The organism is Loigolactobacillus iwatensis (assembly GCF_003950295.1).
Lineage (GTDB): Bacteria > Bacillota > Bacilli > Lactobacillales > Lactobacillaceae > Loigolactobacillus > Loigolactobacillus iwatensis.
Genome location: NZ_RHNP01000023.1, coordinates 1 through 43,940 on the forward strand (window position 1 = coordinate 1; position 43,940 = coordinate 43,940).

The 43,940-nt window shown below is 42.1% G+C and carries 43 protein-coding genes and 1 pseudogene; 7 read left to right on the forward strand and 37 right to left on the reverse strand.

All coding sequences use genetic code 11. The annotated features are described in order from the left end of the window. Nucleotides 1-141: 141 nt before the first annotated feature. The 5 genes from EKM98_RS07130 to rplS form a co-directional block, all read right to left on the reverse strand. Nucleotides 142-1,026 (reverse strand): TMEM175 family protein, encoded by an 885-nt coding sequence (locus EKM98_RS07130; protein ID WP_125981623.1) that lies wholly within the window; start codon nt 1,024-1,026, stop codon nt 142-144. Between the two features lie 160 nt (nt 1,027-1,186). Beyond that, the gene (locus EKM98_RS07135) at nt 1,187-1,906 is read right to left on the reverse strand and encodes a hypothetical protein (RefSeq protein WP_125981625.1); all 720 of its coding nucleotides are present in this window, start codon (nt 1,904-1,906) and stop codon (nt 1,187-1,189) included. Between the two features lie 402 nt (nt 1,907-2,308). Then, nucleotides 2,309-3,871, reverse strand: coding sequence for a bifunctional metallophosphatase/5'-nucleotidase (locus EKM98_RS07140; RefSeq protein WP_125981627.1), 1,563 nt, complete (start codon nt 3,869-3,871; stop codon nt 2,309-2,311). A 1-nt stretch (nt 3,872) separates the two neighbouring features. Beyond that, nucleotides 3,873-4,808 (reverse strand): HNH endonuclease family protein, encoded by a 936-nt coding sequence (locus EKM98_RS07145; protein WP_125981629.1) that lies wholly within the window; start codon nt 4,806-4,808, stop codon nt 3,873-3,875. A gap of 352 nt (nt 4,809-5,160) precedes the next feature. Then, complete coding sequence (rplS, locus tag EKM98_RS07150; RefSeq protein WP_068223957.1) at nt 5,161-5,508, reverse strand: 50S ribosomal protein L19; 348 nt, start codon at nt 5,506-5,508, stop codon at nt 5,161-5,163. A gap of 569 nt (nt 5,509-6,077) precedes the next feature. On the opposite strand from rplS, the gene EKM98_RS07155 reads away from it, so the two are divergent. Continuing rightward, the gene (locus EKM98_RS07155) at nt 6,078-6,407 is read left to right on the forward strand and encodes a hypothetical protein (RefSeq protein ID WP_125981631.1); all 330 of its coding nucleotides are present in this window, start codon (nt 6,078-6,080) and stop codon (nt 6,405-6,407) included. A 72-nt stretch (nt 6,408-6,479) separates the two neighbouring features. On the opposite strand, the gene trmD is transcribed toward EKM98_RS07155, so the two are convergent. The 4 genes from trmD to rpsP form a co-directional block, all read right to left on the reverse strand. Then, nucleotides 6,480-7,232, reverse strand: a complete 753-nt coding sequence (trmD, locus tag EKM98_RS07160; protein WP_125981633.1) for a tRNA (guanosine(37)-N1)-methyltransferase TrmD — start codon at nt 7,230-7,232, stop codon at nt 6,480-6,482. Beyond that, a complete protein-coding gene (rimM, locus tag EKM98_RS07165; protein WP_125981635.1) occupies nt 7,222-7,752 on the reverse strand; it encodes a ribosome maturation factor RimM in 531 nt (176 codons plus the stop codon). Before rimM ends, trmD begins: the two co-directional genes overlap by 11 nt. Before the next feature lie 84 nt (nt 7,753-7,836). Further along, nucleotides 7,837-8,076, reverse strand: a complete 240-nt coding sequence (locus tag EKM98_RS07170; RefSeq protein ID WP_068223946.1) for a KH domain-containing protein — start codon at nt 8,074-8,076, stop codon at nt 7,837-7,839. Nucleotides 8,077-8,086: 10 nt separating this feature from the next. Then, complete coding sequence (gene rpsP / locus EKM98_RS07175) at nt 8,087-8,362, reverse strand: 30S ribosomal protein S16 (protein WP_068223942.1); 276 nt, start codon at nt 8,360-8,362, stop codon at nt 8,087-8,089. A 277-nt stretch (nt 8,363-8,639) separates the two neighbouring features. Between rpsP and EKM98_RS07180 the strand changes: the two genes are divergently transcribed. After that, a complete protein-coding gene (locus EKM98_RS07180; RefSeq protein ID WP_125981637.1) occupies nt 8,640-9,611 on the forward strand; it encodes a DNA/RNA non-specific endonuclease in 972 nt (323 codons plus the stop codon). A 172-nt stretch (nt 9,612-9,783) separates the two neighbouring features. On the opposite strand, the gene EKM98_RS07185 is transcribed toward EKM98_RS07180, so the two are convergent. Both EKM98_RS07185 and EKM98_RS07190 read right to left on the reverse strand, forming a co-directional pair. Then, complete coding sequence (locus EKM98_RS07185; RefSeq protein WP_125981639.1) at nt 9,784-10,830, reverse strand: zinc-binding dehydrogenase; 1,047 nt, start codon at nt 10,828-10,830, stop codon at nt 9,784-9,786. A gap of 153 nt (nt 10,831-10,983) precedes the next feature. Then, nucleotides 10,984-11,589 (reverse strand): NAD(P)H-binding protein, encoded by a 606-nt coding sequence (locus tag EKM98_RS07190; RefSeq protein ID WP_125981694.1) that lies wholly within the window; start codon nt 11,587-11,589, stop codon nt 10,984-10,986. 160 nt (nt 11,590-11,749) lie between these two features. On the opposite strand from EKM98_RS07190, the gene EKM98_RS07195 reads away from it, so the two are divergent. Further along, on the forward strand, nt 11,750-12,142 hold the full coding sequence (locus tag EKM98_RS07195) for a tautomerase family protein (RefSeq protein WP_125981641.1): 393 nt from the start codon (nt 11,750-11,752) through the stop codon (nt 12,140-12,142). A 46-nt stretch (nt 12,143-12,188) separates the two neighbouring features. Here EKM98_RS07195 and EKM98_RS07200 read toward each other — a convergent pair whose 3' ends face one another. Together EKM98_RS07200 and EKM98_RS07205 are read right to left on the reverse strand one after the other, a co-directional pair. Then, complete coding sequence (locus tag EKM98_RS07200) at nt 12,189-12,632, reverse strand: nuclear transport factor 2 family protein (RefSeq protein WP_225418543.1); 444 nt, start codon at nt 12,630-12,632, stop codon at nt 12,189-12,191. A 346-nt stretch (nt 12,633-12,978) separates the two neighbouring features. Further along, nucleotides 12,979-13,221 (reverse strand): hypothetical protein, encoded by a 243-nt coding sequence (locus tag EKM98_RS07205; protein WP_125981643.1) that lies wholly within the window; start codon nt 13,219-13,221, stop codon nt 12,979-12,981. Nucleotides 13,222-13,293: 72 nt separating this feature from the next. On the opposite strand from EKM98_RS07205, the gene EKM98_RS07210 reads away from it, so the two are divergent. Further along, nucleotides 13,294-13,728 (forward strand): MerR family transcriptional regulator, encoded by a 435-nt coding sequence (locus EKM98_RS07210; protein ID WP_125981645.1) that lies wholly within the window; start codon nt 13,294-13,296, stop codon nt 13,726-13,728. Nucleotides 13,729-13,798: 70 nt separating this feature from the next. Here EKM98_RS07210 and EKM98_RS07215 read toward each other — a convergent pair. The 6 genes and pseudogenes from EKM98_RS07215 to EKM98_RS07235 form a co-directional block, all read right to left on the reverse strand. Next, nucleotides 13,799-14,197: pseudogene (locus tag EKM98_RS07215) on the reverse strand (cupin domain-containing protein). A gap of 38 nt (nt 14,198-14,235) precedes the next feature. Continuing rightward, a complete protein-coding gene (locus tag EKM98_RS07220) occupies nt 14,236-14,592 on the reverse strand; it encodes a MerR family transcriptional regulator (RefSeq protein ID WP_125981647.1) in 357 nt (118 codons plus the stop codon). 38 nt (nt 14,593-14,630) lie between these two features. Then, nucleotides 14,631-15,995, reverse strand: a complete 1,365-nt coding sequence (locus EKM98_RS07225; protein WP_125981649.1) for an MFS transporter — start codon at nt 15,993-15,995, stop codon at nt 14,631-14,633. Between the two features lie 432 nt (nt 15,996-16,427). Continuing rightward, nucleotides 16,428-16,577 carry an IS3 family transposase gene (locus tag EKM98_RS12065; RefSeq protein ID WP_164512670.1) on the reverse strand — a complete coding sequence of 50 codons (150 nt, stop codon included), beginning with the start codon at nt 16,575-16,577 and terminating at the stop codon, nt 16,428-16,430. Nucleotides 16,578-16,704: 127 nt separating this feature from the next. Beyond that, nucleotides 16,705-18,138 carry a signal recognition particle protein gene (gene ffh / locus EKM98_RS07230; RefSeq protein WP_125981651.1) on the reverse strand — a complete coding sequence of 478 codons (1,434 nt, stop codon included), beginning with the start codon at nt 18,136-18,138 and terminating at the stop codon, nt 16,705-16,707. A gap of 21 nt (nt 18,139-18,159) precedes the next feature. Further along, nucleotides 18,160-18,501, reverse strand: a complete 342-nt coding sequence (locus EKM98_RS07235; RefSeq protein ID WP_068223916.1) for a putative DNA-binding protein — start codon at nt 18,499-18,501, stop codon at nt 18,160-18,162. Nucleotides 18,502-18,705: 204 nt separating this feature from the next. Between EKM98_RS07235 and EKM98_RS07240 the strand changes: the two genes are divergently transcribed. Next, complete coding sequence (locus EKM98_RS07240) at nt 18,706-19,032, forward strand: hypothetical protein (protein ID WP_125981653.1); 327 nt, start codon at nt 18,706-18,708, stop codon at nt 19,030-19,032. A 101-nt stretch (nt 19,033-19,133) separates the two neighbouring features. Here EKM98_RS07240 and ftsY read toward each other — a convergent pair whose 3' ends face one another. From ftsY to EKM98_RS07285, 9 genes are all read right to left on the reverse strand, one after another. Further along, nucleotides 19,134-20,150: a signal recognition particle-docking protein FtsY gene (gene ftsY / locus EKM98_RS07245; RefSeq protein WP_125981655.1), complete on the reverse strand. Its 1,017-nt coding sequence runs from the start codon at nt 20,148-20,150 to the stop codon at nt 19,134-19,136. A gap of 16 nt (nt 20,151-20,166) precedes the next feature. Next, nucleotides 20,167-20,973 (reverse strand): Cof-type HAD-IIB family hydrolase, encoded by an 807-nt coding sequence (locus EKM98_RS07250; protein WP_125981657.1) that lies wholly within the window; start codon nt 20,971-20,973, stop codon nt 20,167-20,169. Next, nucleotides 20,970-24,524, reverse strand: a complete 3,555-nt coding sequence (smc, locus tag EKM98_RS07255) for a chromosome segregation protein SMC (RefSeq protein WP_125981659.1) — start codon at nt 24,522-24,524, stop codon at nt 20,970-20,972. The genes EKM98_RS07250 and smc overlap by 4 nt, the downstream gene beginning before the upstream one ends. 14 nt (nt 24,525-24,538) lie before the next feature. Beyond that, nucleotides 24,539-25,237: a ribonuclease III gene (rnc, locus tag EKM98_RS07260; RefSeq protein WP_125981660.1), complete on the reverse strand. Its 699-nt coding sequence runs from the start codon at nt 25,235-25,237 to the stop codon at nt 24,539-24,541. A 419-nt stretch (nt 25,238-25,656) separates the two neighbouring features. Beyond that, the gene (gene acpP, locus EKM98_RS07265; RefSeq protein ID WP_125981662.1) at nt 25,657-25,899 is read right to left on the reverse strand and encodes an acyl carrier protein; all 243 of its coding nucleotides are present in this window, start codon (nt 25,897-25,899) and stop codon (nt 25,657-25,659) included. A 126-nt stretch (nt 25,900-26,025) separates the two neighbouring features. After that, entirely contained in the window at nt 26,026-27,045 is a 1,020-nt protein-coding gene (gene plsX, locus EKM98_RS07270) for a phosphate acyltransferase PlsX (RefSeq protein ID WP_125981664.1), read from the reverse strand. 12 nt (nt 27,046-27,057) lie between these two features. Beyond that, the gene (gene recG / locus EKM98_RS07275; RefSeq protein ID WP_125981666.1) at nt 27,058-29,106 is read right to left on the reverse strand and encodes an ATP-dependent DNA helicase RecG; all 2,049 of its coding nucleotides are present in this window, start codon (nt 29,104-29,106) and stop codon (nt 27,058-27,060) included. A gap of 119 nt (nt 29,107-29,225) precedes the next feature. Then, a complete protein-coding gene (locus tag EKM98_RS07280) occupies nt 29,226-30,896 on the reverse strand; it encodes a DAK2 domain-containing protein (protein ID WP_068223891.1) in 1,671 nt (556 codons plus the stop codon). A 15-nt stretch (nt 30,897-30,911) separates the two neighbouring features. Continuing rightward, entirely contained in the window at nt 30,912-31,274 is a 363-nt protein-coding gene (locus EKM98_RS07285; RefSeq protein WP_068223889.1) for an Asp23/Gls24 family envelope stress response protein, read from the reverse strand. A gap of 279 nt (nt 31,275-31,553) precedes the next feature. Between EKM98_RS07285 and EKM98_RS07290 the strand changes: the two genes are divergently transcribed. Then, entirely contained in the window at nt 31,554-32,012 is a 459-nt protein-coding gene (locus EKM98_RS07290) for a universal stress protein (RefSeq protein ID WP_125981668.1), read from the forward strand. Nucleotides 32,013-32,139: 127 nt separating this feature from the next. Continuing rightward, entirely contained in the window at nt 32,140-32,325 is a 186-nt protein-coding gene (rpmB, locus tag EKM98_RS07295) for a 50S ribosomal protein L28 (protein WP_068223881.1), read from the forward strand. Nucleotides 32,326-32,382: 57 nt separating this feature from the next. On the opposite strand, the gene EKM98_RS07300 is transcribed toward rpmB, so the two are convergent. The 9 genes from EKM98_RS07300 to coaBC all read right to left on the reverse strand — a co-directional run bounded on the left by EKM98_RS07300 (nt 32,383) and on the right by coaBC (nt 43,472). After that, on the reverse strand, nt 32,383-33,045 hold the full coding sequence (locus tag EKM98_RS07300) for a thiamine diphosphokinase (RefSeq protein WP_125981670.1): 663 nt from the start codon (nt 33,043-33,045) through the stop codon (nt 32,383-32,385). Further along, nucleotides 33,032-33,700 (reverse strand): ribulose-phosphate 3-epimerase, encoded by a 669-nt coding sequence (rpe, locus tag EKM98_RS07305; protein ID WP_125981698.1) that lies wholly within the window; start codon nt 33,698-33,700, stop codon nt 33,032-33,034. The genes EKM98_RS07300 and rpe overlap by 14 nt, the downstream gene beginning before the upstream one ends. After that, entirely contained in the window at nt 33,700-34,602 is a 903-nt protein-coding gene (rsgA, locus tag EKM98_RS07310; RefSeq protein WP_125981672.1) for a ribosome small subunit-dependent GTPase A, read from the reverse strand. Before rsgA ends, rpe begins: the two co-directional genes overlap by 1 nt. 147 nt (nt 34,603-34,749) lie before the next feature. Then, entirely contained in the window at nt 34,750-36,705 is a 1,956-nt protein-coding gene (pknB, locus tag EKM98_RS07315; protein ID WP_125981700.1) for a Stk1 family PASTA domain-containing Ser/Thr kinase, read from the reverse strand. Further along, nucleotides 36,705-37,451 (reverse strand): Stp1/IreP family PP2C-type Ser/Thr phosphatase, encoded by a 747-nt coding sequence (locus tag EKM98_RS07320; protein ID WP_125981684.1) that lies wholly within the window; start codon nt 37,449-37,451, stop codon nt 36,705-36,707. Before EKM98_RS07320 ends, pknB begins: the two co-directional genes overlap by 1 nt. A 5-nt stretch (nt 37,452-37,456) precedes the next feature. Continuing rightward, nucleotides 37,457-38,809 carry a 16S rRNA (cytosine(967)-C(5))-methyltransferase RsmB gene (rsmB, locus tag EKM98_RS07325; RefSeq protein ID WP_125981686.1) on the reverse strand — a complete coding sequence of 451 codons (1,353 nt, stop codon included), beginning with the start codon at nt 38,807-38,809 and terminating at the stop codon, nt 37,457-37,459. After that, nucleotides 38,799-39,749, reverse strand: coding sequence for a methionyl-tRNA formyltransferase (gene fmt, locus EKM98_RS07330; protein ID WP_125981688.1), 951 nt, complete (start codon nt 39,747-39,749; stop codon nt 38,799-38,801). Before fmt ends, rsmB begins: the two co-directional genes overlap by 11 nt. Nucleotides 39,750-39,833: 84 nt before the next feature. After that, nucleotides 39,834-42,245 carry a primosomal protein N' gene (gene priA / locus EKM98_RS07335; protein ID WP_125981690.1) on the reverse strand — a complete coding sequence of 804 codons (2,412 nt, stop codon included), beginning with the start codon at nt 42,243-42,245 and terminating at the stop codon, nt 39,834-39,836. Nucleotides 42,246-42,269: 24 nt separating this feature from the next. After that, nucleotides 42,270-43,472: a bifunctional phosphopantothenoylcysteine decarboxylase/phosphopantothenate--cysteine ligase CoaBC gene (gene coaBC, locus EKM98_RS07340; protein WP_125981692.1), complete on the reverse strand. Its 1,203-nt coding sequence runs from the start codon at nt 43,470-43,472 to the stop codon at nt 42,270-42,272. Between the last annotated feature and the right edge of the window lie 468 nt (nt 43,473-43,940).

Sequence of the window (43,940 nt, forward strand, 5' to 3'; positions counted from 1 at the left end):
GTGAGCTCTTTTTCTGCACAAAAATCCTGTTAATAGTTTACCATTTGTAAACTATCAACAGGAAAAAGTATAGAGCCTAAATTCCTAGTTAATGGAATTTAGCAGCCTTTTTAGTACGATTTACTTCACCGTTATCATTAATTAATGCTTATCAGTTGAATCCGAATGGTGATCATGCCCTTGCCGCGGACGTTGGGGCCTGCTGGGGCGGCCAGAAAACGGCTGCTGATGCGGGCCGCCGTTTGAAAAGTCACGGTCGCCAAAACTACCTTTAAAAAGTTGACTCATTTCTGTTCCCATATCCGTTTGCCAATTAGGATTAGTTTGCCGCTGACTTGCGTATTTACGACTGATTTCCCGCTGTTGTTTACGAAAGTCGCGCATCTTAGCGTTAGACATCTGCAGATACTGACTTTGATCATCCTGGGACAAATTGGTCACTTCTTGCAAATCAGTTTGATCCTCACGAATTGTAATGAACGAGATCACCGGCAGGGTCAAATAAAACCATAACGCCCATCCTGGTTTGAAATAAGCCAAAATTAGGAGGGCCACGTTCACAAGCGCAATAAAATTAGTGTGGTTACCGTAGATTCGGTGAAAAATCTTTTCAATGTCTTTGTGATCGCTATACTTTTGCCGAATCACAAAGTAACTGACCGCAATAAACAATCCGTTGACAATTATAGTCAAAATACCGTACGCAATAACGGTAACGCGATTGGTATCTACCGTAATCAATTTTGTAAAAATCGGCGTTAACGAAAGAAAGGCCAGAAAGGTAAACTCTAATACAAAAATCTTATTATTCATTGTTTCGGCATCAATAAACAACATTGAATGTTGGTACCAGATATTGGCAACAAAACAAAAGCTGATAAAAAAGATGCCGATAGCTTTACCGAACTGTAAATATTCAACCACCGAATTATGGTGGGGTAATGGTAATTCCAGGACCATGATTGTAATGATAATCGCAATAACGGCGTCACTAAAAGCATCCATCCGTTCTTTTAATTTTTCCATTATAAAATAGCCTCTTTTAAAATAATTTAAACCAGCAGCATGAAATTTACAACAAAAAACGTGCGGCAAAAGGCATTATATTCCGTTTTTGCTTAGTTCACCACTAATCCCAGTAAGCAACAACCTTCAGAACCTACCCTTGTCACACGTTATAACTCATTTACTTGGTGATGTACATGTACAACGTTGTCGTTGAAAAGCCAATATTGTAGTGGACACCATTAGAAGTAATTTCTTTAACCGTTGTTTGACCACTTGATTGGTTCTTAGTTTGCTTACTGAATTCCTTAAAGACCTTTTCCCCATCAGCACCTACTGTTGATGAGAAAACTGAAAAGGCGGTCCCGAATTCTTGTTGGGCCGACTTCTGTTTTAGTGTTTTAGTTGGGATGATAAAAGTGGCACCGATTAACTGACCGTTTTGGATATTACCCCGAATTGTGTAGCTATCAGTTTTAATTAAATCATGAATTCCAGGGTTGACGGTCTCAGGCAGGGCCTTAGCCGTTAAATGCATTTGCTGCAAAATAGCACTATACTTCATTGTCAGCATTGCGTAACTGCCCAACGGCTTAACTTTTTTAATCTGAACCTTCTTCGTCACTGTTTTACCAGAAGATTTGGCCTTAACCTTGACCGTTTGCTGAACGTTACTAGCAGGAACGGTGAAAACATAGTCACCGTGATTGTTTTTAACTTTACTGGTTTTTTTACCGATTTGATAAGTTAGATCAGCACTAGAACTAGCCGTTCCTTTAACAACGGCGGTCATCCCACTAGGTTTATACGTGGTCTTAGTCGTCGTTAATTTTAGATTAGAACAACCGGCAAGTACTAACACCAGCATTAACGCCAAACCAGCCGTGATTTTCTTCTTCATTTTATTAATCCCTCGCTTTAATTTCGTTAAATATGTATCCTAAAAGTCTTTTTCAATCTTATACTTTTAAGGTGCGCTTTTCAATTAGAAGATAACGCAAATTAATTGGTGCGAAATGTCAATTATTGATCAACCATTCTTAAGCCTCCGACCAGTTGGATTAGCCACATTTCAAGCATAACAATTCATCAAAATGGTCAAGCATTAATCTGCTCCAGCCGTACAGCCGCAGCAAACTGGGTCAGATGAGTTTGGGCCAAATTCAAAGAATTCACCGCTAACTTCGCGCTTGTTTCACTGCTTGTGGGCGAATTTTCAATCATCAATTTGAATTATCGGCTAAACTGGTATGAAATAATGCACACTAACACTTCGAAGACGGCATTAATGTGCACTTAAATTTTAATCGGATTGATTGATGACGTCAAAATTATGATTAACGCTTGCAGTCACCACCGGATGGGCCTTGAAGTAATCCGCAATTAACTCAGGCATCTCACGCTGAACCTCATGCTCAATTAAACTTGGGTTAAACATCGTAAAGTTACCACCACCGCCAGCACGATAACCGTTTAGCGCGATTTTAAATTGATCGGTTGGCAGCACCTTCCGGCCATGATATTCTAAGCGTGTAATTCGCTGTCCCTTTGGCCGGGCAACGTTAATCGTGTAATCAATCCCCTCGTACATGTCATAGTTATAGTACTGTTTTTTCGGGTGTAAAAACTTCGCGTTAATCCCCACTCTATTCTTACCCAGTGGTGCAAAAAATAAGGCGGATTTTTCTAACGCTGCTCGCAAAATTGCGCCACTAACTGCGACCAACGCAACAGTATTAGGGTAAACATAATTAGTCACCACTTGCCGCATGGTCACCTGCGCACCAAAGCCAGTGCTCTCATTATTAAATAGCGCGGTTGCCGAGATATCTGCCCCTACGGCCGTCATTTGAACACGCTGAATGAACTCAACGTAGGCCGTTTCAACAATCCGGGCCTGATTCGGATTCTTAATTTGCATATCGCCCTTAACTTGGCCCAATGGTTGATCTAACCAGCGCTCAGCCTCCTGTTGTAGTGGCCACATCTTGGTGACCAGTCGTGGCTCACTAACCTTAGCCGTGGGTAATAAGGTTGCTGTTGAAGCCGTTACACTCACCAATGGCTTTGTGGCCACGGTTAACTGAATTTTTCCCACTGCTGAGCCGCGATAACCCGGCTGAACAATGGGAACGCCGAGAACATGGCTGGCCAAACTACGGTGTTGGTGGCCGGTGACTAAGGCGTCAATACCGGGAACCTCCCGTAGCAAACGGTAGCCTTCATTTTCGTCGTTCACAATCCCCACTGGCTGGCCCGTTTTAAGATCAGCCTCAAAGCCACCGTGGTAAGCCACCACAACAACATCGGCGAGTTGCCGCAATTTAGGCACGTACTGCTTTGCCGTTGTGACAATCGATTGAAAGTTTAACCCCTGAATGTGCCGTGGCGTTTCCCAGAACGGAATGTGGGCCGTGGTTAGACCAAGAACTGCAACCGTCACACCAGCACAATCAAATAATTTGTAGGCCGAACCAAAAGCTGGCTTACCGGCCGTTGTTAAAATGTTTGCGCAGAGCACAGGCTGAGTCAAACTGGCCAATGCTTGCTGCAAATAAGGCCGGCCAAAATTAAATTCATGATTACCTAAAATTTGGACATCATAGTTTATTTCATTATAGGCTTGGGTTAAATTCTCCGGAGCAACTGGCTGCTTTTGGCGAGCAATGTAGTAGGCCAATGGTGAGCCTTGCAAAAAATCACCAGTTTCAATAGTTAAAACTGGTCCTGGTGCAGCTTTCCGCTGGGCCTCAATCACAGCAGCAGCGCGGACCAACCCAAATGGCGCCGTTAATTGCTTGGTTCGATAATCAGTGGGGTACAGGTAACCGTGAATATCGCTGGTTGTTAAAAGTGTTAACTTCATCCTATTTTGTTCCCCCTGCATTCAGGCCGTGAAACAAATACTGCCGGTGCCAATTAAGAAATGGCTTACTAGCGGCAGTAAATGCTAATCGCAATTTAGGTTGCGGCAATAGTCGCTCACGGTCTAGTAACGCTAAATTGGCCGCGGGCATTAACTTGCCACCCCGGCTGAAGCTAAGGTAGCCTTGTTCCACTAAGGCCGCGTGAATCGGACAAAGAATTAGACCATTTTCCGCCAATATCCGCTCAGACTGAGGTGAATCCTTCGTCGGTTTAAGCCGAACTGCCTTTAACAAAGTAGGCGTCTCAACACCACAAATAGCACACTGAACCACTTGCTGCTGGAAAACACGTTGCCGGAAAAGCTTTTGCTGCGCGCCAACTTGTGCTTGCAAAACTAACCTGGCCTTAACAATCATTGCCAATAAGGGATTATCGATCGTTGAAGTAACCGTCGACATACTTAACTGAAGTTGTTCATTTTTTTGGGTAAAATAATTTTGTTCAATTTGCTGTAAGAAAAGTTGGGTTAACTCGGCATAACACGGATAAAGGTAGCCTTGATTGCCGGCGCCATTTTGTTGAAAGGCCGAGTGTTGTTGTGGTAATAGTGGGCGAATTAAGGGCAAAATTTGTTTGATTTGAATTGGCCGTGGCAATTCATAGTAGTGCAACTGAACGAGGCGAACAATTGGCCGCGCACCATCAGTAACTAATTCTTCGGGTAGTAAACTACTCGTTAGTGGCGCCGTCACCTGACTTAAGGCGACAAGTGCTCCGGCAACGTAATGAAAAACAATGTCACCTGGCTGAACTTCAGCCAATCGCGCCCAGGATGGCGGTAACTGGCCACTTTGATCATTTTGATATGTCCAAATAATCCCCGCGGCTCGCTCTGCCTGATACGTTCGCCCCTGCATAACTATAAATGCTTGCACCTCAAAAACCCCACTTTCATTAACTCCCGTAGTCTAAATGCTATTTAAAAAATATTGTCATTTAATCTAACAATATTATTAACCGTTATTACTTGTTTCTTCTACTAATCAAGCAAACACTAATTTTCCATTACCACTTGGCTAAGTCAAACTACGACAACTGCAAGGGAAAACGACAATTAGTTGTGCTTCGTCTAAATAACCAACTTGATTTTAAAGTAAACTACCAGCGTCTTTTCAAACACGCTCGCTGGTCCTTAGCTATATTCTAGTGGAGCAACCGCCAAGATGCAATTATCAAAGTAGATAAAAAAAGCTACTTGGCAATTGCCAAGTAGCTTTAAAGTCAAGCTTAACGACGAATTTCTTTGATTCGGGCTGCTTTACCATGAAGTGCACGTAAGTAGTACAACTTAGCACGGCGTACCTTACCATGACGGATAACGTCAATGGAAGCAACACGTGGTGTGTGAATAGGGAATGTCCGTTCAACACCGACACCATTACTGATCTTACGAACAGTATAAGTTTCGCTAATACCTGCGCCACGACGTTTGATAACAACGCCTTCGAAAAGCTGGATACGTTCACGCGTGCCTTCAACAACACGAGCGTGAACACGAACAGTATCACCAGGGCGGAAGTTAGGAATATCAGTCCGCAATTGGTCTTTCGTGATCTCTGTAATTAATGGGTTCATAACAAATTTCTCCTTTTCTACAGACATTCTTGTCTAAGCAAGGCAGCGGAATATCGTAATAAGTGACCTAAACATCACAACAAATAATTTTAGCATAGCTCTTCTTGCCTGTAAAGGGGTTTTCCTTTATAAGCGATTATTTTATTTCTACAAAACTGTTCTTAGCAGTTTTCAAGTCGCAGTAAAACGTCATTGCCACAATCGTTCATCACAAAAAGATGTCCTGCTGCCAAACAGTCTTTTACACCAGCAACCAACCCACAATTGACTATGCTATACTAAATTCAATTGAGTGTTGTCAGACAAATCTTTACGAAATAAATGGCGGAATAACAGACGTAACTTACGGTTTATTATGAATAATCACCAACTATTGTGGCACAATAATTCTTACCTGACCAAAATTGTCCTTGCAATTACGACATACTAATAGCTATTAACACATAGTCCCTCAATTTTTAAAAGAACCGTTAACTTACGTTTAACTTTAACCACCGCCAGAAGTTCAACATCTGCTACAAATCATTAGACGTCAGCCTTAAGTCGTGTTTAGAAAAGGAGGAATTCACGTGCGAATTGTTGATTTTTTAACTTTACTAGGTGGTACCAACCAACAAATCATCGTTCAATACGAGTACGGCGCCAATCGTCACGGTAAAAGAACTGGTATCGTCGATAAAGTTCAGTTCATCAATCTGAGTACTTTAGAAATTGTGGACGCCAAACAGCCGCAAATTTATTTAACCGCCGCTGACACGGCAAAGCCCAAACATCTATGGGAATTAATTCTCTTATTAAAACAACACAATTTACAACGCTTTATGTATGTCCGCTACGGTGCGTATCTACACCCATTATTTGGCTACCGAATTGGTGATAACAAGCTTTTATTGGCCTAAAATCAGGCAACCACTTTTTTTACGCTTAACCGAATATTGTGTCACCTAAAAGAGCCAGCCGTACAAGACTGGCTAATCGGTTGCTTGATTAGCCTCTTCATCTTTTACTTCCCATAAAAGATCTTGTTGCTCATGGGTTAATTTAATTGTTTCCAATAAATCCGGCCGACGTAAATAAGTTCGCCGCAAGGATTCCTTTTCTTCCCACCGAGCAATCAGTTGGTGGTTACCGTTAGTTAGCACTCCCGGCACCGCCATCCCATCGAAATCCGCGGGCCGGGTGTACTGTGGGTGTTCCAAAAGGCCGTCAGCAAATGAATCATGAGAAGCAGATTGATCATTGCCCAGCACGCCAGGCAATAAACGGACAGTGGTGTCAATCATCACCATGGCCCCAAGTTCACCGCCCGTTAGTACATAATCACCTAAAGATATTTCGTCGGTCACTAAATTACGAATTCGTTCGTCATAGCCTTCATAGTGACCACAAATAAAGACTAAATGTTCTGATTTAGAAAGATCCTGGGCAACTTTTTGGGTAAACGGAACACCGGCTGGATCTAACAAAATAACCCGCTTTTTACCTGGATGGGCCTGGTTCAAGGCCGCCATTGCCGCATAAATCGGCTGTGGCTTCAATAACATCCCTTCACCGCCACCATACGGATAATCATCAACCGTATGGTGCTTAGTATCATCGGAATACGGGCGAAAATCGGTCACATCAATATTTAATAAACCACGTTCCTGTGCCTTACCAATAATTGATTCATTAAAAACGCCTGTAAACATATCGGGAAATAAACTTAAAACATCAATTCGCATCGTCAATTAATCCTTCCGGTAAATCGATCATCACTACTTTAGTCGCTATATCAACGCTAAGTACTACTTGTTTAAGGTAAGGCAAGAGCCAATCCTTCTTGCCTGGGCGCTGAACAACCCAAACGTCATTTGCCCCCGGGCTTAGAATTTCTTTAACTGTCCCTAAATCTTGCTTAGTTGCTTGGTCAATAATCTGACAGCCAATAATATCGCGGTAGTAGTAGCCTTCACCTGGTGTTAATTCCTGCTGGTCAGTCCGGGCGACTTGCAGGTCACTACCTTTAAACTTTTCAACATCGTTTATCGACGCTAAACCATCAAAGCTCAGTAGATCAAACTTTTTATGTTTCCGGTGCGTTTTAATCGTCAATTGTTGTTTAACGCCATTTAAGGTTAAATACAATTTAGAGCCTGGTTTAAAGCGCGCCTTAGTGAAATCCGTCGTTGCCATCACCCTAACCTCACCGGCAATTCCGTGAGTATTGACAATTTTACCAACGTTATAAAATTCTTCGGCCATTTTTTGGTCCCTTCTAATCAATTAATTTTCTAACATTAATAAAAAAGCACTTGAACAAACCAATTGGTCTATTCAGGTGCTCTATTATTCAATAATGTTGAGACGCACTCGTTTGTTACCCGGTACTTTTACACTATAAACGATCGTTCTGATCGCCTGTGCCACACGACCTTGTTTACCGATAATGCGACCAATATCGTCATGATTGACATGCAGATCATATTCCACAAAACGCTCCGTTTCGTGTTCCACAATCTCAATGTCATCAGGTTGGGTGACAAGTGGCTGAACGATTGTTTTAATCAGTTCTTTCACATCTGTCATCAATTAAACCCTATTTTTTTGCGTATTTTGCTTCATGAAGTTTTTGCATGATACCATGGTCAGATAAGATATTGCGAACAGTATCTGAAGGTTGAGCACCCTTTTCTAACCAATCTAAAATCGTATCTTCGTCCAGCTTAACTTGTGCTGGGTTAACTAATGGATTATAAGTACCAACCATTTCAATGAAACGGCCATCACGTGGTGAACGTGAATCAGCAATAACAATCCGGTAGAATGGGCGCTTCTTAGAACCCATTCGTTTTAAACGAATTTTAACAGCCATCTTTGCACCTCCTCGAATCTTTTCAACGCTAATAAATATACCAGTTATTTCTCTATCTGTAAAGAGTTTTTTCTTTACAGATAAAATCAATGTTAATTGCGCGTTTATAATTAAGCTTCTTGCCCCTAAAATAGCACTTTTCGAGACTAGCTGGCCAGGTAATTAAACCACCGGCTAAATAATGATTGCTTAAACCAACAATAATCTTTATCATTTAATAAGTAAATACGTCCAAAGCCTGATGACGTTAAAAGCTGACTTACTTTGGAGGAATTACATGATGATTCGTAAACCACACCGCCAGTGGCCGTTATTGGCCGTTGTCGCCACCTTACTTTCACTGACGTTTAACGCAACGGCCAGTACAAATACCCAGGCCGCACCGGCTTCGAATTCTAGCACCGAACAAATTAGTGGTAAAAAGACAAACAAACAACTCGCTAATTTAGACTATGCCGGAACTCAAACAATTGACATTAACAGCGGTCACCCTACTTTTTCTAAAAAGACAATGAGAACTAGTAAGGGTGCTTGGCAAAAATACGGGCAGTTAGATAATCTTAATCGACCAACGGCAGCCAACGCCATGTTACAGAAAAGTCTGATGCCAACCGCAAAACGTGAGCCACTCACCGTGAACCCCACTGGTTGGCGTAATAAGAAAATTAAAAGTGGTTATCTCTACAATCGATCACATTTAATTGGCTACCAGCTCACCGGTCAAAATAATAATCCTAAAAATTTGATTACGGGTACCCGCTCCCTAAATAGTCCCGAAATGCTGCGGTTTGAAGATGATATTGCCTATTATCTAAAATCCAATCCTAGTGGCTACATTCGCTACCGCGTCACCCCTATTTTTAAAGGCAACGAATTACTGGCCCGGGGTGTTCACATGCAGGCACAATCGATTGGTAGCAACGCTGTTTCTTTCAACGTCTATATTTTCAACATTGAAGATGGCGTAACGCTTGACTATAACGATGGCACTAGCCAAATTGGTGCCAGTGAAGTGGCCGCTAGCAGTTCCAGGTCAAGCTCAACTGCAACCACTTCAGCACCCCAAACCACCGAATCGGCCAGTGGCGATGTCACCACCGGCAATCAAGGCGAAATTATTGGTAATCGCAATAGCCACATTTATCACGTTCCAGGTCAATCTGGTTACCACATGAATTCGGCCAACGCGATTTACTTTAGTACTGAGGCCGAGGCCCAAGCAGCTGGTTACCGTAAGTCATTACGCTAAATCGTTCTATATTAAAAGTCCGCGAAAAATAACTTCGCGGACTTTTTTTGATCCAATTAATTTACATTTGGCTAACAAAAAAATGAATTTTGGCAACAAAAGAGTCATCCATTAAGTCACCATAAAATATCATCTGAATTTCATTTTTCCAAAAACGCTCAGCTTACTAAAATTAGTCAGATACAACGACCATTGATTTGATTGTTTTACGATTTTGCATATCTTGATAAGCTTGATTGATATCATTTAAGCGGTAGGTCTTGGTAAAGACACGACCAGGATTAATATTGCCATCAAGAACTGCTTTCAGCAAAAATTGTTTATCATAAGTCGTCACAGAAGCGGAACCACCTGCTACTGAAATATTTTGTGCAAAGGTTGAACCCATAGCATGGTTATTGTAGTGTGGTACACCGACATAACCAATCCGACCACCGTTATGCAATACACCAAGCGCTTGGTCAATCGCTGACTCTGTCCCCACGCATTCAAGTGTAGCATCGGCGCCACCGCCAAGCAACGCACGAACCTTAGCAATACCTTCTGCACCACGTTCCGCGACAACAGCGGTAGCACCTGACTGCAGCGCCATCTGTTGACGATCTTCGTGGCGACTCATGAGAACAATTTGTGAAGCACCACGCATTTTCGCCGCAATGACAGCACACTGACCAACGGCACCGTCACCGATGACAACAACTTTATCACCTCTTTGAACATTGGCACACCGCGCTGCATGATAACCGGTTGGCATCACATCCGCTAAGGTTGTAAGTGAATTGATCATCCCTTCTGTGTAGTCGGATGGTTGCCCAGGAACCTTGATCAAAGCCCAGTTTGCATACTGGAAACGGATATATTCTGATTGGAAACCGTTGGACCAGTTAGTACCACCTTGATGGCGATCACAAGTCCCATCAAATCCAGCCAAACAAGCATCACATTCACCACAACCGTGAGTAAAGGGTGCAATCACAAAATCGCCCGGTTTCACCGTCGTAATGGCAGAACCCACTTCTTCAACAATACCAAGTGCTTCATGACCATCATTAACGGAATGAGGTTCTTTATTGTCGCCATGCGCATAAGCCCAGAGATCAGAACCACAGACACACGCCCGAACAACTTTGATGATCACATCATCAGCAGCTTGTAGACTTGGTTTATCAACGTCTTGAACTGTTACTAGACCAGCCTTTTCAAAAATTGCAGATTTCATAATTTTTATACCCAGAACCGCCAAACAAATTGCTTGGCGTTCAATTCCTTTCAAATTTAATAATAATTTGCGCAGCGACCAAAAGGCCACTAAAAATAAGTTTCTACATCTTTAATTTACCACAAAAGTAGCCGCTGTTCTTTGTTATTACCCTTATTTACGGTTGATGCCTAAACTGTCACGTGCCCCTAGCTTAGGATCATGGGCCAGCCGCATAACTAGATCAGCGATACTAACAACGGAAACATCATGCCCACCAAATGGTTCGCCTTTATGGGTAACTTGATAAGCGGTGTCGCTGCCATTATCAAACCAGCCGGGACGAATAATCGTATAATTTAGATCAGATGCTTCAATCACATCAGCAGCATCCCGATAAGTTTGTAAAACTGGGTTAGACGCCAAGTTACCGGAAGCACCAACTGCTGCTGGGATCTCATTGTAAATACCCATTGAAGTGATAAATAATAATCGTTTAACCCCAGCTTCATCCATTGCGGCAACCAGTGATTGCGCCATTGCCCGCAGGTTGCCACTTAAGGCAGCAAAGACAACATCTTGTCCCTTCAACGCATCCTGCAGCATTGTTTTATCAGTGACACTACCTGCAATTGCGTGTTCACGGTCAGCATTTAAGTTTCCTAAACGCCGCGTATTGCGGGCCATTAAAGTTAGCTGATCCGTTGTGTTAGCCAACAAATACTGCCGGGTCGTGCCACCAACTGTACCAGTAGCGCCAATAATTAATACATTTGCCATCATGTAAAACCTCCTAAAATTCACTTTACTTATTTAACTGACTTAACTATAGTCCCTTACACTAACTGCAAGGCAAGCTATTTTTTAAAAAAGTTTGACTTCTAGTGGGTGCAAGACGCTAATATAAGTTGCACCCCAACTAGGAAAGGAGCTTCACTTAATGCCATTACTACAATTTAATTTAGTCAAAGACGTTTGGACCAAAACACAAGTCAAAGAAATCTTGGATAGTGCCTATCAAGTTACGCTGGCAGCTTTTAAGGCCCCACAAGGTGACCGTTACCAAACAGTTACTTATTATGCTGCTGAAGATTTAGTCTTAGGCGACACCGGCCTAGGATTTACCCGTTCGAATAAACGAATTTTACTGAATATTCGAACACGACCGCGTACCGAAGCAGAAAAGGTCCAATTTTATCAGGCTCTGGCAGCGCAACTACAAACAAAACTAAACCTGGCCCCTAACGATCTCATGATCAATATGGTGGAAAACGGTGACGCTGATTGGAGTTTTGCGGCTGGTAAGGCCCAATTTCTGACCGGTGATCTATGAGCCAAAGGACAATAATCGCAATCTAACGGTTATTGTCCTTTTCCGATCAATACATGCTAGCATCAATGTGCATGATCAACCATTGCCCATTGACCTTATTCAAATGTAATTCTAATTGTAAGGGCCACGTGTTCCGTGAACCATAAATACTGGCATCAACCTGGCTTTGACCAACTAAAACTGCTTGCTCAGCGGTTAACTCAGTCACAGCCACATGATCTTCCGTTGACGAAAAATAATGCATTTGACCACTTTGAATTTCGCTAAGCCACTTTTGCTTACTTTGCACCATCCCGGTCATATGGACCAAATGGAAATCATCCGCCAATAAGGCACCTAACTTGTCAAGATCACCGGCAACCATATACTGATTATGCCTGCGATACATGTCAACAACACTTTGTTTAGGATCAGTTTGCTTTAATGTTGAAACCAAACCGGGAAATAGATTTTCATGATTTTGTTGTGCCATTTTGCTAATTGCCATCATCTTACCCTCCAAAATTAGTTAAATTTTTAATTCAAAGTAAGCTTATGCCCTTGCACTTACTGTAAGGCAACCATCAATTGTACTTTTCTGCCCAAAATAGCCAATTTACTAATTATTTAGTTACACTACTTTTTTGCCGTCAACTAATGAACGTAAAGACTATGGCCAAAAGTACAAAGACCAATGTATTGAGCCAGAATAAATTGTGAATACTAGCAATGTGCAAGCTATTTTCTAGCAATAAGGCAGTATAAGGTGACAAAGACCCAGCCAAGTTATATGCAATCAGGATCAACGAAGTGGCCAAGATATTACCATTACCTTCTAAATTCACTGCGTTCAAGATTCATGAAAAAAATAAACCAGCGCCGATGACCGTCAACCAAGTGAAATTGGCTATTGCAATTAACACCATTGCTAGCGCTAATGACGTAAAAACCACGACCAAAATACGAGCCTGCAGCCAAGTGAATAAACGACCAAATAATAAACCGCTAAGCATTGCACCAAGCCTTAACGTCCAAAGTACTTCTTTAATACTGATTAAATCAAGTAAACCGCGTGAAGCTCCAATTATTAAAAAAATCATAATCAAATTATGCTTAACCGGCTAACATAGTGAGTTACACTTAAGCTATGAAATTTTAAATGAGGTGCAAATATGAACATTAAAGAAGCTAGCAATCAAACAGGTGTTTCCTCTGCTGCCATTCGTTACTATGAAAAGGAATTATTGATTCCCGCAATTGATCGTAGTGAAACAGGTAATCGCGAAATCGATGCTCGCATCATTCGCCGGATCAATTTTGTTAAACAAATGCGAGCTGCTGGCATGACTATTGAAAACCTACGTCGTTATATTGAATTATTCGACTCAAAAGAAGATAACGACAAAGAACAAATTGCCTTGTTAGCAGAACAATTAAGCGATATGGAAGAACGACGCGATGATATTCAATCAGCTATTGATCACCTACACTATAAACTAGAACACTATTATGATCATGTCGTTGCATCAGAAAAAGAATTACAAGAACTAGAACGCAAACATGACGAACAAGTTGCCCAGACCAATGATGCCGAAGCTAAATTTTAAGTCACTAGGCTAAAAAGAACCGACCACTAAGACACATAATCTTAGTGGTCGGTTCTCTTTAGTTTGGCTATTATTTATCCGCTGCAGCGTACTGCTCATCTGTTACTGGTTCAAGCCACTTCGGTGTTCCCGCTGTAATAAAACCAACTATCTTTTGTTGCGCTCTGCCAGTGTTTAACCACCTCATGCGTCACTACAACATTACCGGCAACTAAAATGACGAGCCGGCTGATCCGCTTCCTGATACCAGCCCTCACCACCTGTAACTAATAAAAATTGGCATCCATTATGATGAATGCCAGTTATGACGACAACCTGGCTCAAAAGTCACATTACCAACACCACATTAACTTCGGGTCATTAACTAAACCTTGTAAATAACTTTGCCCTAAAAAATATTGGCAAAAGCATCATTTTTAGGTTCCATTTTGAAAATACCATTTCTCACTGCTGTTTCCTTTTGACTCATTGTAAACGGCCTTCTTATCTATTTGATCTAGTGTTAGGTCAACTTTCTAATTGACGTAGCTCGCATTCCGCAAGACTTTGATTTTCTTGTAGATAATTTAAATGTGCTAGCTCTAACTTAAGATCATTACGTTTTTCATCTAATTGAACTAACGTCTGTTTTAAAAGTGTCGTTTGAGCCGCAATTAGCTTTTGTTTCTCGTTTTGTAGTTCCGTATAACGTTTCAATTTATCTAGGTCGATCCCAACAGCGTACATTTCATCAATAAATTTCACAAAATCATTGATTTGTCGCTGAGTAAACAGTTTTGAATCGGGTAGCAAAGCCGAATTTTGATAGAATTTAAGTTTTGATTTAGAAATTCCAGTTTGACGACTCAGTGTTTGGCTAGTCATAAAAATTACTCTCCTTCCCACTTTACAATCTTACAGCGTTAGTTATTTTGTTTTTTTGGTACAATCAAAATAATCGTCAAGAGCAGCGCAATAATTAGAAATCCAACACCGCCGCGCAAGGCCCAATCAGTCCGTAAAACCAAATTATTTGTTCCAGCCAAGGCTGTCCCCAGTACGACCAGAATAGCCAAACCCAATGAGCCACCGACTTGATGGGCCACGTTGACGACGCCAGAAGCGGCGCCAGTATCCCGTGGTTCAATATCAGCGATTCCGGCTGTGGTCAACGGACTTAATGCGGCACCCTGACCAAGACCAATCAAGATCATTGGCAGCGCAATCGTTAAAATATAGTTGCCATTAGCACCGGCAAAACTCAGCCAAAACATGCCAATAATGGTCAATATTAAACCACCAACTAAGGTCATGCCGTTACCAAATTTGGCCGTCCAGCGGGAAACTTGCAAGGCGCTGATGAAATTTGCAATCGTCATTGGAAAGAAACCGATCCCAGCTAGTAGTGGTGAAAAACCGTATACCTTTTGTAAGAACTGCGTAATAAAAAACCAAAATGCCATCATCGCGCCTAAAAATAACATCCGTGCTAAGTAAGCGCCTGTCCGCTCTTTATTCTTGAAAACACGTAATGGCATAATTGGCTGTGCCACTTTAGCTTCACGAAGAACAAATAGCGCTAATAAAATGACTGCTGCAATAATCCAATACCAGGCCGTGTTGCTATCTGAGATTAACAAGATTCCGTAAACCAAACTAACCATCCCAACTAGAGAAAGTAGTGAACCGATGCCGTCAAACGAACCTTTTTGTGCTTTAGTCGCGTGCACCGTTTTGCTAGCCCAAATAAACATCACAATAGCGATGGGAACATTAACGAAAAATGCATAACGCCAACTTAATAAACTGGCGAACAACCCACCAATAACTAAGCCTAAACTAGCACCGATACCGGCCACGGCCCCATAATCAGCCACCGCACGAATCCGTTTTGGCCCGGCCGGAATACTATCCATTAGTAACGCCAAGGTCGATGGTGCTAATGCGGCCGCACCGGCACCTTGAAAACCACGGGCAATGATCAGCCAAGTGGCACTATTGGCCAAACCAACCAATAATGACCCAATACCAAAAATCACTAGACCAAAGTTAAAAATTTGTTTGCGGCCAATGATGTCGCCTAGCCGACCGCCTAATAACAATAACCCGCCAAAAATAATCGTGTAGGCATTTTGCACCCAAGTCAAATTGGCCGTTGATAAGTGTAGATCACTCTGAATATTAGGTAACGCTGTGATAACCACCGATACATCTAACACCGTCATAAAATAACTGACGAGTACGATCGCTAAAATAGCAAATTCGTATTTAGTAAATTTGTTTTGCATGATTTTTTTGCTCCTCTGTTATGTCTTTATTTTGATCACAAGGAGCAGTATATTAGGTTGCAGTAACTTCAAGGCAAGTCCTTTTCAGAAATTTTTTTATTTTTTTATCTGCCGATAATAAAAGTAGTTGTTACATAGGTCTTTAAAAAGAATCCGTTTAGAAATCAAATGATTTCTAAACGGATTCTTTTCTAACAGTTAATTCATTGCTTTTACTTCTAAAAAGCGAACGCTACATTAGTAAAGTGTTCAATTATATATGTCACAGCCGCATTTAGAATTTGACAAGGAGCATCATTAAATATAAAGCGAATACTTTATTCGTATTGTTCATCATTTTAATTGGGACCAATATTTATAGTGCAAACTACCTATTTCACACAATAAAAATAACTTAAAAAGTAGGTTTCTGAAGTGAATCCCCATGAAACTTTAAGCAACTTTCTGGGTGATAAGAACACGGTATTTACCCGTGCTCTTGCCACCCAATTTTGTTTTGGTTCGCGTGAAATTATAATATTGAAGCCAGTTTGAGATGTCTATGGTTAATTCCGCCAAGATAGTAAACTGTTTTTTGGTCATAGTAAAACCCCCAGTATTGGATTTTGGTCCAATACCGGGGGTCACTTCAGGCCGTGAAAAATAACTTCGCAGACTTTTTCTATCCAATTAATTTACATTTGGCCAATTAAAATAGGCAGCAATTACCCTATTTTCGGCGGCGTAAAGCCTTGATTTGTTTACGCTTATTTTTCTTTTGTTTACGTACCATAGAATTCATGGCCATTTTGCCTAAACGACCAGACATGCCTTTGCCAAACATTTGGTCCATTCCAGAAAAATTACCGTTGGACATCTTACTCATCATTTTCTTGGATTCGTTAAATTGCTTAATCATTCGATTAACTTCTTGAATCGAGCGGCCTGATCCGGCTGCAATTCGACGCCGACGACTTGGATTTAGTATATCAGGATTAGTTCGTTCTGCCGGTGTCATTGAATAAACAACGGCCTTCATGTGCCCCATCTCTTTAGGCCCCATTTGAACGTTCTCAATTCCGGGCATCTTTGACATCCCCGGAATCATCTTCATGATATCCTGAACGCCACCCATATTCTGCACCTGATCAAGTTGATCAATGAAATCATTGAAGTCAAACGTGTTTTCTTGCATTTTTTCAGCAAGCGCAGTGGCCTTCTTCTCGTCATAGTCAGTTTGGGCCTTTTCAATTAAGGTTAACATATCGCCCATCCCAAGGATTCGGTTAGCCATTCGGTCAGGATGGAAAACGTCAAGGTCAGTTAGTTTTTCACCTTGGCCGGTAAATTTAATTGGCTTCCCGGTAACGGCACGAATCGAAAGCGCAGCACCACCACGAGTATCACCATCTAATTTAGTTAGGACAACCCCGGTGATCGTTAACTGTTCATCAAAACTTTTCGCAACGTTAGCGGCATTTTGACCAGTCATCGCGTCAACCGTTAAAAGAATTTCATCAGGCTTAGCAATTTCCTTAATATCTTGCAATTCCTGCATTAGCTTTTCGTCAATTTGTAAACGGCCGGCAGTATCAATAATCACATAATCGTTCTTATCTTCGGCGGCCTTAGCCAATCCCTGGCGCACAATTTCCCGCGGATCAGTATCAGTTCCCATTTCAAAAACAGGGGCATCAACTTGCCGGGCAACCGTTTGTAACTGATCAATGGCCGCTGGGCGGTAAATATCGGCCGCAATAAATAAAGGCCGGGCGTTATCATTTTTCTTTAAATAACCCGCTAATTTAGCCGCCGTCGTTGTTTTACCAGCACCTTGCAGCCCAACCATCATAATGATTGTTGGAATGTGGGCCGATTTATTCAGCGGAACGGCTTCTTCCCCCATGACTTTAGTTAGTTCTTCATCAACAATTTTAACAATTTGCTGTGCTGGCGATAAACTATCTAAAACTTCAGTTCCAACTGCTCGTTCCCGAACAGTCTTAACAAAGTCCTTCACAACACCAAAGTTAACGTCGGCCTCTAATAGGGCCAACCGTATTTCACGCATGGCGTCCTTAACATCACTTTCAGATATTTTGCCTTTACGGCGTAATTTACTCATTGCATTTTGTAGCCGTTCAGTCAAACCTTCAAATGCCATAATGTCACCTACTCTTTAAATTTAATCTTCTTCGTCCTTAGCCAAATCATGAACTAATCGTTCTAACTTTGCATCTTTTTGATAATTAGCATTGACGTACGCAACCAAACGATCCAAGGTCGCATTGCGCACTTTAAAATCAGCCAGTAAATGTAACTTGGCCTCATAATCCTCAAGTATCTTTTCCGTTCGCTTAATATTGTCGTAAACGGCCTGCCGACTCACGCTAAATTCTTCAGCAATCTCACCTAAAGAATAATCGTCGGCGTAATAAAGCTGTAAATAATTATACTGTTTTTTCGTTAAAAGTGACGCGTAAAAATCAAATAATGAATTAACTCGATCATTTTTTGCAATTTCCATAATATTTTTCTCCAATGACGATCAGTAGCTTATGCCATACTTAATAAGATTACCCTAAATCAACTTTAAAAGTCAATCATGGCCGTGACCGATTTGAAATTAATGGGCCAAAGTAATAAAATTGGTAGCGTTCACAGATTTAGTCTGTTTTTTAGCCTGAAATCTGCTAAAATAAAGGTAACTACATAAAGGAGGTAAACACTAATGGTACCAGTTATTATTTATTGGGGTTCCGTAATTCTTCTTGCCGTTTGGTTGGTCTGGAATGTACTCTTTTCAATCAAGTTCTTAGCAAGTGGTGAACGTGGCAATCTTTGGGGCTTCATGTTACTAAATATTTTCGCACTTATCTTTGGTATTTTAGTTCAATGGGCCTTTGCCGACAATGGTTTTATCAAGTGGGCACTCGCTTCGTCTTCACAGAAAGTCGTTCAAACCCCGTGGTTGTACATCAACAACTGGATTAACGTTGTTTTAATCGTACTTCAATTCTTCTTAGGCTGGATTCGTTCTCCAAAAACAGCTAAATAGAATTTAGATATAAAAGACTGTTGCCATCCAAATTTGGATAGCAACAGTCTTTTTTGCTGTAAAATTTTTACGCTGCAAGTTTAACAAACGACTAATTTCAGTTATTCATTTTCTTTTGCTGGTTCATCCGTAATCAATCCCTTAAACAAGCCATAGACAAACTCATTCGGGTCAAAAGCCTGCAAGTCATCAATTTGTTCACCCAAGCCGACTAACTTAACGGGTAGGTGAAGCTCATTACGAATTGCTAGGACAATACCGCCCTTGGCCGTACCATCTAGTTTAGTTAAAACAAGCCCAGTTACATCGGTTGTTTCTTTAAACTGTTTGGCCTGGATTAAGGCATTTTGACCAGTGGTTGCGTCCAAAACTAATAATACTTCTTGCGGTGCATCCGGAATTTCGCGACTAATCACACGTTTGATTTTTTCTAGTTCCTTCATCAAATTAACTTTATTCTGCAAACGACCAGCAGTATCCACCAACAGAACATCAAAGTCTTCATTCTTGGCCTTTTTGACGGCATCATACACAACTGCTGCCGGGTCACTTTGGGCCTTGCCACTGACCACTGGTACGCCAGCACGTTGCCCCCAAACCTCTAACTGCTCAGTTGCAGCCGCCCGAAAGGTATCCCCAGCGGCCAATACTACTTTTTTACCGTCTTCTTGATACTGGTGAGCCAGCTTACCAATTGTGGTGGTTTTACCTGCCCCATTGACCCCAACAAATAGAATCACCGTTGGCCCAGTTGGTGCAAAATTAATGCTGTTTTTTTCGTCTTTACCCTCTTCGTCATAAATATCAACGAGTTTTTCAACAATCGTCTGCGCAACTTCTTGTTGACTCTTAGCATTGCGCAGCTTAACTTCCTCACGAAGCTCATCACTAATTCGGACGGCCATGTCAAAGCCAACATCGGCGCCAATCAAGGTTTCCTCTAAATCATCGAAGAAGTCTTCATCAACTGACCGAAAGTTAGCAAATAGTGCGTTCATTCGTTCGCCAAAAGTTTTACGACTTTTTTCTAATCCCTTGTCGTATTTCGCTTCAGTTTTTGTTTCTTCTTCAGGTTTATTGCCGGTAAAAGCGTGTTTAATTCGATCAAATAATCCCATTTAAGCATTTCCTTCCTCAATTAAGTTGAAAGTAATCGTCCAGAAATACGGCCACCCCGTCTTGATCATTGGTCAATGTCGTTTGCTCAGCCACAGCCTTAACCGCTGGAATTGCGTTGGCCATTGCCACTCCCACGTTAGCTGCTGCTATCATGGACAAATCATTCGCCTGATCGCCAAACGCCATTAAATTGCTACGATTCCAACCAAGGTGGGTCAACAAAACATCTAAAGCGTTCGCCTTAGTTACTGTTTTAGGCACGAACTCCAGCAAATTAGTTCGGGATGAAGCAACGTTAAACCCTGCCTTTAATTCCTCAGGCAAGCTTGATAATGCTTGGTTAATCTGCTTTGGCTCCGTTGCTATTACCAGTTTACTATAATCATGCTGCTCCGGCAATTGTGCCGCGGTTGTGGCCACCACTTTCAAATTTGGATTCATTGCTTGATAAAGCGACGGTCCTAAATCAGTGATGTGGTAAACTTGTTCAAAATCCAGAACATCCACTGGCCACTTAACTTGCTGGGCAAAAGTAAACAATGGCTGCATTGTACTCTTGGCCAAGTTAATTTGTAGCAGTGGTGTTTTTTGCAATGTTGCGCGTACCAAGGCACCATTAAAAGTGGAAACAAATTCTCCTGCCGGCATTAAATTAAGCTGTTGTAAGTAGTCCGAAATTGCGTTGATTGCCCGGCCAGTACAAAGCACAATTTTAAGCCCTTGCTGCTGTAAACGATGCAATGTGGCAACCGTTCGCGGACTAATTTTTTTTTGACTATTTAGTAACGTTCCATCTAGGTCCAACGCAATCATTTTAATCATTGCTGTACTGCCTCCGTTGCTTCTTTTAGTGAAACTGAAACCATGTGCGACACACCAGATTCCTGCATGGCAACGCCGTACAAAACGTCCATTGCCATCATTGTTCCCTTGCGGTGCGTGATCACAACAAATTGCGTATTCTTATCGTAATGCTGCAAAAAGCGACCAAAACGGTCCACATTAGCATCATCTAATGCCGCTTCGACTTCATCCAGAATGCATAAAGGTACCGGCCGAACCTTAATAATCGCAAATAATAATGTAATGGCAGTTAAGGCACGCTCCCCACCAGAAAGCAGGCTCAGCTGTTGCAGCTTCTTACCTGGTGGCTGCGCAATAATTTCAATGCCCGTCGTTAATAGCTCATGGGGGTCAGTTAGCGCAAGCGAGGCCTGACCGCCACCAAACATTTTTGGAAAAGTTTCACTAAAGGCAGCGGCAACTTGATCAAAGGTTGTTTTAAAGCGTTGAATAACTTCTTGGTCCATTTCCGTCATCGTGGTCGTTAACTGCTCTCTAGCCGTTAATAAATCCTGCCGTTGTTCATTTAAGAAATCATACCGTTTCTTTAATCGCTCGTATTCAGAAATTGCCCCAAGGTTAACCGTGCCAATATCATCGAGACCCATTTGTAATAATTTGGCCTGCTGGCGTAGTTCCGCTGTTCCTGTTGACAAAGCAGCCTTTTTAGCGGCTTCATAACTTAACTCATAGGTTTGGGAAAGTGTGGTTAGCGCCTGATTAATTTGTTGATTAAGATCCGCAACGTTCGCTGTTACCTGCGTTAATTTGGCGTCTTGCTGTTGCACAACGGCTTGTGCGTGATCCAATTGCAACTGTTGCTGTTCTAGCGTTGTGGCAATTGTCGCACGTTCTTGCTGTTTGGCTGTAATTACAGTTGTTTGTTGCCCCAATTGCTGCTCAATTTTAGCCAATTTAGCTTTTACTGAATCTGTCGTCGTACCCGTTTGTGCAAGCTGTTTAGTCAGTTGTTCCTTTTCTTGCCGTGACGCACGCAACTCTGAATCGAAGTCCTCTTTGCGTGCTTGGCCTTCACGCTGCTCTTTTTTCAAATGTTGTAATTGTTCTTTAGCAACCGCCAAACTCGTTTGTGCCGCTTGTCGCTGCTTGGCCGTTTGATTTTGATTAGCTTCATAAACAGTAAGATCAGTCTGCGCTTGTTGCAGTTGCTTATCGGTGGCTGTCATTGCGGTTACCAACGTGGCCGTCTTAGTCGTGTTAGTGGCCAATTGCTGCTCAACTTGCTTTTTAGTTGCGGCCTGCTGCTGTTGTTCGTAAAGACTAGCTTGTTGCTGCTGGGTAAATTGTGCCTGCTGCGTTTTCAACGTCGCAATGTTGGTTGCCGTGACAGTATTTTGCTTGGCCAAAGCCTGCCGTTGTTGGCGCAAGTCAGTTTGTTGCGTCGCTTCTTTTTTCAAAGTGACCTTAGCTGCCTTTAAAGCAGTCTCTTTATCGTCTAACTGTAATTGCATAGCATGGAGTTTTTCGGCCAACTGCCGCTGTTCCAATTCACGGGCCAATAAACCGCCACGTTTGGTCGCACCGCCACCAGTCATCGATCCTCCTGGATTCATAACGTCGCCGCTAAGGGAAACAACACGGACTCGGTGCTGTAATTGATTAGCAATTTGGATCGCAGCCGTGATATCTTTAGCGATAACAATTCGACCAAGTAAATGACGAATAACTGGTGCAATTCGTTGATCATAGGTAACTAAATCAGCCGCAATCCCAACAAAACCAGTAACTTGCTGCACCTCATTTAATTGCGCCTGCGTCAAACTTGCAGCGTGCACAACATCCAAAGGCAAGAAAGTTGCCCTTCCCAATTGCTTTTGCTTTAAATATTGAATGGCGGCCTTACCAGCACTCTGATTTTCAACAACAACCGATTGTAACTGCCCGCCTAAAGCCGTCTCAATGGCAGTATTATATTTTTCGGGAACTTCCACTAACTCGGCCACTGCCCCGATAATTCCATTAAGCCGACGCCGATTCTTTAAAACACCACGAACACCTGCGTAAAAGCCAGAGTAATCCTGCTTCATTTCGGCAAAACTAGACTGCTTGGCCTCGGCCTTTTGCATAATTGCTAACGCCTGGTACCAATTCTTTTGGGCCTGATCATATTGCTGGTTATGCTTTTCGTGTAACTGCGTCAAATCCGTTAACTGCTGTATTAACGTTTGTTCACGATCATTGGCCTGTTCAAACGCCTTTTGGGCCGCATTCAATTCTGCAACTACTTTAGCAGCACGTTGTTGGGCAGCACTGGATTGGTTCTGCTGCTTTTTATCCACCGCGTTTTCTTGCGTCAATTGCTTTTGTAAGTAAGCGGCCTCGTTATGCAAAGTTGTCTGTTGCTGCATCTGGTCAATGTATTGATTTCGTAAATTTTCAATTTGTTGTTTCCGTTTGGAAGCACTCAACGAACCATCCTGTTGCAGGTCGAGCTGTTTTTCTTGTTGCGCCACTTGTTGCTGCTTTTCTGTTAATAATTGCGTGTTATGCGCAACAAGGTCCACTTGCTCACTTAATTGCTGCTGTTTTGTCGCAATGGTTGTGGTTAAATTGGCAACTTTTTCCTGGACAACTTTGCGCCGCTCGCCGGCCAATTGCTGCTGGCCACTCACATCAGCCTGTTGTTTAGTCAACGTTAGTCGCTGCTGCTGCAATTGATCCAATTCCAACTCTAATTGCTGTTGTTGCTGTTTTTTTGTTGTCACCTGTTTTGTAAAAGCAGTTTGGTTCTGTTTTGCCTGTTCGAGGTTCTCACGCGTCTCTTTGAGCTCAGTCTGCCGTTGTTTCTTTGCCACAACTTGTTCATCAATTTGCCGAACTAAAAGTGTCTTAGTCACTTCATCCAACTGCTTTTTTTGCGCCAAATAATCCTTGGCTAGACTGCTCTGCTCTTTTAATGGCTCCACTTGATCCTTTAGTTCAGCAATAATATCTGCTACCCGATTAAGGTTAACCGCAGTCTCATCTAATTGACCGGTAGCTTCATGCTTACGCTGTTTATATTTGACAACCCCGGCGGCTTCCTCGATAATTCCCCGGCGATCCTCTGGTTTACTGTTGAAAACTGCCGCAATTTTTCCCTGGGAAATAATGGAAAAGGATTCTCGCCCAAGGCCAGAATCCATAAATAAATTCACAATATCCTTTAACCGGCAAGGCTTTTGGTTAATATAAAACGCCGAGGTGCCATCCCGGTACAACGAACGCATGACGCTGACTTCCTCGAAGCTTGTCTTTAAAGCGTGATCATGATTACTAAAAGTTAAGGTTACTTCCGCCCGATTAAGTGGCTTACGCGCACTTGAACCAGCAAAAATCACATCAGGCATCTTGCCACCACGAAGACTCTTTGCCGACTGCTCACCGAGGGCCCAACGAATGGCCTCTGTAATATTACTTTTTCCTGAACCATTAGGCCCAACAATTCCTGTAATTCCAGAATTGAAGTTAATAACGGTTTTATCCGCAAATGATTTAAATCCATTTATTTCTAACGTCTTAAGCTGCACACTTCTGTTCCCCTTTATGCATGACCTAGTAAACGGTCTAACGCCACCTCTGCTGCCACTTGCTCAGCAGCCTTCTTAGTGTGACCTGATCCCGTACCTAATACCTTACTTTTGGCAACAACCTCAACCGTAAATTGTTGGTTATTAGTTGGCATCGCCTCAGCAACTAAATGATAACTAATTTCAACTTCGCCATCTTTTTGTAAATACTCTTGTAGGTTTGTTTTGTGATCCATCACGTATGAAAAGTCCCCTGCTTCAACCTTAGGAAATACAACCTGCTGTACAAACTTTGTCACGACGGCCTTACCTTGATCAAGGTAAAGGGAACCAACAAAACTTTCAAAAATATCACATAGTAGCGAATTGCGGTTACGCGCACCGTTTTTTTCTTCACCCTTACCAAGTAGAATGTACCGATCAAAGTGACATTCACGGGCAAAAGCACTAAAACTATCCTCACAGACAATTGCAGCCCGTAAGCGGGTTAATTTACCTTCAGGATAATTAGGGTACTTTTTATACAAATAATCGGACACAGTTAGTTCCATTACCGCGTCACCTAAAAATTCAATCCGCTGGTAATCTTGTAACTGTAACTCAGGGTGCTCGTTAACGTATGAAGACTGGGTAAATGCCTCTTCAAGTAACGCAAGATTATGGTACTCAATGCCAAATTTAGCCTTGAGTTCCTTTAAAAATTTTTCGTTCACAATAGTACTCCTTTATTTTTAGTTTCTAAAAATTATTTAGAAAGTGCTTAGATTCCATTCTGAAATGGCAACTGTCTATCGCCGGTGTGATATTTGAGCCGTTTAAAACCGGCAGCCACCGGTGATACTGTCCACAAGCCGCTACACCCGCGTAATAATCAATTGCCATTTATGAAGTAGTTACCACCTGACAACGGAAAAGTAGGCCGTTACTAATTTAAACCACAAAACGCTAGCTAGCTGATAATTGTGTTATTAAATTGGTTCACCGTTCCTTTTCAAATGTACCCAATTAAATTATACCGTTCTTCACGACAAAATCCTACTCAACAGTAGTTGTGGCAAATAAAAAAGCAAAGGACTTCAACTAATTTAGTGTCCGCACTAAACATGGAATCCTCTGCCTTAATAAAATCAATTTACTTTTGGTGACTTTGAACGTAAGCAACCGCATCGCCAACTGTAACAAGCTTTTCAGCATCATCATCAGAAATTTCGGCGCCAAAAGTATCTTCTAATTCTAAGACAAATTCAACAACATCGATTGAATCAGCGTTTAAATCTTTTTTAAAATTTAAATTCATTGTGATCTTATCCGCAGACAGTTCAAAATGATCTTCAATTAATTTAGCAATTTTATCGTAGATCTCCTGCTCAGACATATGCTTTCCTCCTAAGGCCTTAACCTAAAATTAATCGTGTAACCCAAAGCAGCCCTTTAGAAAAATTCTAAATGGCCGAAGTTCATAAGTAGTTTACTGTTTTTCAAACAACTTGTCTAGTCAAACTTATTTATTTTCCGGATGCTTTTCTAATTGATGTTTGCCAAAATAGTCCACAACATCATTGACGACATTATTTTGCACCATATCGCGAATCTGACTAACCGTGTAATACACAGCATCTGGTGAGGCTGTTCCGTGAGTTTTAACCACTGGAGCCTGCAAACCAAGTAATACTGCTCCACCATAACGTGAATAATCGAAGGCATCCCGCATCGTATTTAGACTTGGCTTTAACAGGAGCCCACCAAGTTTACCCCGAGTACCACTGGCCATAATTGTCTTTTTAAGTAAACGCATAACCGCTATTGCTGTACCTTCAATTGATTTCAAAGCCGCGTTACCAGTAAAACCATCCGTTACAACAACGTCCGCCGCACCGTTTAATAATTCACGCGCTTCGATGTTTCCAATGAAATTCAAATCAGGATTAGCCGCCAAGAGTTGATAGGCCGCTTTATGCACCAAATCACCTTTTTCAGGCTCCGTGCCATTATTTAATAACGCGATTCGGGGATTATCGATTTGGCGCATATTTTTAGCGTAATAGTTACCTAGCACCGCATACTGGTAAAGATTATCTGGTTTTGTATCAGCGTTAGCGCCAATATCCAAAATGTTGAACTGGCCATCATTCTTAAAATCAGGCAAAGTCGGCATTAAACCTGGCCGATCAATCCCTTTAATCCGACCAATGATAAATAACCCAGAGGCCAATAGCGCCCCGGTACTCCCCGCTGAAAAAATTGCGTCAGCCTTGCCAGCCTTAACCGCCTGGGCGGCAACAACCATCGACGCATCCTTTTTACGACGGACGGCGCGAACTGGCTCTTCGGTATCTAAAATCTCTTCCGTTGTGGGAACAACCTTTAATCTTGTTTCCGATTTGATTTCAGCGCGAATTTTCTTTTCGTCACCGTATAACTGAAACTCAATATCAGGAAATTTATCCCGGGCACGTTCAACGCCCTCAATAATTGTCTTGGGTGCGTTGTCGCCGCCCATCGCATCAACTGCTAATTTCATTATAAACGCCTCTCAATCTAAGTTCTGGTAAGCCTTAGTTTCATGTTCCAAATAGTCCTTCAGTTGTTCATTGGCCGGTAAATCTAAGTTATTATTCGTTAATAATTTTTGTGCTTCCAGTTGTGCCGTCTCTAAAACCGCAAAGTCAGCGACTGGATCACCAACTTTGAATTCGGGCATGCCGGACTGCTTTTCACCAAGAACGTCCCCGGGTCCCCGTAATTCTAAATCTTTTTGCGAAACTTTAAACCCATCGTTAGTTTCCGTCATGACTTGCATTCGTTCAATTCCAGTTTGATTTTTGGGATCAGCAACTAAAATACAGAAGGAGGCAGCCTTCCCCCGCCCAATTCGGCCGCGCAACTGGTGAAGTTGCGATAGGCCAAAACGATCAGCATCAAAAATTAACATGGTCGTCGCGTTAGGAACATCAACACCAACTTCAATTACTGTTGTCGCCACAAGAACTTGAAAATCATTGGCCTTAAAATCAGCCATTACCGACTCTTTTTCGTCGGCCTTCATTTGCCCATGAAGTAAGCCAACCCGGTAAGTTGGTTCAAAGGCCAATTGCATATTCCGGTAGATTTCTTGCGCGTTCTTTAAATCCATACTTTCCGATTCTTCGATTAAGGGTGTAATGACGTAGGCCTGGTTATGCTTGGCCAATTCTTTTTGCATAAAAGTTAGTGCATTAGGAACCTGGTTACTACGAATCCACGAGGTTTTAATCGGAATTCGCCCGGCGGGTAGTTCGTCAATTGTCGAAACATCCATTTCTCCAAAGGCCGTGATTGCTAAGGTACGTGGAATCGGTGTGGCCGTCATTGCTAAAATATCAGGCCGGTAGCCCTTTTCCCGTAAAATCCGCCGCTGGTTCACCCCAAAACGGTGCTGCTCATCAGTAATTGCTAACCCTAATTCAGAAAAATCAACGCCCTTTTGGATTAATGCGTGCGTTCCAATAATCATCTGAACGGTTCCGGCAGCAAGTCCAGTTAAAATTTCTTTCCGATCTTTGGTTTTGGTTGAGCCGGTTAACAGCGCAATTTTGACATTAAACGGCGCAAATAATTTAGTCAAATTCTTATAGTGCTGTTCGGCCAAGATCTCGGTTGGTGCCATTAGTGCTGCCTGCAACCCAGCAGTAACCGCCGCGTACATCACGATTGCGGCCACGATCGTTTTCCCACTACCAACATCACCTTGCAGCAATCGATTCATGTGTTTTGTTGATTTTAAATCACGACAAATTTCGTTAACAACTCGCTTTTGCGCGTTGGTCAACTCAAACGGTAAAGTCTTGATGAAGGCCCGCAGCTTTTGGTTATCATAAGCAACTACCATACCCTCTTGCGGTGCTTGTTCACGCTGCTTAACTAATTGCATCGTCATTTGAAACAAAAAGAACTCTTCAAAAATAGCGGTTCGCCGGGCAGCATTTGCCTCTTGCTGTGTTTTTGGAAAATGCATTCCGGCAATTGTCGCTTTTTCGGAAAGTAACCGGTACTTTTGTTGCAATGCGGCCGGAATAATATCACTAATCCAATCCTGATAATTTGTAAAAGCATCCCGAATAAGCTTTACCAGTGTACTCCGATGAATGTTCTTACTAACACTGTAAATAGACGCAAACGCTGGATTATTGGAATTCTTAACCGCCAGCACTTTCATGCCAGTCAAGCTTTTTCGCTTTGCGTCCCACTTACCGTAGATTGCAACTTCGGCGCCAGTCACAAATTTATCCTTAAGCCATGGCTGATTAAAAAAAGTGACCATAATCACATCGTGCTTAATTAAGAGCCGGACATTTAACCGATTACGACCGCGGCCAAAACGACTCACAATTGGGTCGGAGACGACGGTTCCTTTTAGCGTCACCTTTTCTTGATCGGCGGCCTCATTTAAATCAACAACTTTAAGATCCTCATAACGAAAGGGAAAATAATGTAATAAATCGGCGATTGTTGTGATTTTTAATTCACTAAGAGCTTGCACACGTTTGGGACCAACTCCTGGCAAAACAGCAACAGAATCCTGCAAACTTTTTCCAACAACCATTATTTTCTCCCTTCTCCAAACAAAAACATGGGTCAAAAGACAATTAGTTTCTTGAATAAGCATAACTTAATCATCCAGAAATGTCTTTTAACCCACCATAACTTAACTATAAAATTTAATTATTCCACCGAAACTAAATATGGATAAACGGGCTGCCCACCATCGTGGATTTCAACTTCGATATCTTCATTAGCTTCCGTTATTTGATCAGCAATGGCTTGGGCTTCTTGTTTTGTACCACCTTCACCAACAAGAAGCGTCACAATTTCACTATCTTCATTTAGCATGGCCTGAATCATTTTTTGAGCGGCCTGCTGCCGATCTGGCTCTGAAATCTTGATTTTACCATCAATAATACCCATAAAATCATCTTTATGAATTTCAAGCCCATCAATTGTGGTATCGCGAATAGCCTTCGTCACTTGACCACTGATCACATCGGCCAAACTGGATTGCATATTAGTTTGATTCGTTTTTAGATCATCACCAGGATTGAAAGCAAGTAGTGATGTCATTCCTTGGGAAATTGTTTTACTTGGCACAATTTCGACGGGAATTTCAACGACCTTTGCTGCTTCCTGAGCCGCTAATAAAATATTCCCATTATTTGGCAATACCAAAACTCGCTTGGCGTTAGCCTGTTTAATAGCAGCCACAATATCAGCCGTACTAGGATTCATTGTTTGACCGCCACTCAAAATAACTGTGGCACCAAGACTCTTAAAGAGATCACCAACGCCTTTACCAGAAACAATTGCAACAATCCCGTAATCAACTGGCTCAGCGGGCTCGTTTCTTTCTTCTTCATCGTGTTCCAAAATTGTTTCGTGCTGTAGGCGCATGTTATCAATCTTAATCTTCATCATTGAGCCAAACTGGTGGCCGTAATTTAACACCGTTCCCGGATGCTCAGTGTGAACGTGAACCTTAACAACCTCTTCATCATTAACAACTAATAATGAATTACCTAAGCCATCTAAATAATTGCGAAAATCGTCATAGTTAAACTGCTTGGTTGCACCATCTTGACCCAAGCCAACCATCATTTCAGTACAGTAGCCGTACTCAATGTCATCGGTAGCAATCTGACTTTGAACGCTCTGATGATGCATGGCGTTAACCATCTCATCCATTTCACTTTCGTCAGGGGTATAAACATCCTCGTTTTCTGCGTCACCAGAGAGTCCTTCTAAAAAGCCTTCATAGACAAATACAAGCCCCTGGCCACCAGAATCAACCACACCAACTTCTTTTAAAACCGGCAATAAATCGGGTGTTTTAGCCAAAGATTCCTTAGCAGCAATGACCACTGCCCGCATAACCTCGGTGGCATCATCCGTTGTTTTAACAGTCTTATTTGCAGCCCGCGCAGCCTCACGGGCAACTGTTAAAATTGTCCCTTCAACTGGCTTCATTACAGCCTTATAGGCGGTCTCAACACCACTCATTAAGGCTTGGGTCAAATCCTGTGCGCTAAGCGTTGATTTACCAGCAACACTTTTAGCAAAGCCGCGGAAAAGCTGTGATGTAATGACACCAGAATTGCCGCGAGCACCCATTAAAAGTCCCTTAGCAAGCGCCTGGGCAAGATCACCAACAGTCGTTACCTTAGCCTCATTAACCGCCTTAGCCCCACTGCCAAATGACAAACTCATATTGGTTCCAGTGTCACCATCAGGAACGGGGAAAACATTTAGTGAGTTAACAAAATCAGCATTCTTATTTAAACGGTGGGAGCCGATCCGCACCATATCTTGAAATTTTTCTGCTCTTATTTCAGTTACTTCCAAAACAGATCCTCCTCATTAATCGGCTAACACCCGGACACCTTGAACAAAAACATTCACGGAATTTGCCGAAACACCGAGCATTGTTTCTAAATTATACTTCACTTTATCCTGGACATTACGACAAACTTCTGAAATTTTAGTGCCATAACCAACAATAATGTAGACGTCAATTGCAACACCATTTTCTTCTTGGCGAACAACGACCCCTCGTGCGTAGTTTTCTTTTCTTAAAATATCATTTAAATTATCACGAATTTGATTTTTACTGGCCATACCAATAATGCCGTACACATCCGTTGCGGCACCACCAACAACCGTTGCAATGACCGTATTGGAAATATCAATCGTCCCGTATTGGGTCTTAATTCGAACAGCCATACTTAAGTAACCTCCTTGAAAAACAATCTACACGATATTCTATCATAGCCCCCGTTTAAATAAAAGTCAGCCTGTTTTTAACGCCGTACAATTTAGACGAATAAGTGAGCCGTACTTGCAAATTAGGTTACATGTACTTTACGGAATAATTTAGTAAAAAGCGTATTTAAAAAGTAAAGACCAACACTCTTTTTAAGTACTTCTTAGCTTTATGCTGTCATCACACTTGGGCAAGCGGTATACTAACTTTAAGGTTTGAATTAGATGGGAGTGGTGACAATGGCACAGGCTTACCAAAATATTCTTGTTGCAATTGATGGATCAAAACAAGCACATAATGCTTTCTTACAAGCACTGCAAACTGCCCGCACAAATCACGGACATATCTTCTTACTGACAGTTCTCGATATTTGGAATGAGGACTACCACTATGATTTTAAAAAGAGCGAAGAACGTGACAATTATACCGATCGACTAGTTAAAAAAACACAAAAGCAACTAAATGGTTTAAAAGAAGAAGCCGCGAACTATGGCTTTACTGATCTCGATATTCATATTCGCTTCGGCAATCCTAAAACGGTTATTGCCCATGACTTTACCATTGATCATGCCGTTGATCTCATTCTGCTCGGCCCAACTGGTAAAGGTGTTGTTGCCCGGGCTCTAGTTGGTTCCACCGCAAGTTACGTTGTCCGTTCTGCAAGCTGTGACGTTCTCATTTCACATTTTGACAACTAGCCAAGGCACTGTCAAGCAAAATTACTTGAAAGAAATCTATTGCAATCATGGTCGGATTATGCTAAATTTATTCAAGTAAGTGTTTAATGAATAACCTTTAAAAAGTTTCGGTAAAGGAGGCAATCTCATGGCAAAAGACTTTTTAACCGGACAAGGTACTAACTTCGGTAACAAACGTTCGCATGCGTTGAACCATAGCCGGCGTAACTGGAAACCTAATTTACAAAAAGTACGTATTTTAGTAGATGGTAAACCAAAACGCGTTTGGGTATCTGCACGTACTTTGAAATCTGGTAAAGTAACTCGCGTTTAAGCGATTAAAAAAAGAGTTGGGAAAAATCCCAGCTCTTTTTTTATTGCCGTAAAATATTTAATTTGCTTCGTCTGAACTTTGAATCACACAAACAACCCCACTGCGAAACGAAAAGGTTGCCGAACGTTTCGTGAATTGGTTGCTGGCGTACATAATTGGTTGTGCAACGTCAGCATCACGCAAGCGGTATTTAGTGTCATACAACGTGAGGCCCTCCACTGCCGTCAACGGCCCAAAACCTAAATAATGCTTATCAGGATCGCTAACAATTGAGTGGACTCCCGGACTAAAAAAACGAAAATCATTTTGCTTATCCACTAATTTAATTCGTTCAATAAACGGCAAGAAACGTGCCTCTAAGAGCATAAACAGATTATCAAGAAAATGATCTAATCGTCCCCCGGTCGCACCATAAATGACCACTTGTTGTGCGTGAAATTCCTGTAAAGCGAGTACCAGGGCCAATTCAGTATCGGTATCATCTTTATCAGTAACCGCCGTTCGAATATCCGCCACTTGCGCCTGAACTTGATCAAATTCCCGGGGAGAAAGTGAATCATAATCCCCCACCGCAATTTCAGGGATGATCCCCAAACGTAACAAACGTAACGTCCCCCGATCAGCACTAAGCCACTTTCCGGGAATCGCTAAAGGATTTTCCGTCAACTCTTGCGGCCATAAATCAGTTGGCCCACCAACCAATAAATTAATCCGCGTCATAGATGGCCACAGTGTTTTTTAAAGTTTGCAAACGAGCGGCAGGATCGGCGGCCTCGTAGATATAAGAGCCGGCGACGAAAACATCAGCACCTGCGGCCGCGCAAGTCTTGATCGTTTCTGCATTAATACCCCCATCAACCTCAATATCAAAGTGATAATTATCATTCGTTTGCCGTAATTGATCTAGTCGCTTAACTTTGGCCAACATGTCAGGTAAAAATTTTTGTCCGCCAAAACCAGGATTCACGGTCATGACCAGCACTTGATCAACTAGTGGGAAAACATTCTTAATCAATTCAAGCGGTGTCCCCGGGTTAACGACCACTCCAGCTTTTAAGCCAGTTTCTTTAGTCATTTGAATTGCCCGGTAATAATGGGGTGTACTTTCCACGTGAATGGTTAATAAATCAGCGCCAGCCTGCGCAAAGTCTTTAATGTAGTTTTCTGGATGTTCAATCATTAAATGGCAGTCCAAGGTTAACTTAGTGACTGGACGTAAAGCGGCAACAATACTTGGCCCAAACGTAATATTAGGGACAAAATGACCGTCCATCACGTCAACGTGCAAGTAGTCCGCACCAGCGTTTTCAACTAATTTTACATCACGTGCAAGATTTGCAAAATCCGCACTTAAAATTGAAGGTGCAATTTTCATCAATATTTTCCTCCCTTACCGTACTTAGGCTTTTCAGCCTTTTTTTCTTCACGAAATTGTAAGTAGTTTTCATAACGACTTTTTAAAATTGTACCTGCTTCAACTTGCCGCTTAACTTCACAACCTGGTTCTTTATCGTGCTGACATTCGCGAAACTTACATAGTGGCGCTGCTTGCATAAATTCTGGGAACAGTCGGCCTAACTCGTCCAAATTGATTTCAGTTAAGTTTAACGCCGAAAATCCAGGTGTATCAGCTACTAAGCCGCCAAATAAAGGCAACAATTCAACGTGGCGCGTGGTATGTTTCCCCCGGGAGAGGCTTTCAGAAACGGCCGCCGTTTTTAAATTTAAATCTGGTGATATGTGGTTTAATAAAGTTGATTTACCGGCACCAGACTGCCCTGTAAAAACAGTTAGCTTATCACTAAAATGGGCCGTCAACTCGGCCACACTTGTTTTAGCGTATGGTTCTTTCGCCACCAAAGTTGGATAACCCAATTGCCGGTAATAAGCCAGCGTTGTTTGTAATTCCTGATAACGCGCCGGTGAAAGTAAATCAGTTTTGGTCAAATAAATAATTGGCGTGATGCTGTTAGCCTCTAAAGTAATTAGAAAGCGATCCAATAAATTACTTGAAAAATCAGGCTTCACCGCCGAGGTCACCACAACCGCCTGATCAATATTGGCAACTGGTGGACGCACTAACTGATTTTTACGCGGCAAAAGTTCTAGAACGTAACCTTCATTTAGATTGGTGCTTTCAAAGCGAACGTAATCACCGACAAGTGGCGTTAAACCACGCTTGCGAAAATTACCCCGGCCCCGCGTTTGAAATGTTTGTTGATCAGCGTAAACATAATAAAAACCACTTAACGCCTTTCGAATTTGTCCTGTGGCCAAACTGTAACCTCCTTTTATTTAAAAAAGAGGCCGTTTCCGACCCCTCACAGGTAAACGGATTGTCTATCTAAAAAGCAGTTTCTCCGTTTAATTACGGAATGGAAACCAAATGCCTTTTAGCTACTTTCTAGTTTACCAAAGTTTAACTTATTTCGTTACATTATTGTTTTCATTGATCGTAGTCCCATCCCGGACAATTCGGTACTGGCCACTAGCCTCAGGTTTTAGCGTAAATGGTAATTTAAAAGTTGTTGTTTTAGTCATAACTGACTGCTGGTATACCGTTCCAATGTCGTGCGCATCATCACCGATGTAAATGACAACCTGATTACTGCTGCCAGTACTTTTATCGTAAGGAACAGTGACTTTTTCGGTAAAACTGATGTCATTTGCGGGCTTTTGGCCTCGCGAAATTGTCACGATTAACTGATCTCCTGGTTGAGCGTACTTACCAGCAACAGGCTTTTGGACCATAACCGCACCTGAACGAACTGAGTCAGAGAAGGCCGTCTTAAGCGTTAAATCAAGCCCCATACTACTGGCATATTCTTGTGCGCTTGCCTGCGACCAATTAATCAAATTGCTTAACCCAAAAGCGCCCTGTCCAGCACTAACCGTCAGCCTAACCGTTGTTTTTTCTGGGACAACATGATTACCGGCGGTGACGTTTTGGGTCATCACCACCCCCTTGGCCGTGGCGGTGGAAGCGGTCACTGTTTGCTTAACTCGAAAACCTTTTTTTCGTAACTCTTTTGCTGCCGCCGAATATGATTGTCCCGTGTAATCAACTACCCGCACCTTCGCTTTTCCTTGACTAATAACCAAGTTAACTCGACTATTGCGCTTCACTTGTCCCTTAGGTGTTGAACGAATCACCTTACCATTAGTGATTTTTTGATCAGTTTGTCGCGTTGTTTTGCCTAACTGCAAATTTTTAGCAGCCAATTTTTTTCGGGCCTGAGTTTGCGTTAGTCCAACAACATTGGGAACCTGTGTGCTCATCATTTCTTGGTAGGCATAAACGCCGCCACCTAATAGGACTAAAATAACAACCGCTAATAAAACTAGTAATAACGGAGTTCTTCGCTTTTGTTTCTGTTGCTGTAAAGCCGCCTTAGTTGCCGAGTTGTCAACTGGCTTTTTTTCTTCAGTCTGGTGCTTAGGTGTATAAGTCTTGGCGTCATCATCCTTAGGCAAGCGATCATCCAACTGCGAAATAGGCGTAATCACTTTTGTTTCTTCTTGATCAATTTCGGGTTTAAACTTCGCTTCAGTCGCTCGATCTGCGTTCAAACTTGTTTTTAAATCAGCGGCCATTTCGGAAACGTCAGCGTAGCGTTCCACTGGAACTTTAGCCGTCGCCTTCAAGACAACATTTTCGAGGGATTGAGGAATATTATGATCAAATTCACGAACGGAGGGAATTTGATTCTGAAAATGTTTTAACGCGATACTTACAGCGGTTTCGCCCTCAAAAGGAACTTTACTAGTTAACATTTCGTACAGAATGATGCCCAATGAATAAATATCAGAACGCTTAGTTGCAATACTGCCACGAGCCTGCTCAGGTGATAAATAATGAACCGAGCCCAACATTGAGTTCGTCTGCGTGATTGAATTCTCCGACAAGGCAACTGCGATCCCAAAATCCGTAATTTTCACTTGACCAGTTTCATCGACTAAAATATTTTGCGGCTTTAAATCACGGTGAATTATCCCGTGTGCGTGGGCCTCACCAACTGCTGCTAAAATGGCCAGCATCATTTTAATGACCTGTGGATAGGCAATGGGAAAATTACGGGCAATATAGCGTTTTAAGTCAGTTCCCTTAATGTATTCCATCACGATGTACTGCATGCCACTATCTTCGCCAACGTCGTAAACCTCAACAATATTCGGGTGAACTAGCTCAGTTGACGCCAATTCTTCCCGTTGAAAACGACGAATTGTGTCAGGATCATTCTGCAAATCTAAACGCAGAATTTTGATGGCAACATCACGATCAAGGATTAGATCACGCGCCAAATAAACGTTAGCCATCCCGCCTTCACCAATTGGCTTGCGGATCTCGTAGCGACCATCTATTTTATAGCCATCTTCCATCATCGGCTCTTCACCTCACGATCCTCAAAGAGTAGCAAGGCAGTAATGTTATCTAAGCCACCGGCCGCGTTCGCCTGTTTAATTAATTGCTCACACTTTGCTTGTAAACTAAGGTCACTTGTTAACACTGCCGTAATTTCATCATCACTGACCATATTAGTCAGACCATCAGAACATAGCAAAATATAATCACCGTACTTTGACTGTCGAACTGTCACATCCGCATCGGCTTCCGCAGAAACGCCAAGTGTCCGAGTGATAATATTTTTTTGCGGGTGATGGCGAGCGGCCTCTTTACTAATCTCCCCGTGCTTAACTAACTCATTGACTAAGGAATGGTCTTCAGTCAATTGAGTTAGCTTACCATTCCGGTATAAATAGGCACGACTATCTCCAATGTTGGCAATAATATATTCATTTTGAAAGTAAATGACGGCAACAAAAGTAGTTCCCATGCCACTAAGATCAGCGTACTGCTGGGATTTAGTTAAGATATGTTGATTTTCTTTTTGTAATTCCGTAACTAACCAAGAAACGATCGGTTCTACTTTTTTAAAGGTTGTTTGTTCAAAATCGTATCCAATATGTAAAACGGCCATTGCCGAGGCAACGTCCCCACCTAAATGACCACCCATGCCATCCGCAACAATCGCAAAATGAACGCCGGATCGATTTTGATAAACACTCACATAATCCTCATTGTTTGGTCGTTTTTGACCCACATCCGTCCGATAGGCAAACTTCATGAAAACTACCTCGTTTTTCGCTGTAGACAACAGATAAAGAACCCATCCGTTCGGTAATCGTCCGGATAAAGCTTCATGTATGGTTCCGTTTCAACTGTTAATTCATAATCAGTTTTAACCGGAATTAAGTCAAATTCTGGGTGCTGCTGTCTAAATTTTTCGATAACTTGCTGATTTTCTTCATCAACAATTGTACACGTACTGTAGGTCAAAATACCACCGACTTTTACCTTCTTGGCAACACTATTTAAAATGGCCAATTGAATCTTTTTAAGGTTCTGTAAGTCGGCCTCACTACGAGCGTACTTGATTTCAGGTTTACGCCGCAATAAACCAAGACCAGAACAAGGTGCATCAACTAAAATACGATCAAACTGCTCATCAGCAAATTTACTGTGTACATCCCGCGCGTCCATTACCTGGGCCGAAATAACATCAGAAACATGCAACCGATTAGCGTTTTCTTCAATCAAACGAACTTTATTAGCGTGTAAATCCAAAGCAGTTACGTGACCGCCTGCCCCAGCGTTTAGATAAGTTGCAATATGCGTGGTTTTCCCACCAGGCGCTGCACAAGCATCCAAAACTTGTTGATTTGGTTTAAGTTGCATACTAGGAGCCACTAGCATGGAGCTTTCGTCCTGCACCGTATATTGACCAGCCTCAAAGGCAGCCGTTCCAGCAAAGAAACCACCTTGGCTCACTAAACCAACTGGGGTTAAATGACTTGGCTCTACCTGTAAATCAACATCCGCCAATTCAGTCTGTAATTTTTCCGCATTAGTAACCCGCGTATTGACTCGAATTGAAGCCGTTGGGGGCTCATTAATATGTTCCAAAATTGCCAAAGTTTTCTCTTGGCCCAATTGTGTTTGTAGCTTTTTAATCAACCAGACAGGCAAACTATATTTGATGCTCATTTGTTCGTCGGCATCCGCTATTTCCGTGAGATCACGCAAACCAGTTCGTTGAATATTGCGCAAAATGGCCGTCACCAAACCAGCAGTTCCCTGGTTACCACGATTTTTAGCAATTTCGGTTGCTTCATAAAAGATGGCCCGGTTAGGAATTTTATCTAGGTAGGTCATTTGGTAAACGGAAAGCCTTAATACCTGCCGTACCCAGTGTTCCAGTTGCTGTGGCTTTTTTACAAATGGTGCTAACCAATAATCTAAAGTTAGCCGGTGTTGAATAACCCCGTAAACTATATTAGTCAGTAAACCAGCATCACTTGAATTTAGGCGCACTCGATCAAGCACTTGATCAAGGGCAATATTTGCGTAACTGCCCTCTTTTTCAACTCGCTCTAAGATATCCACTGCTAAATAACGTGGTGTTTGCTTTAATTTATTTGCCATCGAATAATTGTTGTCCTTCCTTAATGCCGTGCCCAATACCGTTTAAAAAGGCCGTTATTGGCATTCTTGCTTTACCTGCTGGCTGAATTTCATTAACGGCAAAGACGCTTCCCGCTCCAGCAGCAAGCGTTAATTGGTGCTTTGTCACTGTAACAATACTTCCTGGTGCCTGGGTCGTTTTTTCTGTTAAAGGTTTTACCGACCATAATTTAGTTCGTTTACCTAACATCATAACATAAGCACCTGGTTCTGGGCGTAAAGCCCGAACTTGGCAATCAATTTGTTGCGCTGTATTTTCTAAATTAATTTCTTCTTGTTCTGGTTTGATATTTGGCGCAAAGGTTACTTTAGCAGGATCCTGAACTTGCGGCGTTATCTTTCCGGCCAGAAAATCTGGTAACGTTGTGCGTAAAAGTCGCTCCCCCACTACACTAAGTTTGGCAAATAAACTCCCACTATCATCCGTTGCCTCAATTGGTAAACGTTCCTGGCGTAAAATATCACCTGCATCCATCTTCATCACCATTTTCATAATGGTCACGCCGGTTTCTTTTTCACCCTTTAAAAGTGAATACTGAATCGGAGCACCACCGCGATATTTTGGTAACAACGAAGCATGCACATTTAAAGCCGCAATTTTTGGTGCCGCAAGCACGCTCTTAGGTAAAAATTGGCCAAAAGCGGCCGTAACAATCAAATCTGGTGCCAGATCAATAATTCGTTGTGCCTCTGAGCTACCGCTTAATTTTTCCGGCTGCAGTACCTCTAATTGATGTTCCAAGGCAACTCGTTTTATCGGAGATGGTGTTAGTACGTGCTTCCGGCCAACTGGGCGATCTGGTTGTGTCACAACGGCTAAAACCGCGTAACCTTGTTTTAGCAAACTTTCTAAAATTGGAGCCGAAAATTCTGGAGTACCCATAAATACAATTGACGTCAAATTTAACTCCTCCTTAATTCTTCAAGGTTAATTTACACTTCACACGGAAGTTTGTTCGTGTGATCCGCTTTGACTTACTTCTTTTTAAATGAAACTCAGCGGCTCACGATCGATTGAGATCTGAATTCCCTTTTTGGTTTCCTGATTGTCTTGCATTATTTTTGTTAATTCAGCGTTTAGGTTAGGTTCATTTTTATATTTGATCACCATCTGGTAGTAATAACGCCGGTTAACTCGTGCAATGGCCCGTGGTGTTGGCCCTAAAATAATCGCTTCTTTGGATAAAACTGGTTTTAATTGATTCATTAACTGAAAAATTTTCTTTGCGGCCAAATTTTCTTCTTCATGGCTGGCTGTTAGCAAAATAGTGAAATAATAAGGTGGGTAATTACCTTGATGACGTAATGTCATTTCTCGCTTGTAAAAGCCTTCGTAGTCATGATGCCGGGCCAATTGAATGGCGTAGTGTTCCGGATTATAAGTCTGAACAACTACTTCACCCTTCTTGTCGGCCCGGCCAGCGCGACCGCTGACTTGAGTTAATAACTGAAAAGTTCGTTCACTGGCCCGAAAATCAGGTAAACCTAAAGCCGTATCGGCATTTAAAACGCCAACTAAAGTGACATCAGGAAAATCAAGCCCTTTAGCGATCATCTGTGTTCCAAGTAAAATATCAGCATCATGCCGACCAAACTGATTTAAAATTTTTTCATGAGCACCCTTACGGCGAGTTGTGTCAACATCCATTCGTAAGATGCGGGCAGTTGGTAATAGTTCCTTTAACTCCGCTTCAACTTTTTGGGTGCCGGTACCATAATAACGTATTTTATGACTGTGACAGTTTGCGCACACCTTGGGAATCGCTTCTTCGTGCCCACAATAATGACATTTCATCGAATGGGTATCCATGTGTAACGTTAATGAAATATCACAATTAGGACATTTCAAAACAAAACCACAATCACGGCACATCACAAATGATGAAAAGCCACGGCGATTAAGCATCAAAACACTTTGTTCATGTCTAATCAACCGTTGTCGAATTTGCGCCAGCATCAACTCAGAAAAGTTACCTTCAGTTGTCTTCTTCAATTCATTTTTCATATCAACAACGGTTACTTCTGGCATAGGCCGATCATTCACTCGGTGTTTCAGGCGAATTAAGTGGTAAACGCCCTTTTGTGCACGCGCCCGGGATTCCAACGAAGGCGTTGCACTGCCTAAAATCACAGGGCAGTTGTGATACTTAGCCCGCCATAAGACCACATCCCGGGCATTGTACCGGGGCATATCATCTTGTTTATAACTTGTTTCATGTTCTTCGTCCATAATAATTACACCTAAATGACTTAACGGTGCAAAAACGGCCGACCGTGCTCCTACAACCACTTGGGCCTCTTGGCGCTCAATTCGGCGCCATTCATCGTAGCGCTCACCAGTCGACAAACCACTATGCAGCATTGCCACCCGCTCACCAAAACGGCCCTTAACACGATTAACCATTTGGGGCGTTAAGGCAATTTCTGGAACTAACATTAACGCCGTTTTACCAAGCTTTAGCGCATCTTGAATCACTTGTAAATAGATTTCAGTTTTGCCACTTCCGGTCACACCTTCAACTAAGTAAACCTCGTTTTCGCTTGCTTTAACCGCTTGACTAATTTGTGTGACGGCGGCCGACTGTTCTGCAGTTAAAACTCGTGGTTTTGTGTGTTCAACTGTATGGCCAGCGTAAGGATCACGGTATTGCTCGATCGCAACCTCCTTGAACCAGCCTTTCTTGGCTGCTGTCCGTAATGTTTCCCGTGATACCGCAGCAGCCGCCAACACTTGCTGGTAGGCAATTGCCTCCGTTTGACCTGCAACTGAGGCCAAATAAGTTAACAATAAAGCCTGCTTTTTAGCAGACTTAGTTAAATTGGCTTTTAATGCTTCACATTCGGCCGCCGATTTAGTTGGCAACAATCCTTTAAGCATTTTTTTATGCGCACGATTATTAACGTGGTAAACAATTTCAACTTGCTGCTCTTTTTGTAACTGTAATAATTTATGGGCCGAAGTTAAACTAGTTGCCTCTGAAAAAGGAATTTCCTGTTTACCTTGAAATAATTCAGTCGCTAATTTAGGGTCAGCAGTTGGTTCAAGACGAACCGTTTTTTCGTAGCTAGCCTTCATAACACTAGGCAACATGGTTTGTAAACAACTAATCCAAAAAGCAAACGTTGATTGGGCCAACCACTGCGACAATTGTAGTAATTCATGGTTGAGCACTGGCCGCAAATCAACTACCGAAACGATTTCTTTTAAAGTACCTTCAAAAGAACTTTGATCGGTAATCGCAACAACAAATCCTTGCAACTGACGTTTACCGAAAGGAACGACAACTCGCATTCCGGGACTGATTTGCTCGGTCAAACTAGCCGGAATTGCGTAATCAAAAGGTCGATTAGTCTGCATTGTCGGAACATCCACAATTACCTCTGCTATTTGCGTCACCACTGGCCCTCCTCTCGTTTAGATCTAATTTAACTTCAAATCTTTTACTGCCTGTGCTAAAATCTCCCGGGCAATAACATGTTTATCTGCTAACGGCAAATCAAGCGGCCCTTGATTTGGTCGGAAAATGGTCACTTTATTCGTATTGACGTTAAAACCTGCATTACGATTGGAAACATCATTGGCAACGATCATATTTGCCTTCTTGGCACTTAATTTTCCTTGCGCATATTCAACAATATTCTGCGTTTCTGCAGCAAAACCAATTAAGTATTGTTGTTGTTTATTCTGCCCAAGTGTCGCTAAAATATCCGGCGTTTTTTCTAATTCTAAAGTTAAAGTTGCCGCCGTTTTCTTTATTTTTTCTTTAGCAACCTGTTTAGGCCGATAATCAGAAACGGCCGCTGCCATAATAACAATTGCAGCCGTTTTAAACTGTGCCTGAACAGCCTGACTCATTTGTGCCGCAGTTTCCACCGAAATAAGCGTTATTCCAGTTGGTGCGTTTAAATTCGTCTTTGCACTAATTAAGATTACTTCAGCCCCCAGATCACGCGCAGCTTCCGCCAAGGCATAACCCATTTTACCGGATGAATCATTCCCAATAAAACGAACTGGATCTAACCGTTCACGGGTACCCCCAGCTGTAACAATAACTTTTTTACCCTGCAATGGTAATTGTTGTGGATTAGATTTATGCGCAACGTAGTCCGCAATTTCATGCGGCTCTGGCAAGCGTCCCTTACCCGAGTAGCCTTCAGCAAGAAAACCGACGGCCGGATCAATCACATCAAACCCATCCTGCTGCAATTGAGCCAAATTACGAGCTACCGCCGGATTTGCCAACATATGCACGTTCATCGCTGGTGCAATATATTTTGGCGCAACCGTAGCCAATAATGCAGTCGTTACAAAATCGTCCGCAATCCCATTGGCTAATTTACCAATAACATCTGCTGTAGCCGGTGCAATGATAGCGATATCCGTCCAATCAGCTAAAGCAATATGAGCCACCTCCGCCGCATCTTCTTGTTTAAAACGATCTGTATAAACAATGTGTTTACTCAACACTTGAAAGGTAAGTGGAGTTACAAAAGCGGTTGCTCCCTCAGTTTCAGCCACACGAACTTCTGCGCCACGGCGAATTAATTCTCGCACTAAAGAAGCCGCCTTATAAGCTGCAATTCCACCGGTAACGTATAGCGCAATATGTTTTCCTGCTAACAATTGTAGTTCCTCCACTTCTTCATCGATCAACTTAGGGAGTGTTTGGAAAATTCTTACCTACACTTATTTAGAAGGCCATTAAAAACTGACCTTCTAACACATTTGGCCCAAAATTAATCAGGTAAATACTAGCAAAAGTGTTTTCCAAACCCACCTTAGTTAAATCATTGGTACTCTAAGATTAAACTTGTTTAATAATTTTAGAATTGAACTGCAGTCTAATCCCGCTCTTATTTCATTTGGCATCATTAGCAAAATTAGTAATAATTCTTAGTTGCAAAGTAACGACTGACTAATTTTACAAATGCTTCCTAAATTCTTCTGCCTATAATTGTAGCAGAAAACAACTAAAATAGCTTTGCGCTTGTCACAAAAAAAGGTCAGGAATTTTGGCTCTATACTTTTTCCTGTTGATAGTTTACAAATGGTAAACTATTAACAGGATTTTTGTGCAGAAAAAGAGCTCAC

Excerpts from the sequence above, each read along its gene's own strand:
- rsmB (WP_125981686.1), bottom strand. The coding sequence starts at position 38,809 with ATGGCAAATAAATTAAAGCAAACACCACGTTATTTAGCAGTGGATATC.
- EKM98_RS07185 (WP_125981639.1), bottom strand. The coding sequence starts at position 10,830 with ATGAAATCTGCAATTTTTGAAAAGGCTGGTCTAGTAACAGTTCAAGAC.
- EKM98_RS07180 (WP_125981637.1), top strand. The coding sequence starts at position 8,640 with ATGATGATTCGTAAACCACACCGCCAGTGGCCGTTATTGGCCGTTGTC.
- EKM98_RS07170 (WP_068223946.1), bottom strand. The coding sequence starts at position 8,076 with ATGACAGATGTGAAAGAACTGATTAAAACAATCGTTCAGCCACTTGTC.
- rpe (WP_125981698.1), bottom strand. The coding sequence starts at position 33,700 with ATGAAAATTGCACCTTCAATTTTAAGTGCGGATTTTGCAAATCTTGCA.
- rimM (WP_125981635.1), bottom strand. The coding sequence starts at position 7,752 with ATGGCCGAAGAATTTTATAACGTTGGTAAAATTGTCAATACTCACGGA.
- EKM98_RS07220 (WP_125981647.1), bottom strand. The coding sequence starts at position 14,592 with ATGACTAGCCAAACACTGAGTCGTCAAACTGGAATTTCTAAATCAAAA.
- acpP (WP_125981662.1), bottom strand. The coding sequence starts at position 25,899 with ATGTCTGAGCAGGAGATCTACGATAAAATTGCTAAATTAATTGAAGAT.
- EKM98_RS07240 (WP_125981653.1), top strand. The coding sequence starts at position 18,706 with ATGGTACCAGTTATTATTTATTGGGGTTCCGTAATTCTTCTTGCCGTT.
- EKM98_RS07130 (WP_125981623.1), bottom strand. The coding sequence starts at position 1,026 with ATGGAAAAATTAAAAGAACGGATGGATGCTTTTAGTGACGCCGTTATT.
- ffh (WP_125981651.1), bottom strand. The coding sequence starts at position 18,138 with ATGGCATTTGAAGGTTTGACTGAACGGCTACAAAATGCAATGAGTAAA.
- recG (WP_125981666.1), bottom strand. The coding sequence starts at position 29,106 with ATGGTTGTTGGAAAAAGTTTGCAGGATTCTGTTGCTGTTTTGCCAGGA.
- rpsP (WP_068223942.1), bottom strand. The coding sequence starts at position 8,362 with ATGGCTGTTAAAATTCGTTTAAAACGAATGGGTTCTAAGAAGCGCCCA.
- rplS (WP_068223957.1), bottom strand. The coding sequence starts at position 5,508 with ATGAACCCATTAATTACAGAGATCACGAAAGACCAATTGCGGACTGAT.
- EKM98_RS07205 (WP_125981643.1), bottom strand. The coding sequence starts at position 13,221 with ATGATTTTTTTAATAATTGGAGCTTCACGCGGTTTACTTGATTTAATC.
- EKM98_RS07235 (WP_068223916.1), bottom strand. The coding sequence starts at position 18,501 with ATGGAAATTGCAAAAAATGATCGAGTTAATTCATTATTTGATTTTTAC.
- plsX (WP_125981664.1), bottom strand. The coding sequence starts at position 27,045 with ATGAAATTAGCAGTTGATGCGATGGGCGGCGACAACGCACCCAAGACA.
- pknB (WP_125981700.1), bottom strand. The coding sequence starts at position 36,705 with ATGGAAGATGGCTATAAAATAGATGGTCGCTACGAGATCCGCAAGCCA.
- EKM98_RS07190 (WP_125981694.1), bottom strand. The coding sequence starts at position 11,589 with ATGGCAAATGTATTAATTATTGGCGCTACTGGTACAGTTGGTGGCACG.
- EKM98_RS07320 (WP_125981684.1), bottom strand. The coding sequence starts at position 37,451 with ATGAAGTTTGCCTATCGGACGGATGTGGGTCAAAAACGACCAAACAAT.
- EKM98_RS07210 (WP_125981645.1), top strand. The coding sequence starts at position 13,294 with ATGAACATTAAAGAAGCTAGCAATCAAACAGGTGTTTCCTCTGCTGCC.
- EKM98_RS07250 (WP_125981657.1), bottom strand. The coding sequence starts at position 20,973 with ATGATTAAAATGATTGCGTTGGACCTAGATGGAACGTTACTAAATAGT.
- EKM98_RS07200 (WP_225418543.1), bottom strand. The coding sequence starts at position 12,632 with ATGATGGCAATTAGCAAAATGGCACAACAAAATCATGAAAATCTATTT.
- EKM98_RS07300 (WP_125981670.1), bottom strand. The coding sequence starts at position 33,045 with ATGACGCGGATTAATTTATTGGTTGGTGGGCCAACTGATTTATGGCCG.
- EKM98_RS07225 (WP_125981649.1), bottom strand. The coding sequence starts at position 15,995 with ATGCAAAACAAATTTACTAAATACGAATTTGCTATTTTAGCGATCGTA.
- EKM98_RS07140 (WP_125981627.1), bottom strand. The coding sequence starts at position 3,871 with ATGAAGTTAACACTTTTAACAACCAGCGATATTCACGGTTACCTGTAC.
- EKM98_RS07290 (WP_125981668.1), top strand. The coding sequence starts at position 31,554 with ATGGCACAGGCTTACCAAAATATTCTTGTTGCAATTGATGGATCAAAA.
- trmD (WP_125981633.1), bottom strand. The coding sequence starts at position 7,232 with ATGCGAATTGATGTTTTAAGTTTATTTCCCGATATGTTTACAGGCGTT.
- EKM98_RS12065 (WP_164512670.1), bottom strand. The coding sequence starts at position 16,577 with ATGACCAAAAAACAGTTTACTATCTTGGCGGAATTAACCATAGACATC.
- EKM98_RS07285 (WP_068223889.1), bottom strand. The coding sequence starts at position 31,274 with ATGGCTGTTCGAATTAAGACCCAATACGGGACGATTGATATTTCCAAT.
- EKM98_RS07195 (WP_125981641.1), top strand. The coding sequence starts at position 11,750 with ATGCCATTACTACAATTTAATTTAGTCAAAGACGTTTGGACCAAAACA.
- EKM98_RS07135 (WP_125981625.1), bottom strand. The coding sequence starts at position 1,906 with ATGAAGAAGAAAATCACGGCTGGTTTGGCGTTAATGCTGGTGTTAGTA.
- ftsY (WP_125981655.1), bottom strand. The coding sequence starts at position 20,150 with ATGGGATTATTTGATCGAATTAAACACGCTTTTACCGGCAATAAACCT.
- rpmB (WP_068223881.1), top strand. The coding sequence starts at position 32,140 with ATGGCAAAAGACTTTTTAACCGGACAAGGTACTAACTTCGGTAACAAA.